The following is a 55,250-nucleotide window of genomic DNA, read 5'->3' as shown; positions in this document are numbered from 1 at the left end:
ATCCGCCTGCGCGCCTCACGGCCCGAACGGACCTCCACCGAACGGGGACCACGTGCTGACGCCCCGGCTCAACCCCACGAGGGCGACCACCATCCCACCGGCCGAGAGCACGAGGCCCACGACCTGGTTGGGAGGTCCGGCAGGCACGAGTCGGCGCACGATCGAGCGCGTCCCCCGCCGCAGCGAGGTCCGCCCGGGCCCCCACCACAGCATGACGAGGCCCAGCGCCCCCCCAGCGAGCAGGGTTGCGGATGTGCCCGGGTCGAGCTCGCTCCCGACGGTCCCACTGAGGAAGAGCGCCGCGGAGAAGACCCCGGCGACGGCCACCGCGACCGGCAGCAGCAGCGCGACCGCAGTCGCGACGGCGCCGACGACGAGGTGCCACGGGCTCGTGACGACGGCCCACGGCACGTCGCTCGGACGCCGCCCGTGGTCGAAGCGCCGCAGCACGAGCCCGGTCATCGAGCGATCCACGGCTCGGGCGACGACGGACCAGCCGACGAGCGCGACGACGGCGAACCCGGGCCAGAGGGCGAGAGCGCCGAGCCAGGCCAGCGCAGCCGCCGCCAGCGTGCCGGTCCGCCTGGGCAGTCCGATCCGCGGATCTCCCTCTCGGGCGGGGGGGTAGGCGCCGTCGTCGTAGTCGTGGTAGTCGTCCTCCCACTCGTCGTCGTCCTCGAGCCGGCCGTATGCCGCTGGGCTCGCTTCCGCACGAGGCGCGGGCCAGGCGCGTGGTGGGGTGGGCAGCACCGGGTGGACTGCCGTGCTCCGCGGCTGGAAGACCTCGGTCGCGCCCGGAGTCGGGACCTCGACCGCGGTGGTCTCCCCGATGGCGTTGTCCCAGGTGCCCCCGTGGGGGGTCGGCACGGTGGCGGCCCGCCCCGCGGCGAACCGGGCCAGGGCGTCGATGACGTCGTCGGCGTGAGGCCGGCCGCCAGGGTTGGGCGACAGGGATGCTCGCAGGAGCGGCACCAGCCTCGGGTCGACGCCGTCGAGGTCGACCTCGCCCGCACGGACCTTGGCCAGCACCACGTCCATCCGGCCGCGACCGAACGGCGGCCTGCCGGAGGCCGCGAACGTGATCGTGGCCGCCCAGCCCCACCAGTCGGTCGCGTCGGTGATCGCGGCCCCCTCGACGAGCTCCGGCGAGAGGTAGCCGGGAGTGCCCATCACGAGGCCACCCATGGTGTGACGAACGTCATCCTGGATGTGGGCGATGCCGAAGTCGATGAGGACCGGCTCACCGTCCTCGAGAAGGACGTTGCCGGGTTTGATGTCGCGGTGAACGACGCCGCTGGCGTGGATGGCCCGGATCGCCTCAGCAGTCCCACAGGCGAGCTGGAGCAACGCGTCCGGGTCCAGGGGGCCGTGCTCCTCCACCCAGTCGTCCAGGGCCGGACCCGGGACGTAGCGCGTGACGATGTAGGGCCGCGGAGCCATCACGTCGGCGTCGATGACGGTGGCGACCCGGTGGTCGCGGATGCGCGAGAGCGTGTCGACCTCGCGTTGCAGCCTCAGTCGCGCCTCGTCGTCGGTGGCGACGTGGGGTCGCAGCACCTTGATCGCGACCGCGCGGCCGCGAGGGTCGAGGGCCAGGTGGACGACCCCCATCCCGCCCTCGCCGATCTCCTCGACGAGACGGTAGCTGCCGATCCGCTCGTGGCGGGGCCGACCTCCGCCGGCCGCTCCGTCCGGACCGGTGCGCCGCGCACCCACCGGGGGTGCGGGCACCCAGCGGGTCCGGTCGTGCGCAGGCATGCCCCTACGGTAATTGACCGAGGGCCTCGTCGAGCCCGCCTGGGGCCGCGCCGGGCGGCGCGCCGTCAGTGCGCCTTCAGTGCGTGATGTAGTCGCGGAGCTGGTCGCGCTCCGACTGCAGCTCCGAGAGCCGGTGCTTGACGATGTCACCGATGCTGACGATCGCCGAGAGCCTGCCGTCGGGGTCCAGGATCGGCACGTGCCGGACGCGCAGCTCGGTCATCGTGCCGGCCATGTCGGCGACGTCGTCGTGCGCCGTGCCCGTCGTCACGTCGCTCGTCATGATCGTCGCGACACTTCCCTCGAGGATCGCCGGGCCCGCCGAGTGGAGGTGGCGGACGACGTCACGCTCGCTCACGATCCCATCGACATGGGTGCCGTCGGCACTGACGACGCAGGCGCCGATCCGGTGCTCCGCCAGCTTGGCCAGCAGGGTGGAGACGGTGTCGTCGGGCTTGACGGTGACGACCTCGCCACCCTTGTGGCGCAAAACGTCAGAAATCTTCACGCTAGCCCTCCTCGACGAACGGGTATGTCCGAGATGTGCGGGCAACCCAGACTGCGGCCTGCCCTTGGGACGACCCTAGAACGGGACCACTCCAGGCGCCAGAGCTGCGGTCGTTAGAGTGAGACACGTCGCCCCCACGCCCGTCCGGGGTCATCCTGATCGGGCCAGACATCTGAAAGATCACCGCCAGGAGTTGATTCGGTGACGTCCCCCAGGAAGAGATTCGACCTCGTCGTCGCCGCGAACCGCCTCCCCGTCGACAAGCAGGTCGACGAGCAGGGCAACGTCGGATGGCGCCGCAGCCCGGGCGGCCTCGTGACCGCCATGGAGTCGGTGATGCGGTCGAACCCCGGCGCGTGGGTGGGCTGGTCCGGCGATGCCGGTGAGGCGCCTGAGCCCTTCGACGAGGACGGCATGCACCTGCGGCCGGTCGGTCTCAGCGCCGAGGAGGTCCGCGACTTCTACGAGGGGTTCAGCAACGACACCCTGTGGCCGATCTACCACGACGTCATCGTCCCGGCCTCGTTCCACCGCGAATGGTGGGCCGCCTACGTGCGCGTCAACCGGCGGTTCGCCGAAGCGGTGGCCGAGGAGGCCGCGCCGGGCGCCCGCGTCTGGATCCAGGACTACCAGCTCCAGCTGGCCCCGGCCTTCGTTCGCGAGCTGCGCCCGGACGTGCGGATCGGCTGGTTCAACCACATCCCGTTCCCGCCCGTCGAGCTCTTCGCCCAGCTGCCGTGGCGCGCCCGCCTCCTCGAGGGCCTGCTCGGGGCCGACTTCCTGGGCTTCCAGCGCCAGGCCGACGCGCGCAACTTCGTGCGCGCGTGCCGCCAGCTCCTCGGCCTGCGCACCAAGGGTGAGCGCGTCGCCCTCGACGACGGGTCCCACCGCCGAGTCCGAGCGACGGCCATCCCCATCTCCATCGACTACCAAGGACTCGAGGCACTCGCCAAGCGCCCCGAGGTCAAGGCGCGAGCCGACGAGATCCGCGAGAGCCTCGGAAACCCGAAGGTCCTCATGCTCGGCGTGGACCGGTTGGACTACACCAAGGGCATCCGGCACCGGCTCAAGGCCTATGAGGAGCTCCTCCTCGAGCGCCACATCGGACCACCGGACGTCACCCTCGTGCAGGTCGCCACACCGAGCCGGGAACGCGTGGAGGCCTACCGCTCGCTGCGCGAGGAGATCGAGCAGACCGTGGGGCGGATCAACGGAGAGCTCGGCAAGATCGGCGCGCCCGCCGTCCACTACCTGCACCACTCCTACCCGCGCGAGGAGATGGCTGCCCTCTTCCAGGCCGCCGACGTCATGCTCGTCACGCCGCTGCGCGACGGCATGAACCTCGTCGCCAAGGAGTACGTCACCTGCCGCCACGACCTGGGCGGCGCGTTGGTCCTCAGCGAGTTCACCGGCGCCTGGCACGAGCTGCACCAGGCCTTCACCTGCAACCCGCACGACATCGAGGGCCTCAAGCAGGCCATGCTCCGCGCGATCAACACGCCGAAGCGCGACAGGGAGCGGATCATGCGCGCCCTGCGCCGTCGCGTCGCGGACCACGACGTCCAGCGCTGGGCCAGGCGCTACCTGGCCGCCCTCGACGCGGCGCCCGACGTGCCGGCGCCCGACCCGCGAGGCGGAGCGACCTCCGCTCCGGTGGCACCCCACGAGTCGGCTCCCACGGCGACCGTCAGTGAAGGCCCCCTCACGGAGACCGACGGGGTGCCGGTCCGGGCCATGAGCGGGAGAACCGCCACGTGAACCGCACCGCGACACTCCACGACGCCCTGGACGTGGCCGCCTCGGCCCCGGGACTGCTCGTCGCCACCGACTTCGACGGCGTGCTCGCCCCGTTCGACGTCGACCCCATGGCGGTGCGGGCCACGCCGGGCGGCCTGGAGGCGTTGCGAGCGTTGGCCGCCCTGCCGGCAACGACGGTGGCACTCGTGTCCGGTCGCGACCTCGACACCCTGCGCGCCCTGACGGGAGTCGCCGAGGCAGAGCCGATCGTCCTCATCGGCAGCCACGGGGCCGAGTCGTCGAACGACGACGTCCGGGAGGCGATGGAGGCTGCAGCGGTCACCCAGGAGGACAAGGAGGTGCTCGACTCGCTCACCACCGACATCACGCGCCTCATCTCCGAGCGCCACCCACGGGCATCCTTGGAGCACAAGGCCGCTGCCATCGTCGTCCACACCCGCGGGCTCGACGACGACATCGCCGACGCGGCGGTCACCGAGGCCCGGGAGCTGGCCCTGGGCCGTCCCGGGGTCAAGGTCCTCAAGGGCAAGTCGGTGCTCGAGCTGTCCGTGTCGCACGCCGACAAGGGCTCCGCGGTCACCGCGCTGGGCCGTGCCCGGGGCGTGACGTCGCGCGTCTACTTCGGCGACGACGTGACCGACGAGGACGTCTTCACCCGGATGACCCGTCCTGAGGACGTCACGGTCAAGGTCGGGCCGGGATCGACCGCCGCTCGCTACCGCGTCGACGACGAGGCCGCGGTCGTCGCAGCCCTCGAGCGGCTCGCGTCGGCTCGCTGACCCTGCCGTCCCCGGTGGCCCCGGGAGCGCACCCAGGACTCCACCGGGCAGCCGAGGTCACGTCGGAGCGGGAGCGGGCCCAGCGGCATACGGCCGACGCGCGTCAGCGCCGAAGGGCACCCGTGGACCCGCGCACGACGAGCTCGGGGCGGAAGACGTACTCCGCGCGGGGCGAGGGCTGCCCGGCGATCTCGTCGAGCAGGGCGCGCACCGTCGCCGCGCTCATCGACGGCACGCTCTGACGAACGGTCGTGAGCGGCGGGTCGGTGAACGCGATGAGCGGCGAGTCGTCGTAGCCGACGACCGAGAAGTCGCGGGGCACGTTGAGCCCACGCTTGCGGGCCTCACGGATGACGCCCAGGGCCATCATGTCCGAGCCGCACACGACGGCCGTGCAGCCCTTGTCGATGAGCCGTCCGGCCGCGGTGGCCCCACCTTCGACCGAGAAGAGCGAGCGCTCGATGAGGTCATCCACGTCCGAGCGGCCGAGCAGCTCCTGCATGGAGTTGCGGAAGCCGGCGATCTTGCGGATGACCGGGACGAACCGCTCCGGACCGACGGCCAGCCCGATCTCCCGATGGCCGAGACTGACGAGGTGCTCGAGGGCGAGGCCCATCGAAGCGACCTCGTCGTTGGAGATGAAGGGCGCGTCGACGCCCTCGATGTAGCCGTTGACGAGAACGAGCGGCAGCCCGCGCTCACGCAGCGCGATGTAGCGGTCGGGGTCGGTGTTCGTGTCGGCGTGCAGGCCGGAGATGAAGATGATGCCGGCGACGCCGCGGTCGAGCAGCATCTGGACGTAGTCGTCCTCGTGGACTCCCCCGGCGGTCTGGGTGCAGAGCACCGGCGTGTAGCCGTTCTGCGCCAGCGAGGTCTCGATCTCCTGCGCGAAGGCCGGGAAGATCGGGTTGGTCAGCTCGGGCACGATCAGGCCGACGAGCCCGGCGCTCTTGCGACGCAGTCTGCTCGGGCGGTCGTAGCCGAGGACGTCGAGTGCCGTCAGGACGGACTGGCGGGTCGAGTCGGCCACGCCCGGCTTGCCGTTGAGCACCCTGGAGACGGTCGCCTCGGACACTCCCGCCTGCACCGCGATGTCGCGCAGTCGCGCCTTCATGACTCCCTCTTTCGGCGCGGCTCCGCGCCCCCGTCCGTCGGCTTCCACACCCAGACCCGGGCCCCCGGCTCCGTGGCGGTCAGTGTGACAGCCACCGTGGTCATGTCGAGCGGCGTCCCGTAGGCCGCACGCCCCGTCTGCACGCCCTCGAGCAGGTGGAGCGGCACCTCGACCGGCCCGTGGGCTGCCCGCGCCACGTGGACGAGAGCCGACTCACCGACTGTCTCGCGCAGGAAGACGATCGCGTCGCCGTCCGCATGGACCCACCGTAGTCCACCGCGCCGTAGGGCGTCCGAGCCGCGACGCGCTGCGATGAGCCGCCGGAAGACCTCCAGGAGTCTCAGGTCCCACTCCGACTCGGCCCACGGCATGGGGCGCCGTCCGTCCTCGCCGAACTCCCCCTCCATCCCGATCTCGTCGCCATAGGTCAGCATCGGCATCGACGGCATGGTGAACAGCAGTGCGGCGGCCACGTCGACGAGTCGGCTGTCCCCTCCGACCAGGGTGCGGATGCGGGTCACGTCGTGCGAGCCGACGAGGTTGAACGAGTGGACCAGGGTCTGCCACGGGATGCGCGAGGTGAAGTCGCGCATCGTCTCGACGACCCCTGCCGCGTCGAGCACGGGAAGCGGCGCGGGAGCGCCCATCGTCATGGGGTCGGGACCCTCCTCACGCAACCAGTTCCACACCGGCTTGCAGAACCCGGCGTAGTTCATCACCCCGTGCCAGCCGTCGCCCGGGAGGTCGACGGTGTAGTCGTGGAAGTGCTCGCCGACGACGAGTGCCTCGGGCGCATGCCGGACCATGGCCTGCCGCATCTGGCGCGCGACGTCGTGGTTGACGTCCGTGGCCCGCCACCGTCCCGTCATGTTGGCCACGTCGACTCGCCACCCGTCGAGGCCGCCGACGGGGCCGAGCCACTTGCGCACCACGCCCGTCGGGCTCTCGAAGAGACGGTGCCGCAGCTCCGGGTTGAGGTGGTTGAGCTTGGGCAGGGACCTGACACCGAGCCAGGCGACGTAGTCGCCGTCCTCCCAGATGTAGTAGTCCCGCTCCGGCCGGTCCTTCCCGTCGGGACCGCTGGCCGCGATGAACCACTCGTGGGCTGCGCCCGTGTGGTTCGTGGTGACGTCACCCATCACCTTCATCCCCCGGGCGTGGGCCGCCTCGGTCAGCCGACGCAACGCCGCGTCGCCGCCGAGCAGCGGGTCGACCTCCTCGAAGGACGAGGCGTCGTAACGGTGGTTCGACCGCGCCGGGAAGAACGGCGTCAGGTAGATGACGTCGACGCCGAGCGACACGAGGTGGTCGAGGTGCTCGACGATGCCGTCGAGGTCACCGCCGTAGAGCTGGCGCGCGACCGCTGGGTGGTTCGTCTGGACCGGCTCGTCCCACCGCGCCGGGATCGCCCAGTCCGGCAGGGCCCGGTGGTCGGCGGCGCTCGAGCGGCCGAACCGGTCCGGGAAGATCTGGTAGACGACGGCGCCCTCGGCCCACTCCGGCGCCGGGCTCTCGTGGGCCACCAGCCGGAAGTCGCTCGCGTCGGGAACGTCCCGATGGTGGACGCCGCTCCCGTTGAGCCACGCATACTTCGTCGGGCCGCCGACGAGGAGGAACCGGTAGTTCGTCACCGGGTTGTGGCACGGCACGGGGGCCGCCCACCAGGCATCGGTCGCCGTCTCCCGCAGCAGCACCGCGGGCACGAACTCCTGCTCGCCATCGGGCGTCACCCGCACGTGCACGCCGGTGACCTGCGCCCCCAGGGGCACCCGCACCAGCACCTCGACGACCTCGCCGAGCCGCGGCGTGGGGTTGGCGACGTACCGCGTGGACCCGTCGTGGTGCGGCAGAGCCAGCCACGACGGGGCCAGCGCGGGTGCGTCGGTCACTTGACGGAGCCCTGGGTGAGTCCGCCGACCAGCTGCCTCTGGAACGCCAGGTACAGCGCGACGACCGGGATCGAGGCGAGCAGGGCCCCGGCCGCGAACTGGCCGAAGAACTGGTTCGCGTCGTTGCCGAGCGTCATGCCGTAGAGACCCACGCCGAGCGTCTGGTTCTCGACGTCGGTGAGGAAGATGCTGGCGAGCATGAACTCGCCGTAGAGCCCGACGAAGACGAGCATGAAGACCGTCACGAGGATGGGCATGACCAGACGCAAGGTGATCGTGAAGAAGATCCGGGCGTGGCTGGCCCCGTCGACCGTCGCCGCCTCGTCGAGCTCCTTCGGCACCGTGTCGAAGTAGCCCTTGAGCAGCCAGACGTTGGACCCCATCGCGCCACCGAGATAGGCCAGGATGAGGCCGATCGACGTGTTGAGGCCGAACGCCGGCAGGACGTCACCGATCTTCGCGAAGGTGATGTAGAGCGCCACCAGCGCGAGCATCGCGGGGAACATCTGCAGGAGCAGGAGCGCGAGCATCCCGGGACGGCGCCCGGTGAACCGCAGGCGGGAGAACGCGAAGGCCGCGCAGGCCCCGATGAACACCGCCGCCAGCGCCCCGAAGCCGGAGATGATCATCGAGTTCTTGTACCAGCTCCAGTAGGGGCGGGCCGGGTCCGAGAACAGCTTGTCGAAGTTGCTCAGCGAGAACCCCGACGGCAGGAGGCTGGCCGTGTTGAGCGTGCCGCTCGGGTTGGTGGCCGCCGAGTAGATGAAGACGATCGGGAAGAGCGCCCAGACGAGGGCCAGGATGCCGAGCAGGTGCCGCCACCAGACCCGCCCGCCCAGGCCGCCGCGGTCCGGCGTCTCGCTGTGGCGCCCCACCGCGGCCTCGACTCTGGTCTCCAAGCGGGGGTCGGTGGGCACGGGGGCGTTCACGGTGGACATCAGTTGACCTCCTCGAGGGCCTTGGTCTGGCGGAACGCCGGGATCGTCATGAGCGCGACGATGATGAAGATGACGACCGACACCGCAGCCGCGAAGCCGTAGTTCGGCGCGCTGCCGGAGAAGGCGAGCCGGTAGGCGTACGTGATGAGCAGGTCGCTCGAGCCGATGCTCGTGTCGTTGCCGTCGAACGGGCCACCCTTGGTGAGCAGGTAGATGAGCCCGAAGTTGTTGAAGTTGAAGGCGAACGACGCGATGAGCAGCGGGCCCACCGCCACGAGCAGCAGCGGCATGATGATCGAGCGCAGGGTGCGGAAGGCGTTGGCGCCGTCGATGATCGCCGCTTCCCGCACATCCTTCGGGATCGACTGGAGCGCGCCGGTGCAGACGATGAACATGTAGGGGAAGCCGAGCCACAGGTTGGTGATCAGGATGGCGGCCTTGGCCCCCCAGGGTGAGCCGAGCCAGTCGACGTTGAGGCCGAGGGTGCCGTTGATGAGGCCGTAGTCCTGGTTGAACATGCCCCGCCACACGAGCGCCGTGATGAACCCCGGCAGCGCGTACGGGAGGATCAGCAGCGAGCGGTAGATCGCCTTGCCCTTGAGCCGCGGGTCGTTGAAGAGCAGGGCGATGAGCATGCCGAGCAGGAAGGTCGACAGCACGGAGACCACGGCGAAGACGACGTTCCAGACGAAGATCTTGACGAAGCCGGCCCGGAGCGTCTCGTCCGTGAAGATGCGCGAGAAGTTGGAGAACCCGACGTTCTCCTGCCAGCCCTGCGGGAAGGCCACGGACGGGTCGGCCGTGCTGACCCACCGGGCGTTCTTCGGCTCGTAGACCGTCGGCGGCGTCGTGCTCGAGTCGGTCAGCCGGTCGGCGTTCGCGTCGTAGGTGACGGATGGCTTGCCCTCGAAGGCTTCAGAGAGGCCGACGGGCTTGATCCCGCCGCCGTCGCCGGTCGGGACGGCGAGCGCCGAGAGGTCCTTGCTTCGGGCGTTGACCTCGCGCGCGGTGAGGATCGTGTAGCCGGGCGCCTTGGTGATCTTGCCCGCCGTCGTCTTCTCGACGCCCTCGGCGGGGAGCGGTTGGAGGCCGGTCGTGTCGCCGACGAGCGTCGTGCCGTCGGGCTTGGTCAGCAGCAGGACCAGATCGCCGGTCGTCGCCGACGCCCCTTCCTTGGTCGCGACGGACATCCGGTAGCGGGGGCTGTCCGGCACCTCACGCACAGACTGGGCGATGATGTCGGTGACCGTCTCCTCCTTGGAGAAGAGGTGTCCGTCACCGTAGTTCGTGAGCGAGAGGCTGGCCGTGAAGATGATCGGCCACAGCTGGAACGCGATGAGGAGCAGCATCCCCGGGAGCAGGTACTTCAGCGGCACGTTCCGGCGTGTTCCGTAGACGGCGAGGATGCCGATGCCGACCATGCCGGCCACGACGACGGCCATGGTGTTCCCGGCGATCGCGAGCTGCGTCGCGACCCACAGGACACCGGCCAGGGCCAGCGCGATGAGCACCCACTTGATGACGAGTGCGGTGAGCTTGGTCATGAGCCACTTCCCTTTGCGCCGGCCCGGCGCCATTGCCGTAGATGCAGGAAGGGGGAGCCAGCGACGCTCCCCTGAGCCCCCGTGCGGGGGACGACCTCCGGGACCCGCAGCTGCGGCGGGTCCCGGAAGCCGTTTCAGATCAAGGGAGCTCAGCCCTTGGCGATGTTCGCCGCGATCTCCTTGGCGGCCGCGTCAAGACGCGTCTTGGGGTCCGACTTGCCGGAGATGATGTCGGCGGTCGCCTGGCCGAAGGGGCCCCACACCGAGTTCATCGCGGGGATGTTCGGCATCGGGAGACCATCGGCACCGGCCTCGTACCAGGCCTTGACGTCGGGGTCGCTCGCGGCGACCTCGTCGTAGGCCTCCTTGAGGGCCGGCGGGCGCTTGCCGACCTCGAAGAGGGCCAGCTGGACCTCCTTGCGCGGGATGTAGTTCGTGACGAACTCCTGCGCGAGCGTCGCGTTCTTCGCCTTGCTGGAGACGTAGAACATCTGCACACCGAGGAACGGCTTCATCGCGCCACCGCCGGCGAGGCTGGGCAGCGGGGCGATGCCGTAGTTGACACCTGCCTCCTTGGCCTTGGCGACGCTCCACGGGCCGCTGATCATGAACGGGGCGGCCTTCGTGTCGAAGAGCGCGTCCTGGTTCGTGTCGTCGACGTTGGTCGAGAGGATCTTCTTCTTGCCGAGAGCGGCGAGGACCTCACCGCCCTTGATCGAGCCGGGGCTGTTCACGAGCAGCTTGTTGGGGTCGTAGTCGCCGTTGTCCTTCACGGCGAAGATGCCGCCGTCGGGGAAGGCCGACAGGTACGGGTAGGCGAAGTAGGCGTTGCCCGTCTTGGAGACGAACTGCGACAGGACCTGCTTGGCCTTGCCCTCCTTGACGAGCTTCTCACCGGTGGCGACGAGCTCGTCCATGGTCTGGGGCGGGTTCGGCACCAGGTCCTTGTTGTACATCAGGCCGATGTTCTCGACGGCGTAGGGGACGCCGTAGGACTGGCCGTTGAACTTCGTGGCGGCAATGGCGTTCGGCAGGAACTTCGAGGCGACGTCGGCCGAGAGGTTGATCGGGGCGACGGTGGAGTTCTGGACCAGCTCGCCGAGCCAGTCGTGGGCACCGACGATGACGTCGGGACCCTTGCCGACCTTGGTGGCGTCCTTGAACTGGGCGCGGGTGTCCGTCGAGATCTGGACCTTGACGGTCACACCGTTCTCCGCGGCGAACTCGTCGGCGTACTTCTGGACCGCCTTGGAGCGGTCGGCGTCGGTCCAGATGACGAGATCGACATTGGCGTCACGGACGGGCGCGGCGGTTCCGGTGGGGGTCTCGGGGACCCCGGTCGTCGTCGCTTTCGCCGAGCTCTGGGCGGGTTGGGTGCTGGGCGCGGTGGGGGTCGACCCGCCGCAGGCGCTGAGGGCCAGGGCGGCGACGCCCATGACGGCGACGCCACCAAACGCACGCTTGTGCATGGATTCTCCTTCGAAGCCGGTGGCACACGCCGCCACCTGTGGTCCGCCGACCGTAGCAAGAATTTGCAGCAGCGCGTAAGACTCTTGCTGAAAATTCTTGCAGACGTCTGCGTGGGATGGGCCACTCCGCGACCGGCACCGCCAGAGGACCCGACCACACCCGCCCTTTGCAACGCCGACCCGGTGGGACATGATGGGCATGCCCGGCCTCCTGTGGTTGGGCACCGTCCCTTTACAACGGATCGTCCGGCACGTTCCTGCCGGTGAAGGAAAGGCAACGAAGCCCATGGCAACAGTGACGTTCGACAACGCGACACGGCAGTACCCCGGCAACCCGAGGCCGTCCGTCGACAAGCTCAACATCGAGATCGCGGACGGTGAGTTCCTCGTCCTCGTCGGCCCCTCCGGATGTGGCAAGTCCACCTCCCTGCGCATGCTCGCCGGCCTCGAGGAGGTCAACAGCGGCCGGATCCTCATCGGCGACCGCGACGTGACGAACCTGTCCCCCAAGGACCGCGACGTCGCGATGGTCTTCCAGAACTACGCGCTCTACCCGCACATGTCGGTGGCCGACAACATGGGCTTCGCCCTCAAGATCGCCGGCGTCGACAAGTCCGAGATCCGCAAGCGGGTCGAGGAGGCAGCCAAGATCCTCGACCTGACCGAGTACCTCGAGCGCAAGCCGAAGGCACTCTCCGGTGGGCAGCGCCAGCGCGTCGCCATGGGTCGCGCCATCGTCCGCTCCCCCCAGGTGTTCCTCATGGACGAGCCACTGTCGAACCTCGACGCCAAGCTCCGCGTCCAGACGCGCACGCAGATCGCCTCGCTCCAGCGCCGCCTCGGCGTCACCACGGTCTACGTCACCCACGACCAGATCGAGGCCATGACCATGGGTGACCGGGTCGCCCTGCTCAAGGACGGCATCCTCCAGCAGTGCGACACGCCGCGCCGGATGTACGACCACCCCGACAACGTCTTCGTCGCCGGCTTCATCGGCTCCCCCGCCATGAACCTCGTCGAGACCCCGGTCCACGAGGGCGGCGCCAAGTTCGGCAACGCCATCGTGCCGATCAGCCGCGAGGCGCTCGGCGCCGCGGGCAGGTCGATCATCGTCGGCGTCCGCCCCGAGGACGTCGAGCTGACCACCGAGGGGGACGGCCTGCCGATCACCGTGGACGTCGTCGAGGAGCTCGGCGCCGACGCCTACATCTACGGCACGCCGAAGGTCGAGGCACACCAGATCGACGCCGACGGCGACGAGGTGTCCGACCGACCGTTCATCGCGCGGGTCGACGGGCGCCGTCCCCCGCAGAAGGGCGAGACGGTCTACATCAAGCCGCAGGAGGGCCACCTGCACGTCTTCAACACCGAGACCGGCGTGCGCATCGAGGCCTGAGCGCACCAGCAGGATCCGGAGGGCCGGCACATCGTGCCGGCCCTCCTTCCATGTCGAGAGAGCCCTTCCCTCCCGATCGAAAGAGCAGTTCGCGACACCGCCATCCCGTATGCCGCTGGGCGCGCTCCCGATCGAGAGAGCAGTTCGCGACACCGCCATCCCGTATGCCGCTCGGCCCGCTCCCGATCGAAAGAGCAGTTCGCGACGCAACTGGTGACGGACGCCCCGCGACGCGGTTGTCCACAGGCCGCGGCGTCCCGGCAGCGAGGGGACTGCCAGATGCCGCACCATCGACCGGGTGAACGTCGATGACCTTCCCGAGCCCTTGACCCGTCGGCCCTTCTCCGTGGCGATGGCCACGGTGTGGGGTCTCACCTACCGCCAGGTCCAACGACTGAGCCTGGAGGCTCCGGCCCGGGGCGTCCGGACCTCCCACACCCTGGCGACCGTCCAAGAGCGCTGCGCCGCGGTCGCGCTCATTCTGGAGTGCTTTGCCTTCTCACACCTGACCGCTGCCCTTCTGCACGGACTTCCGCTGCCCCGTGCCCTGGTCGACGACGCCGGGATGCACGTCATGCGGGATGCCCGCGACGGCGCCGTCCGACGAGCTGGGGTGGTTGGGCATCGCGGCCTCCACCAGCGCGAGGTGACCACCGTCTGCGGGCTGCCGACGATTGGGATGGCCGACACCTGGGTCGACCTGGGCGAGCTGATCCACGTCGGTAGCCCGCTCGGGCTCGACGACCTGATCGTGATCGGCGACGCGGTGGCGACTCGTCTCGGTTCCGTTGAGCCCCTCCGACTCGCGCTTGAGAGACGTGAGCGCCCGCGCGGCAAGCTCACGTTGGTCGAGGCCCTTGAGGAGATCCGGGTCGGCTCGGAGTCACCCGGAGAGACACGCAGCCGACTCATCCTCGTCCGTGCCGGGCTTCCGGAACCAGAGCTCAACCAGCCGTTGTTCAGCCTCGACGGGGTCTGGTTGGGCCGGCCGGACATGATGTGGCGGTCGGCGCGAGTGTTGTTGGAGTACCAAGGTCGAGAGTTCCATGACTCTGACCACCAACGCCGGCAGGACGCCGTGCGGTTTGCCGGCTTCGAAGCCGACGGCTGGAAGGTCATCCCGGTCTGGAACGACGACGTCAACACCGACGAGGCACGCGTCGCCCTGGTCCGAAGCGCGGCGGACCTCCTCGGCCACGCCCCCGACCTGCTCAGGCTGGACGAGTGCCATCCTCGGTTCTTCAGCAAGCGAATGCTCGAGCTCGCCGAAAAGCGCGCTCGGCGACTGCGGGCTCAAGCCTGCTGAGTGGGCCGTCAGGCCATCTTGCGTCGCGAACTGCTCTCTCGATCCCACACTGAGGCCGTCGCGAAGTGCTCTTTCGATCGACGCCCAGCCCAGCGGCATACGGGCTGCTTGGCTGGCGCGACGTGCTCTCTCGATGGGTGACGAGGTCCGGGGCGCATGCCACGATGGGGCCGTGAGCCTCGCGATCACCACAGCCCGGCCGGAGTCGGCACTGCTCGACCTGCCCTGGTCCGTCCCCCTGGAAGACTGGCCGGAGTCCGTGCTGGCGGCGCTGCCCCGCGGGATCTCACGGCACGTCGTGCGTTTCGTGCGGCTCGGGAGCCGAGTCCTTGCCGTCAAGGAGATCAAGTCCGAGCTGGCCGACCGCGAGTACGTCATGCTGCGCAACCTGCGCCGCCTCGACGTGCCGTGCGTCGAGCCGTTCGGCGTCGTCCATGGGCGCCTGGACGACGCGGGCAAGCCCCTCGACTCCTGTCTGGTCACCCGACACCTGCAGTACTCCCTGCCCTACCGGGCGCTCTACAGCCAGTCCCTGCGCCCCGACACCGCGGTGCGGCTCATGGACGCCCTGGCGCTGCTCCTCGTGCGGCTCCATCTCGAGGGCTTCTGGTGGGGCGACGTGTCCCTGTCCAACACGCTCTTCCGCAGGGATGCCGGCGCCTTCGCCGCCTACCTCGTCGACGCCGAGACCGGCGAGCTGCACCAGCACCTCAGCGACGGGCAGCGGCAGCACGACCTGGACATCGCCCAGGTCAACATCGCCGGTGAGCTGATGGACCTCGAGGCCGGCGGCTTCCTCGAGGAGCAGGCCGACCCGTTCGAGGTCGCGAGCTCGATCATCGAGCGCTACCACTCGCTGTGGGAGACCCTCACCGGGACCGAGCGGTTCGAGGCCGGTGACCGGTGGCGCGTCGACGAGCGCATCCGGCGGCTCAACGATCTCGGCTTCGACGTGGACGAGCTGTCGATCACCACCGACATCGGCGGCACCCAGATCCAGATCACTCCCAAGGTCGTCGACGCAGGGCACCACTCGCGTCGCCTCCTGCGCCTGACCGGCCTCGACGTCGGCGAGAACCAGGCCCGCAGACTGCTCAACGACCTGGACGCCTACGCCGCCGCCACGGACCGGCAGGGCGACGAGGAGGAGATCGTGGCGCATGAGTGGCTGTCCAAGATCTACGAGCCGATCACCAGGGCGGTTCCGCGCGAGCTCACCGGGCGGCTCGAGCCGGCCGAGATCTTCCACGAGGTCCTCGAGCACCGGTGGTACATGAGCGAGCGTGCCGGGCACGACATCCCCATCGAGGCCGCCCTGGCGGACTACGTCGCCACGGTGCTCCCGGGCAAGCCGATCGAAAAGTCGGTCGTCGGCGTGGACACCGTCGAGATGCCCGTCATCGCCTGGGACGACTGACCCGCTCCTCCCCCTCGGCCGAGCCCGAAGGACCCTCCGGCTCGTCCCCGTGGGCTGGCTGCCGCGCGCCCTCGTCGGCCGGCACCGACAGGATCTGGCCGAAGAGGACGATGATCCACAGGGCGAACGTCGCCACGTGGACGACCGTGCACCAGAGGCAGATCGCGTAGATCCGGAAGAGCTCGGCCCACACGAGGTAGAGCGCCATGGCGAGGCCGACCGTGAGCAACCCGAGCCTGACCCGGTCGAGCCACGGCTCCGGTCGACGCCACACCGACGGCAGCACGAGCGCGGTCACGGCGACGAAGAAGAGCAGGCCCAGCAGGGCCACCGGGAGACCGAGGAACGTCGACCACGCGCTCTCGGTGACCTTGGCGCAGTCGACGACGTCAGTGACGGTGCAGGCGAGAGTCTCGTTGCCGGTGTAGTGCTCGAAGGTCAGGTAGGCCGAGACGAGCAGCCCCACCACCGAGAGGGCGAGCGAGGTGGGGACGAGCCACCGCGGTCGGAGGATCACTTCTGGACCAGGGCCGCCGCTGCCGTGACGCCGGTGCTGGTGCAGACGTTGGCCGGCTGGCCGCCGGTCATCTGGCACAGCTGCGCGGCGATCATGTTGGCGCTCGCATCGACGGACTTGCCGACGTCCCCGGTGCCGGTCTCCATCTGGGCGACGATCTCGTCCCACCCGTTGTCACCCGTGTGCTCGAGGAACGGCTGGAGCGGGATCCCGGAGCCGGGCAGCTCGTGCGTGCCGTAGAACGTCCACGGGATGCCACCCTCGGGGTTGTACCGCTTGAACAGCGCGTCGACGTCAGCCGGCAGGGTCTGGAGCGGCTTGAACTCCCGGTCCTTGGTCTCCCAGGCGTTGAAGGTCAGGTAGTCGCTCGTGTAGGTCGACTCGGTGAACGTGACGGTGGGGATGTTGCCGTCGTTCGTCGCGGAGCGGGTCGGCGCGAGCCCCTCGAAGGAGCCGAAGCGGGACAGCGCGGCGACGATCGCCCACCGCTCGGAGGCGCAGTAGGGGCAGAACTCGGCGCCCACGTAGATCATCCGGGGCTTGCCGTCCGCGGTGAGGACCTCGCCGCCCTCGACCTTCTGCGGTATGGCGTTGGGGTCAGAGGGCGCACCGGCCGCGTCGAAGGTCGCGGCGGGGATCGCGGCGAGCTTGGGGATGAACGCGGCGGCCGAGCCGGTCGTGGTGGTGGCCGGGTCGCCCGTGCTCTTGTTGTTTGCGATGACGACTCCGACCGCCACGGCGATGATGACGACGACCACGGCGACAGCGGCAGCGATCATCTGCTTCTGCTGGCGCTCCTTGCGCACCTGTGCAGCGCGCATCTCGGCGGCGCGCGCCGCAACCTCGGCGCGATTGCTCTTCCCCACGAGGTACCCCATCCAGTCAGTTACTACGCGTCGTAGGAGACCCTAACACCCCTCCCGAGCCGCTGCTCGCCGATCACGGGGTGCCTCGCGACACAGCGTATGCCGCTGAGCTCGCTCCCCGGAGCCGGCCCCCTCAGGCGCCTCCCGCCCTCCCCCGCAACACACCCGCTCACCGCGAGGAGGTGCCGGCTGTGGGCGGCATACCCGCGCGGTAAGCGGGTGTGCTGCGCGGGTCAGCGCCGGCCTTGCGGGGGTCAGCGGCGGCGTTGCCGCGCGATCTCGTAGAGCGCGACGCCCGTCGCCAGCCCGGCGTTGAGCGACTCGACGGCGGAGCTCATCGGGATGGACACGATCTGGTCGCAGGTCTCACGGACGAGGCGGGACAGGCCCTTGCCCTCGGAGCCGGTGACGACGACGAGCGGCTCGGCGGCGAGCGCCAGGTCCGGCAGCTCGACGTCTCCGTCCATGTCGAGGCCGAGAATGAAGAAGCCCGCCGTCTTGAAGTCCTCGAGCGCCCGGGTGAGGTTGCCCGCCTTGGCGACCGGGATGCGGGCGGCGGCACCGGCGGAGGTCTTCCACGCGGACGCCGTCATCCCGACGGAGCGCCGCTCCGGCACGACCACACCGTGACCGCCGAAGGCCGCGACGGACCGGACGATGGCCCCGAGGTTGCGCGGGTCGGTGATGCCGTCGAGCGCGACGACGAGCGGGATGCCCGGCTGCTCGGGGTCGATGAGGTCCCGGGGGTCGGCGTAGTCGTACGGTGGCACCTGGAGCGCGAGGCCTTGGTGGACGGCGCCGTCGGTCAGCCGGTCGAGCTCACCGCGGGCCGTCTCGAGGATGGGAAGGCCGCGCTCGGTGGCGAGCTTGAGCGCCTCCCTGACCCGGTCGTCGGAGTCGATGCGCGTGGCGACGTACATCGTCGAGACGGGGATGTGGGCGCGCAGGGCCTCGACGACGGAGTTGCGCCCGGCGACCATCTCGCTCGAGCCCTTGGCGCGTCGCGGTCCACGCGGGCTCGCACTGGAGCCGCGGCTCGTGCTGCTGCCCCGCTTCGTCGTGGCGGACGCCCGCTTGTGGGCCGGGTGGTACTCGCGGTCGACGGCCTTGGGCGTCGGACCCTTGCCCTCGAGCCCACGGCGACGCTGACCGCCGGAGCCGGCCGCAGGCTTCTTGCCGCCCTTGCGCACGGCGCCGCGGCGTTGGGAGTTGCCTGGCATGTCAGCCTTCCTCGTCGGCGCCGCTCGGCGGCCCGGTCCCGTTGGTGCGAATGAGCGCCCACTGGGCGCCGGATGGGGTGTCGGTGATGGCGATCCCGACCGCAGCGAGCTCGTCGCGGATCGCGTCGGCTCGTGCGAAGTCGCGCTCCTGCCGAGCCGACTGCCGCTCGTCGAGCCGCGCCCGGACGAGGGCGTCGAGCGCCAGCTCGGCTGCGGAGGTCGTCGAGTCCTGGGCTGCGGCCCAGCCCGGCGCGAGCGGGTTGATGCCGAGGACCTCAGTCATCGCGACGACTCGTGCAGCCGCGGCGAGCGCGGCCTCGTCGTCGCCCTCGTCGAGCGCGACGTTGCCGGCCCGGACCGTGTCGTGGATGGCGGCGAGGGCGCCGGAGACACCGAGGTCGTCGTCCATCGCCGCCACGAACTCAGCGGGCATGAGGGCTCGCGCTGCCGCGGCGTCCGCCGGCTGCGCGATCTCCCCGCGACGAGCAGCGCGCTCGAGGAAGCCCTCGAAGCGCTCGACCGCGGCGGCCGCCTCCTCGAGGGAGCCGGAGTGGTACTCGATGGTGGACCGGTAGTGCGCCGCGGTGAGGTAGTAGCGCAGGACGATCGGTCGGGTGTGCTCGAGCAGGTGGCGCACCTCGAGGGCGTTGCCGAGGGACTTGCCCATCTTCTCGCCCTTGACCGTGACCCAGGCGTTGTGCAGCCAGTACCGCGCGAAGCCGAGGCCGGCCGCTCGCGACTGGGCCTGCTCGTTCTCGTGGTGGGGGAAGCGCAGGTCGATGCCGCCGCCGTGGATGTCGAACTCGTCGCCGAGCCAGCGCCGGGCCATCGCCGAGCACTCGAGGTGCCAGCCCGGGCGGCCGGATCCGAAGGGCGTCGGCCAGGAGGCGCTGAGCGGCTCGTCGGCCTTGCGCCCCTTCCACAGGGCGAAGTCGCGGGGGTCGCGCTTGCCGCGGGGGTCGGCGTCCTCGGCCGCGACCATGTCGTCGAGCGACTGGTTGGACAACGAGCCGTAGTCGGGCCAGGACCGCACGTCGAAGTAGACGTCGCCGGAGCCGTCCGGCGCGGCGTAGGCGTGCCCCTTCTCGATGAGGGTCTCCATCAGCGTGACCATGTCGGGCACGTGCCCGGTCGCCCGCGGCTCGTACGTCGCGGGCTTGACGCCCAGGGCGTCGAGGGCGTCGGTCGTCAGGCGTTCGTTGCGGTAGGTGAGCGCGAACCAGTCCTCGCCTGCGTCGGCGGCCTTGCGCAGCACCTTGTCGTCGATGTCGGTGACGTTGCGGATCAGGGTCACCTGGTAGTCGTGGCCGGTCTCGAGCCAGCGGCGCAGGACGTCGAAAGCGACGGCGAAACGGATGTGCCCGATGTGGGGGGCGCCCTGGGTCGTGAGCCCGCAGATGTACATGCCGACCTTGCCGGGCTCGCGCGGCACGAACTGGCGCAGCTCACGGGTGGCGGTGTCGAACAGTTGGAGACTCACCCGCGTGAGTCTATCGGCGCGCGCCCGGTCCTCCGTCCCGCTCGCGCCACGACGAAACCCCATGCCGTATGCCGCTGGGTTCGTCACGCTGCCAGGCTCCCTCCCAGCCCTCCCGACCGCTCTCCCCCACCCCAATCGAAAGAGCAGTTCGCGACACCCCACCCCAATCGAAAGAGCAGTTCGCGACACCCCACCCCGATCGAAAGAGCAGTTCGCGACACACCACGCGTCGCGAACTGCTCTTTCGATCGGTCAGGGTCGGTAGATCACGAGCGCCGTGGCGATCGCCGCGATGCCCTCGCCGCGACCGGTCAGGCCGAGCCCGTCGGTCGTCGTGCCACTGACGGAGACCGGCGCGCCGACGGCCTTGGTGAGCAGCTGCTGGGCCTCGTCGCGCCGGGTCCCGATCTTGGGCCGGTTGCCGATGACCTGGACGGCGATGTTGCCGATCGTGAAGCCGGCGAGCCGGACCAGTCGGACGGCCTCGGCGACCAGCGTCACGCCGGGCGCACCGGCCAGCTCCGGGCGGTCCGTCCCGAAGTGCGCGCCCAGATCACCGATCCCGGCGGCGGAGAAGAGCGCGTCGCACGCCGCGTGTGCGGCCACATCGGCATCCGAATGACCTTCGAGGCCGCGCTCCCCGGGCCAGAGCAGCCCGGCGATCCACAGCTCACGGTCGGACCCCTCGCGTGCGAAGGCGTGGACGTCGACGCCGATGCCCACTCTGGGCAGGCCACTCATCAGTCGCCGGCCTTCCAGTCGATGGGCGCTCGATGGATCTTGTGCGGCGCTGCCTGGGCGACCGGCTTGACCACGAGGGTGTCGATGTTGACGTGCTGCGGCAGCCCGACCACGAAGGCGACGCAGTCGGCGACGTCCTCGGCGACGAGGGGACGGTCGACACCCTCGTAGACCTTGTCGGCGGCGGCCTGGTCGCCGTGGAGACGCGTCAGGGAGAACCCCTCGGTGTGCACCATCCCGGGCCGGAGATCGGTGACCCGGATGTGCTCGCCGTTGAGCTCGAGCCGCAGCGTGGCCGAGATGACCGACGTGCCGTGCTTGGCCGACGTGTACCCACCGCCGCCCTCGTAGACGAGCTCGCCGGCGATCGAGCTGATGTTGACGATCGTGGCCCGCGGGGAGCGGCGAAGCAGCGGCAGCACGGCCTGGATGACACGAACCGTCCCGAGGACGTTGGTGTCATACATCTGCTGCCATTCGCCGAGGTCGCCGTCCTCGACGCTGCTGACCCCCAGCGCCCCTCCTGCGTTGTTGACCAGGACGTCACACCGGGCGAGAGTCGCGACCGCGTCCCGGACCGAGGCGTCCGACGTCACGTCCATCACGACGGTCGAGGCGGACGCGGGATGGTCGACGTTGATCGCGGTGGCCGTCTCTTCAAGGCGATCGCGCCGGCGACCGGCGACCACCACGTGGAAGCCGTCGGCCGCGAGTCGACGGGCGATCGCCGCACCGATGCCGGTCCCGCCTCCCGTGATGAGTGCGGTCGGCCGTGGTCTCTCGTCAGCGCTCACCCTGCGAGGATACGGGCCGCCGCATCGAGGTCGGCGGGGGTCGTCACCTTGAGGGCGAGGGGGTCCCCGTCGACGACGAGCACCGTCTCGCCGAGACGCTCGACGAGCGCGGCGTCGTCGGTGGCGGCGCTGGAGACGGCGTGGGCCCGCTCGAGCACGTCGCGACGAAAGCCCTGCGGTGTCTGCACCGCGCGCAGCCGTGACCGATCGGGCGTCCCCACGACGCGACCCGACTCGTCCACCTCCTTGACGGTGTCGACGACAGGCACACCGGGGACGGCGGCCGCCGCTCCGGCCCGCACCGCAGTGACGACACGCTCGAAGACAGCGGTCGGGGCCAGGCATCGGGCGGCGTCGTGGACGAGGACGATCCCGACCTCGGCGGACAGCGCCGCGAGGCCGGCCGCGACGGAGTCACCCCGCTCCGCGCCACCGGCGACCACCTCGATCCCCACTCGAGTGGCCCCGTCGTCCACACCCTGCAGGGCCTCGCCGCTGTGGACACCCGGGCCACTCGACGAAGGGGCGGGGGGCTGGGACCGAGCCCAGCGGCATACGGCACGGGCAGCGTCGACCCACCCGCCGGGCGCGACCACGACGACCTCGGCGACCCCCGGACACGACAACGCCCCCCGCAGGGCGTGCCCCAGCAGGGGCACCCCGGCGAGGGGCACGAAGGCCTTGGGCACGTCAGCGCCCAGACGACTGCCAGAACCGGCGGCGACGACGATGACGCCGACCGCCGCCGACCCGGGATGCATCAGGAAGCGAGGACCTCGTCGAGGATCGACTCGGCCTTGTCCTCGTCCGTCTTCTCGGCGAGCGCGAGCTCCGAGACGAGGATCTGACGGGCCTTGGCGAGCATCCGCTTCTCACCGGCGGACAGACCGCGGTCCTGGTCGCGGCGCCACAGGTCACGGACGACCTCGGCGACCTTGATGACGTCGCCGGAGGCGAGCTTCTCGAGGTTGGCCTTGTAGCGGCGGGACCAGTTGGTCGGCTCCTCGGTGTGCGGGGCCCGCAAGACCTCGAAGACCCGGTCGAGGCCCTCCTGACCGACGACGTCGCGGACGCCGACGAGGTCGCAGTTCTCCGCGGGGACCTCAATCGTCAGATCACCCTGAGCGACTTTGAGCTTGAGGTAGAGCTTGTCCTCTCCCTTGATCGTGCGTGTGTTGATCTCTTCGATCAGTGCCGCCCCATGGTGGGGGTACACGACCGTCTCGCCGACCTTGAAAACCATGTGCTGTTTTCCCCTTTCGCGACCTACAGATTATCACGAAAGAGCGTCTTCGGCGATCCAGCGCTGCGACATCTGCGCAGGTCAGGGGCATGGTCGTGGCTTCTTCGCCACATGTTCACATCTTGACAACCGCGTCGTCCCCGTGCTCTGCCACCCGACGGCCGGCGCGTGGAACCCACCCTGTGGGCCTGGACGGCAGGGTCTCCCCACGCGCTCGCGCGGGCCGCCGGTAGGCTGTGGCCCGTGATGCGCCGAATCCTCGCCAACAGCCCCGCGCCCGCCTCGCGGTCCCGCCGCGCCGCGGCCGCCCTCGGTGGTCTCGCCGTCGCCACCCTGGCCAGCGGCTGCATGGTGTTCAACCCGGTCCAGACCGACGTCGCGTACGAACCGGCCGACGGTGTGTCGGCGGACGTCGGCGACCTCGCCATCCGCGACCTGCTCCTCGTCGGAAGCGCCGAGGGCACGGCTGTCGTCTCCGGGGCCGCCTTCAACGGGGGGACCGAGCCCGTGACGTTGCAGGTCACGCCGCAGGGCGAGGGTGCGGGCACCGGATCCGAGATCAAGCTCCGCGCCCGCGAGCAGGTCGACCTGTCCACGAAGGGACTGCACTTCGACGGGATCGACGCCAAACCAGGGAGCATCGTCCCGCTCGCGGTCACCACCCAGCCGGGCGGAACGACGATCGTCAACGTGCCGGTCGTGCTGGCCACTGGTCCCTACGCGAGCCTGACGGCGCCGCCGGCACCGACCGCTTCCCCGACGTCGGAGCCGACGGCAACCGCCACGGCGACGGCGACCGACACGCCCACCGCGACGTCCACCGACACCCCCACCGGGACCTCGACCGGGACCTCGACCGAGACGGCCACGCCGACGACGACGGCGACCAGCTGAGCCCACCCGGACGACCACCCAGCGAAGGGACCCCCACCGCGGTGGGGGTCCCTTCTCTTGGAGGCGAGTCGGCCGTATGCCGCTCAGCCGACTCCGCGCGTCCGTCCCTCCGCGCCTCGCCAGTCAGCGGTCAGTTGGCCTCGAACTTGTAGCCGAGCCCGCGCACGGTGACGATGTGCACCGGATTTGCCGGGTCGGGCTCGAGCTTGGCGCGGAGGCGCTTGATGTGCACGTCGAGGGTCTTGGTGTCGCCGACGTAGTCGCTGCCCCACACGCGGTCGATGAGCTGCATCCGGGTCAGCACCCGCCCCGCGTTGCGCAGCAGCATCTCGAGCAGCTCGAACTCCTTGAGCGGCAGCGGGGTGGGCCTGCCGTTCACGGAGACCGTGTGTCGTTCGACGTCCATCCGCACCGGACCCACCTCGATGGTGGGCGGGAGCAGGTCCTCGGGCTCGGCGAGCCGCCGCAGCACCGCCTTGACGCGGGCGAGCAGCTCACGGCTGGAGTAGGGCTTCGTGACGTAGTCGTCGGCGCCGATCTCCAGCCCGACGACCTTGTCGATCTCGCTGTCCTTCGCGGTCAGCATGATGACAGGCACGGATGAGCGCTGCCGGAGGGCCCGGCACACGTCGATGCCCGAGAGGCCCGGCAGCATGAGGTCGAGGAGGACCAGGTCGGCGCCGTTCTTGTCGAACTCCGCGAGCCCGTCCGGACCGGTCTCCGCCACTGCGACGTCGTAGCCTTCCTTGCGGAGCAGGTAGGACAGCGGGTCGGAGAACGACACCTCGTCCTCGACGATCAGGATTCGACTCAAGGCTGACCTCTCGTGGAACTGGCCGGGGCGGCCGGGGCGGCCGGGGGGAGCTCATCTGGAGCGTACTGGTCCGGGGCGTTCGGTCCGGGCGCCTCTGGAGCGGCCTCATCGTCCCCGGCGCCGACCGCGGCCGTCTCGGGAGCTGCAGCGGCGCCGGCCGGCGCGGCCGGCAGGGAGATGGTGAAGGTCGACCCGCGGCCCACCTGCGACCAGACGGTCACCGTGCCACCGTGGTTCTCGACGACGTGCTTGACGATGGCGAGCCCGAGCCCCGTGCCCCCGGTCGCCCGGGACCTGGCCGAGTCGACGCGGTAGAAGCGCTCGAAGATCCGCTGCTGCTCCTCGGGAGCGATGCCCAGGCCCTGGTCGGTCACCGCCACCTCGACGAGGCCACCCGGGCGGCGACGTGCCGACACCCCGACGCGCGTGCCGCCGTCGGAGTAGGCGATCGCATTGCCGATGAGGTTGCCGATGGCGGTGGTGATCAGGTCCGTGTCCCCCCACACCCGGCACTCCCGGTCGGCGTGGACGGCGATGTCGATCCCGTGCTCCTCGGCAAGCAGTCGGTGCCGCTCTCCGGCGTCGTGGGCACAGGCGCCGACGTCGACGAGGGTGGGGTCCTTGATGACGTCGGTGCCCTGAAGCCGGCTCAGCTCGACGATGTCCTTGACCAGGCTGGAGAGGCGACGGGACTCGACCCCGATCCGACTGGCGAAGCGCTGGACCGCCTCAGGGTCGTCGTAGGCGTCGAGCAGGGCCTCCGCGAGCAGGGAGATCCCACCGACCGGAGTCTTCAGCTCGTGGCTGACGTTCGCGAGGAAGTCGCGTCGGATCTCCTCGACCCGGCGCGCCTGCGAGATGTCCTCGACGAGCAGGAGCACGTGGTCGGCGCCCAGGGGGGCCACTCGGGCCGCGACGACGAGCCTGCCCTCACCGATCCCCTTGCGCAGGTCGAGCTCGACCTCGCGGATGTCGCCGTGGCGGCGCACCGCCCGAGCCAGCTGGAGGAGCTCGGGGTGGACGAGCTCCTGGCCGCGGACGAGACCATGCGCGACGGCGGCGGGCGAGTTGTTGACGACCCGGTCGGAGCGGTCGACGACGATGCCGCTCGAGCGGAGGACGGAGAGCACCTCGCCGACGCCGGGCGGCAGGTCAGGGGATGGTGCGATGATGACCTCGTTGCGCCTGGACCGGTCGGAGGCTCGGACGGCGAGCACGGCCACGCCTCCGATCCCGAGGCCGACGAAGCCGCCCAGAATTGCCGCAGTCGTCGGATCCACGTCTCTCAGGTTACGCAGTCTTGTGGCAGGCTCAGACCACACGAGTGTGCGGCGAACGGGGGCGCTACCGAGTGTTCACCCCGCCGCCGTCCTGCATTCACGCACTGCTGGGACAGTCACCCGAGACGCACCGGCCCGCACGAGACGAGGAAGACCATTGCGCGACCAGTTCCATGAGGACCTCGACACGATCACCGATCAGCTCGTCGAGCTGACGCGGCTGGCGGGGTCCGCGATCTCACGCGCCACGACGGCTCTGCTCGACGCGGACGTCCAGCTCGCCGAGTCGGTCATCGAGGCGGACAAGCAGCTCGACGAGATCCGCATCAACCTCGACAACCTCTCCATCAACCTGCTGGCCCGCCAGCAGCCGGTGGCGACCGACCTGCGCATCGTCGTGACGGCGATGCACATGAGCTCTGACCTCGAGCGGATGGGGGACCTCGCCCGGCACGTCGCCAAGGTCGCCCGGCTGCGCACGCCCGAGTCCGCGGTGCCCCCGCAGCTGCGCTCTCACATCCTCCAGATGGGCCAGGTCGCCGAGGCCATCGTGGCCAAGTGCGGTTCGATCATCGCCAGCAAGGATGTCGAGGCGGCGGCGGCTCTCGACAAGGACGACGACCAGATGGACGAGCTGCACCGCGAGCTCTTCGCCGTCCTGCTCGACGAGGAGCGTGACCTGCACCGGTCGACGGTGCTCGACCTGGCGCTGATCGGCCGCTACTACGAGCGGTTCGCCGACCACGCCGTGTCCGTGGCACGGCGAGTCATCTACCTCGTGACCGGGGAGTACGACTCGGAGGTCAGCTATGACCACGAGGAGGCAGAGGACGCCGACGTCATCGCGGAGATCGAGCGCACCAGCTGACGCCATCGAAAGAGCAGTTCGCGACACACCCGCCCACATCGAAAGAGCAGTTCGCGACACCGTACGTGTCGCGAACTGCTCTTTCGATGTGGGCGGGAGGGGGCGCCGTCAGCGGCCCTGCTTGGCCACGGCCTCTGCCGCGGCCTCGGCTGCCTCGGGGTCGAGGTAGCGGCCACCTCGGGTGACCGGGGCAAACGACTCGTCGAGCTCGTAGACCAGCGGCATGCCGGTCGGGATGTTGAGCCCCGCGATGTCCTCGTCACTGATGCCGTCGAGGGTCTTGACCAAGGCGCGCAGCGAGTTGCCGTGCGCCGCGATCATGACGGTGAGACCGTCCGCGAGGTCCTGCTTGATCTCGGTGTCCCAGTAGGGGAGCATCCGCGTGACGACATCCTTGAGGCACTCCGTCTCCGGCATCGCCTGGCCGAGGCCGGCGTAGCGGGGGTCGCCCGTCTGGGCGAACTCGTCCTGCGGGTCGATCGGGGGCGGCGGGACGTCGTAGGAGCGCCGCCACTGCATGAACTGCTCCTCGCCGAACTGCTCGAGGATCTCCTTCTTGTTCTTGCCCTGCAGCGCTCCGTAGTGGCGCTCGTTGAGGCGCCAGCTGCGCTTGACCGGGATCCAGTGACGGTCGGCCACGTCGAGGGAGAGGTTGGCCGTCGTGATGGCCCGGCGCTGCACGGACGTGTGGACGATGTCCGGCAGGATCCCCGCGTCCTTGAGCTGCTGGCCGCAGCGGACGGCCTCCGCCCGGCCCTTCTCCGTCAGGTCGACGTCGACCCAGCCCGTGAAGAGGTTCTTGGCGTTCCAGTCGCTCTCGCCGTGTCGGACGAGGACAAGGGTGTAGGTCATGGCCGCCAGCCTAGCGACGGTGGCCAGAGCGTCAGGAGTGCTGTCCAGTGTCGTCGTCGAGCAGGTGCCGGAACGGCTCGAGGTTGCGGGTGGACTCACCCCGCGAGACCCGCCAGGCCCACTCCTTCTTCATCGAGCCGAGGAAGCCGAGCGCGAGCAGCTCGTTGAAGGCCTCGTCGCTCGCGGCGAGGATCACGCCGAAGAGCTGGTCGAGGTGGTCTGCGTCGAGCGCCTCCGTCGGCACCTCCCCACGCACGTAGACGTCGCCGTCGGAGTCGATCGCGTAGGCGATGCCCGTCAGCCGGAGGTTCCTGCGCAGCAGCGTCCGGTAGAACTCCTCGTGGTTCTCGTCCGGGTTGCGGATGACGAAGGCCGAGACGCTCGTCGTGCGCGGCCGGACGAGGAGCGAGACCACGGTCCGCAGCTTCTTCTCGCCGGGCAGCGTGACGACGTACTCGCCCTCCCGCCCCCCCAGCTCCCACTCGAGGTCGACCGACCGGAGGTACTCGGTCAGACGGCTCTCTGCTGCAGCCGGGTCGTCATGCGCTCGCTCGCTCACTCACCCAGCATGTCAGGCGACGAGCCCCGGGACGCTCAGGGGATGACGGCGCGCGGCACGCCGACGAGCCCTTCGCCATCGGCGATCGGCGAGTGGGTGCGGTCATGGATCGCCTGGCGGTAGACGGCGAGCAGCCGGTCGGTCGTCGCCTCCCAGCCGAAGGCTCCGGCGTGGTCGATGGCCCGGCGACCGAGCTCGTGGCGCACGTCGTCGTCGTCGAGCAGCCGCTGGACCGCGTCGGTCCAGGCCGCGGGATCGTGACCGTCGACGAGCACCCCCGCGTCGCCGACAGCCGTGGGCAGGCCACCGACGTCGGCTGCGACCACCGGGGTGCCGCACGCCTGGGCCTCGATGGCGACGAGGCCGAACGACTCGCTGTAGCTCGGGACGAGGACGAGGTCGGCGGCGCGGTACCACTGCGCCAGGACCGGTCGCTCCACGGGCTTGACGAACCGCACCACGTCCGTGATCCCGAGCTGCTCGGCGAGGTCCTCGAGGTCGTGCGGCCGGGCCAGCCCCGTTCCGCTCGGCCCGCCGAGCACCGCGACGGTGAGCCGTCGTCGCCGCTCCGGGTCCCGCCGCAGTAGCTCGGCAGCGACGCGCAGCAGCAGGTCGGGCGCCTTGAGCGGTTGGATCCGCCCGACGAAGAGAAGCAGGTCGCCGTCGACGGGCAGACCCAGCTCGGACCGGGCCGAGGCTCGGTCACCGGGAGTGAACGTCGTCAGGTCCACGCCGGGCGGCACGACGGAGACCTTGCGGGGCGGTGCGTCGTAGAGCTCGATGAGCTCGCGGGCCTCCCCCTCGGTGTTGGCGATGAGCCGGTCGCCGGCCTCGACGACCTGGGCCTCGCCGATCTCGCGCCCGCGCGGCTCAGCTCGGTCGCCGTCCGCGAGGTGGAGGTTCTTGACCCGCGCCATGGTGTGCATGGTGTGGACCAGGGCCACTCCCCAGCGGTCGGCGGCGAGCCAGCCGACCTGCCCGGAGAGCCAGTAGTGGGAGTGGACGAGGTCGTAGTGGTCCTCGGGCACCGACAGGCCGGCCTGCATGATCCCGGCGGAGAAGGCGCAGAGCTGACCCGGGAGCTCCTCCTTGGGCAGCCCTTCGTACGGCCCGGCAGTGACGTGGAGGACGCGCACACCTGGTGCGAGCTCGCCCAGCATCGGCGTCTCGCCCGTCGTGCGCCGCGTGAAGATGTCCACCTCGATACCGCGCCGGGCAAGCTCCTTGGCCGTCTCCGCGACATAGACGTTCAGCCCGCCGGCATCACCGGTGCCCGGCTGCTCCAAGGGGGACGTGTGGACGCTGATCATCGCCACACGCCTGGGGTCGTCCGACATCTGCGCCCTTCTGCTCGACCCTGTCTTCACCCTGTACCCCGACTCAACCACATCGCTGAGCCGCGTTATTCCACCCTGTGGTCAGTCGTCGCCCCCGAGTCGGCGCAGCGGGGCACGGGCGGTTAGGCTGCCCGCCGTGTCCGGCCCAGCTCGCCCCGTCGGGACGATCACCCGGGGCACGACGAACCCCAACCGCCTCCGTCGGTGCGACCGGTGGCTGGCCGGTCCGCAGGCCTGGCGTCTTCGCCGGGCGCGGCGCCCCGTCGTCGTCGATCTCGGGTACGGCGCCTCGCCGGTCACGGCGGTGGAGCTGCACCACCGGCTGCGCTCCGTCCGCCCGGACGTCGACGTCGTGGGCATCGAGATCGACCCCGGACGCGTCACTGCTGCCAAACCCCTCGAGCGGCCGGGCCTGGCCTTCCGCCGGGGGGGCTTCGAGCTGCCCCTCGACGACGGGGCCCGACCGACGGTGGTGCGGGCCTTCAACGTCCTCCGGCAGTACGACGAGGCCGACGTGCCGGGGGCCTGGGCGCAGGTGCAGGCCCGGCTGGCTCCCGAGGGCGTGCTCGTCGACGGCACCTGCGACGAGGTCGGTCGCCGGGCGACCTGGGTCGCCGTGGAGCGGAGCGGGCCGGTCTCGCTGACCATCTCGCTGCGGCTCCGAGGGCTCGAGCGTCCGTCGGACGTTGCCGAACGCCTCCCCAAGGCCCTCATCCACCGCAACGTTCCCGGCGAGCGCGTGCACGCCTACCTCGACGACCTCGACGCCGCCTGGGCACGGAGCGCACCGCACGCCGCCTGGGGGGCCAGGCAGCGGTTCCTGGCCACGGCGGCCGAGGTCGCCCAGCGCTGGCCACTCCTCGACGGGCCGTCCCGCTGGCGCCTCGGTGAGATCACCGTCGCGTGGGAGGCGGTCGCGCCCGAGCCTGAGCGGCTCGTCGTGGGAGGTCGGGAGGAGACCAACGCAGCGGTATGCCGCTGAGCCGGCTCAGCGGCATACGGCTCGATGGGTGGGTGGCCGGGCCTACGGCTCGTCGTCACACCGGGCGTAGTCGTCCTGGAGGCGCTCGATGTCCTCCTCGTCGAAGTGGCCGAAGGCCACCTCGAGGAGCCGGCCCGCCCGCGATCCGGAGTTGCCCATCCGGTGGGTGGAACCGCGCGGCACCCAGATCGTCTCGCCCGGCTTGGCCGTCCACGTCCGGTCGTCGACCGTGATGTCGATCGGCACATCGAGCACCTGCCACATCTCCCCGCGCTGGTCGTGGCGCTGGAGCGACAGCCGGTGGCCCGGCTGCACGGTGATGATCTTGACGGTCACCTGCTCGTTGGAGACGAACTGCTGGAACATCCCCCACGGACGCTCGGCGACGAAGATGTCCTCCGTCGGGTTGCGGCGGCCGAGGGCGTAGTCCTCCTGCTCGGGACGCTTCACCGCATCGTCACCTGCCTGCTCCGTCACGGTCGTACCAGCAGCCTGGTGGTTGCTCATGCCCTCCCCTTCGGGTCGTGAGTGCCCAGTGTGCCGCATCCTGCGGGCGGCAGCAGGCCCTTCCGCAGTGCGTCACCAGCGGTTGGAGGAACCGCCGATCCCGCGCACCTGCCGCAGGGCGGGTCGGACGTCGGTCAGGTAGACGGCCGAACCGACGATGGCGAGCAGACCGAAGAGGTTCAGCGGGTTGAACATGGTCACGAAGCCGACCGCCACCGCAACACCGAGCAGGACCAGCCAGAAGGTGCGCGTCCGCTTGCCCGCCGCGAGGTAGGCCCGCTCGGGGTGGCGCAGGGCATCCACGAACGCGAAGATCTCCGCCGCGAAGGCGACGACGCCGATGACGAGGAGGACGGCGTTCTGGAAGCCGTAGAACAGCTGCATGCTCGAAGCCTAACCGGCGTGCCGCGGTGCCGAACCACGCAGCGGTCACGATCGGGGGACGTTGGGGGCCCTCCCCGAGTCGGGGCCGATCGCGTCAGGCGTCGACGACGAGCGTCACCGGCCCGTCGTTGGTCAGCGAGACCGCCATCATCGCCCCGAAGCGACCGGTCGAGACCTCGACGCCGCGAGTGCGGAGCGCCTCGACGACCGCCTCGACCAAGGGCTCCGCGACGGGCCCAGGAGCGGCGGCGGACCACGACGGGCGCCGGCCCCTGCGGGTGTCGGCGTAGAGCGTGAACTGGCTGACGACGAGGACCGGAGCGCCGGCCTCGGCGACGCTCTGCTCGTCGCGCAGGATGCGCAGCTCGGCGATCTTGCGGGCCATTCGCTCGACCTGGACCGGGCCGTCGTCGTGGGTGACACCGACGAGGGCGAGCAGGCCGGGGCGGGTGATCTCACCGACGACCTCGCCGTCGACCTCGACCCGGGCCCGGGTCACCCGCTGGAGGACGGCGCGCATCGGCGGGGCTCAGATGTCGACGGCGACGACGGCGCCGACCGGCTGCCCGTGACCGAGGACGGGCTGGTGCTCGAGGGCCGCGAGCGCCACGTCGTCGGTGACCCCGATCCGACGCAGCACTGCGGCGAGGACGACGGACCGGGCCCGCGAGCTGCCGTCGGCGATCTTCACCGCGATCCCTCGGCCGTCCGGGAGGCCGACGGCGTAGACGGCTTCCGCCCCGTCCTTGGCGATGAGGCCCGGCACCTGGCGGATCAACGTCGTCACGTCCCGGCGCGTGCCGCCGAGGTACTCGGGAAAGTCGCGGATCGCCCCCGCCACCCGGGCCTCGGGCCCATCGGTGGCAGCCGCGAGGCGACCGAACGAGCGGGCCAGCCCGGCGAGTGGAATCGCGTGGATCGGGGCCCCACAGCCGTCGACGGCGACGGCCACCGGGTCCGCGCCGGCGAGCTCGCTGACCGTCTCGGCGATGGCCACCTGGAGCGGGTGGCGCGGGTCCCGGTAGGTCCCGATGTCCCAGCCGTTGAGGACGCAGGTGGCGAGCATCGAGGCGTGCTTGCCGGAGCAGTTCTGCACGATCGACTGCTTCGGCCGGCCGGCCGCGATCCAGGCCGTCCGGGCGACCTCGTCGTACGGGTGGTCCGGGGTGTTCTGCAGGTCCGCCTCGGACAGCCCGGCTCGCTCGAGGATCGCCCGGGCCGCCTCGATGTGGAAGTCCTCACCCGAATGGCTCGAGCAGGCGAGGGACAGGAGTGCGCCGGTGGTGTCGAGGCCGTGGCGGACCATCGCGAGCGCCTGGATCGGCTTCGACGACGAGCGGGGGAAGATGGGACCGGACGAGTCCCCGACCTCGAGGTCCACGCTGCCGTCGGGGGCGGTCACGACGGCGAGGCCGTGGTGCACCGACTCGACGAAGCCGCCTCGCACGACGTGGGCGACGACGGGTGAGCTCGTCAGCGCGGCCGAGGCGGGGCTGACCTCGAGGGGGGCCTGGGCGCGGCCCGCGGTTGCCTCGTGGGCGTCGCCGGCGGCGTGGTGGGCGGACTGCGTGGGAGCGTGGTCAGGCACGACCCGAAGTATGCCGTAGCAGCACAGCGGGGCCGCCACCTGTCTGGTGGCGGCCCCGCTGGTCGGGCGTCGTCAGCTGCCGGACTTCTTGGCCGTGGACTTCGTCGCCGCGGCCTTCTTGGCGGTGGACGTGGCGGTCGACTTCGACGCCGAGGCCTTCTTGGCCGTCGTCGTGGCCGTCGTCGTGGCCGCCTTCTTGGCCGCCGTCTTCGCCGTCGAGCCGGCCGTGGTGGGCGTCGACCGCTTGGCGGCAGCGCTGCGGGCGGCCACCTTGCGCGTCGTCGTCTTCTCGACCTGGCCGGCCTTGCGCGTCGCAGCGCCCTGGCGGGCGGCAGCCTTGCGGACGGCCGAGCTGCGAGCAGGCGTCCGCTTGACCTTGACCGGCTCGGCCGCGTGCTCGACGGCCTCGACCGACGAACCGACCTGGGAGACGACCCGCTCCGCGTCGTCGGCGACGGTGTCGACCAGCGTCTTGGCGACCTTCTCGCTCTCGGACCTGGCGGTCCTGGCGACGTTGCGGCCGCGGGACACCAGCGACTCGGACCGCTCGGCCAGGCCGACTGCGGCCTTGGTGCCCTCGGTGCGCATGTCGGCGACAACCTGCTCTCCGCGGGCGGCGGCGGCGTCGTACTGGTCCTTCGCGTTGCTGGCGAGGACCAGGCCCTGGTTGAGGACCTGGGCCGGGATCTCCGTGGCCTCCTTGACGAAGCGGTCGGCGAACTGAGTCGCCACCTTCTGGAGCTCGGCCGTGCGGGCCTGGAGGTCGGTGAGGCGCTTGCGGAGGTCCTTCTGCATCTGCTGCGCCTCCTTCCGGGCACCCTTGCGCAGGTCGACGGTGCGAGCCTGCTTGGCGGCGGCCTCGAGCTGGTCTCCGGCGTGGCGGACGGTGTCAACGGCGATGTTCGCCGCACCGACGACGGCATAGAACGGTGTCGGGTCGACCGTCACCTCGGGGAGCCGGTTGTCGAGCTGGCCGCGAACGTCGGCAATGGCTGCCTCGGCCTGCTTCTGGGCATCCTTGACGGCCTTGCTGATCTTCTTCTGGTTGAGAGCCATCTCAGTTCTCCTTCTGGGTTGCCTTGCGCTTCCCACTGGACTTGGGAGCCGTCCTGTCCCGGCGCTCCTTCGGGCCGACGAACGACTGGTAGATCTCGACGAGCACCGCTCGCTGCCGGTCCGTGAGGTCCGGGTCGGCGGCGATGGCGGAGAGGACGTCGTGCGCGGAGGCCGGGTCACCATGGGAGAGGACCCGCTCGTCGAGGATTCCGGCGCGGACGTAGAGCGACTCGGCCGACACCTGCAGACCCTTGGCGATCTGCTGCAGGATCTCCGCACTGGGCTTCTTCAGCCCGCGCTCGATCTGCGACAGATAGGGGTTCGAGATGCCGGCGATCTCGGCGAGCTGTCGCAGGGACAGCTGGGCGTTCTCACGCTGCTCGCGCAAGTACGCACCGAGGTCGGGAAGCTTGCTCACACCCCCATTGTGCTAACTAGAGCAAGCAAAATGCAAACTCTGGACAGCGTGAGGGTGGACACAACCTCCTCCGCACCTGCGAGCGCGCTCACATCCGGGGTCTGCTCCATCCCACGGACAGCCATGAGCCGGATCTCTGGAGGACGGCTCTGTCCGCCTGCTTGCGCAGGTCGAGCACCCGTCCGAGGCGGAGGCTGTAGAGAGCGTAGGCGCTGGTCGACGAGCCACCGGAGAGGCCGGCCCGGACGCCGTAGTCGGTGACGGTGCGGCTCGAGACCGTCGTCGTCGAGATCACTGGCGCGGACGCCTCCGCCGACGTGGCGACCGCGATGGCTCCTGTCGAGGTCACCCACACGGATTCGACCCCGGTGCACCGGACCGCGCTGGTATCACTCAGGTAGGGCTGCCCGTCCACCTGGGCGAAGCGAATGGTGCATCCGGTCTGGATCACGCTTCCCGGCTCGCTGGAGGCGTTCATGTACGGTCCGTACGTGTCCGGCCCGGGGTCCTGGCTCGCGTTGATGGCACCCGGACGCCCTGCCGTCTTGGTCCACGTGAGCCACACGTTGGACGTGGGCCCCGCGAGGCGCGCGCGGTCCGTGGCCGAGTTGAGGTTGAGCGGGCGGTTCAGCCTGCTGTCGTAGAACTGGTAGTGGAAGGCTGCGAGCCCTCCGGCCGTGCCCATGATGATGCCTCGGGAGGTCAGGGTGTCGTCGGGATCTGCCTGCGCATTGACGACGCTCCCGCGCTGCTCGGGCGTGAGGTTCACCGCCAGCTTCCCCATGGAGGTGATCTCGACCGAACGAACCCCGACGCAGATGTGTGCTGCGTTGGCGTGGATGCGCGGCATGCCCGTCTCGAACCGCACCACACACCCCCCTTGGACCGTCTCCGCGTCGGTCGTGGCCAGGTCGTGGTAGGCACCGAGGGCGTTGATGCCCGGGTCGGCCGCCACGACCTGGCCGTCACTTCCGACGGGTGCCGCCTTGGTCCAGCCGACAGTGATCTGGCCACCTGCGGAGGCGAGTCTGCGGCGGTCGTCGGACCGCCGAAGGTCGAGGCGTCTGCCCAGCAGGTCGTCGTAGAGGCGGACCGCGACGGTGTCGTTGCCGTTCGAGGCGCCGGCCGCGATCCCTCGCCAGGCCAGCGGCGTGCTGACGCTGACGAAGAGCCGGATGACTGGCAGCCGCGAGGTGTCCGTGAGCAGCACATTGACGTCGCCCATGGGCGTGACAGTGACCGACCTGGCACCGATGCACGGCTGGGACAGGCTCGGCTTCAGCCGCGGGGAACCGTACGCGTCGAACGCCACGGCACAGCCGCCGACGACGTAGCGCTCGGGATCGATGGGATGCGGGGAGACTGCCGCCGGAACGCTCGCCGACGCCGAGGGCGACACCCCGACCAGGAGCAGGAGAACCAGGACGACCACCGCACGGAGCGAGACACGCCAGCCCCCAACGTCAGCGAGGCCACCTGTCTTGCGGGCCGGGTGACGTGGCATGGCTCCCCCTCTGTCCAGTGCCCCGTGGCTCGTGCTCCTCCACACGGTAGGTCGGTTTCACAATGGATACGCCCGGTTCGCCCTTTTCCGTGGGGCGGGTCACTGCCGCTGACTGCGCGCGGTCAGCGGGTGCGGCGGTCCTTGATGGCGAGCAGCTCGCGCGCTTCGCTCGTCGACATCGGGGGACGCTGCATCAGCGTGGCGAGCTCGGCAGCACGGGCGACGAGCTCGCGGTTGTGGGTGACCGGCTGGCCCTTGGCGAAGATGAGGTTGTCCTCCATGCCGACCCTCAGGTGCCCGCCGGCGGAGAGGGCCGCGGCGGCGATCGGCAGGTGCGCGCGGCCGATCCCCGTCGCCGACCACGACGTCACCTCGGCGGGCAGCAAGGCGAGCGCCGCGCTCAGGGTCTGCGGTGTGCCCGGCATCGAGCCGGGGACGCCCATGACGAAGTCGACGTGGACCCTGCCGCCATAGGGCAGTCCGCACTGATCGATGAGCCGCCGCAGGGCGTGGACGTGACCCAGCTCGAAGAGCTCGAACTCCGGCACGACCTGCCGCTCCTGCGCCAGCCGGTAGAGGTCGACCATGAAGCCCCAGGGGTTGAGGAAGACGCCGTCGCCGAAGTTCGTCGTGCCGCAGGTCAGCGAGCACGAGTCAGGGTCCGCGTCGAGGACGGTGAGACGCCGGTCCAACGGGTCGGTGACGGCGCCGCCGGTCGAGAGCTGGACGACGAGGTCGGTGGCCTCGCGGACGGCGACGACCGCCTCCCGGAGGAGACCGGGGTCCAGGGTCGGCTGGTGGTCGGCGTCACGGACGTGGATGTGGATCAACGCGGCGCCTGCTGCCTCGCACGAGACCGCGGTCTCGACGAGCTCCTCGGGGGTGGTGGGGAGTGCGGGGACGTCGGCCTTGGCGGTCTCGGCCCCGGTGGGAGCCACGGTGATCAGGGTGCGCGCGGCGCTGCGCGTGGGGACGGTCGTCATGGCGCCATCCTGCCAGCGGCCCGGCCGACCCGATCCGGGGGTGCTGACGCTCCCTGCCCCGGTTTGAGCTCAGGTCATCGACCCCAGGGGGGCCCACCAGCCGGTGGGCTCACGCAGCACTCAGGGCGCGACGATGACGGTCTGGGCCGCGCTGAGCCCGTCGACGAGCAGGACCGTCTCCGGGTCGGTGCTCCGCTTGATGAGCGCCAGCGCGATCGGGCCGTCCGTGTGGTGCCGGCCGATGGACGTCACGTGGCCGACGACGCGCTCGCCCGACCTGACCTCGGTGCCCGGCGGGGGCAGGACGTGCCCGGAGCCGTCGACGTGGAGGAAGACGAGTCGCCGCGGGGGCCGGCCCAGGTTGTGCACCCGAGCGACGGTCTCCTGGCCGCGGTAGCAGCCCTTGTGCAGGTGAACGGCCGTCCGCAGCCAGTCCACCTCGTGCACGATGGTGCGATGGTCGGTCTCGGCGCCGAGCCCAGGACGCCAGGCCGCGATCCGGAGGGCCTCGGCGGCCCACAGCCCGGCGGGGGGCCGGTCGCCGACGGCTTCCTCGAGTCCCGGGCGCGGGACGATGACCTCGCGCCAGGACCAGCTGCTCCCCGGGTGGTCGTCGACCGGACCGTAGGCCGTGGTGTCCCCCACGAGGTCCGGCCAGGGGTCGCGCCAGGCGAGCGGCTCGCCCTCGGCGGACTCGGCGCTGTGCGGCTCGCCGAGCACTGCCCAGTCCGACGTCACGTCGGCGACCTCGACGCGCAGCATGAAGCGCATCCGGTCCAGCCAGGTGCGCAGGGCCTCCCCGGCGCCCGGCTCGGTGGTGACCCACGTGGTCTCGCCGTCGTCGACGAGGTGGAGGGAGTGCTCGACGTGCCCCTTGGGGCTGAGGATGAGCGCCTCACGGGACTGCCGCGGCCCCAGGTCGAGCAGGTGCTGGGTCGTCAGGGAGTGCAGCCACGAGAGCCGGTCGGGCCCGCTCACCGTGAGCACCGAGCGGTGCGAGAGGTCGACGACGGCGAGGCCCTCCTCGAGGACCCGCTGCTCACGCATCGGGTCGCCGTAGTGGATCGCGACGCCGGCCGCCACGCCCTCTCCGGCGACGGCACCGCGCCGGCCGAGGAGGGGGCTGCGGAAGACGGCTGGGGCCTCAGTCATGTCGGTCACCTCGGTGCAACACCCGTCGCGTCCGTGGTCATCCCGTCAGCCGACCCGGGTCAGCGTGGCGGAGAGGTGGCTCTGGAGCTTCTGTCCCACTGCCGCCATGTCCATCGCCCACATCAGCTTGGACTCGACGAGCCCGTACATCCGCGTCGCGGCGTTGTACTCCTTCGCCCCCGGGGACCGGAGCACGCCGTCGGTCTTGAGCTGGATGCGGGCCGGCTCCATGGTGCCGTAGTAGAGCTCGAGGATGCCGGTCGGGTGGGCGAGGAGCAGCTCGACCTCGCCGTCGGGCTGCGGCCGCCAGAAACCCGACTCGACGGCGGCCGGCCGCACCCTCTCCCCGGTCGCGGAGTCGAGGATCCAGGCCCGGCTGTCCCACTTGAGGAAGCCCCGCCCGTCGTGCGTCACCTCGATCTCCTGCCCGAAGTGGGCCGACTCGATCGTCGGGTAGCCGAGCACGCCCGCTCCCTCCCACCGGCCGATGAGCCAGGCGAGCGGTCGCAGCGGCTCCGGGATGTCCTGGTCGAGGTGGAACATGCTCGTGATCGTATCTTGAGCGCATGAACCCTCCCGACCGATCGCTCGTCGTCAAGCTGACCTCAGGAGTCGAGGCGCCCGAGCGGCTCTCGCAAGCCTTCACCGTGGCGGCGACCGCAGTCGCCAGCGGCGTGGCCGTCAGTCTGTGGCTGACGGGTGAGGCGTCCTGGCTGGCCGTTCCCGGACGGGCCGAGGAGTTCGAGCTGCCGTATGCCGCTCCGCTCGCTTCCCTGCGCGACGCCGTGATCGCGGGTGGCCGGCTCACCGTCTGCACCCAGTGCGCGGCTCGACGAGACCTTGAGGAGGACGACCTGGTGCCGGGGGTGACGATCCGTGGCGCCGCGGCGTTCGTGGAGGAGACCCTCGCTCCGGGCGCGCAGGCCCTCGTCTACTGACCGCGCCCCATCGAGAAAGAGCACCTCGCACTGATCGAAAGAGCACTTCGCGACACGGTCGCCGCGGGGTCCCCCCGCGGCACGTGTCGCGAAGTGCTCTTTCGATCGCGTGTCGCGAAGTGCTCTTTCGATCGGTGGGGTGGTCTTGCGACGGGTCAGGAGACGAGGAGGAAGAGGCGGACGACGACCCCGAGGATCAGCACGGACCCGACGCCGGCAGCAACCTGGCCCCGGAGTCCGAGCATCGCGGGCTGCAGGGCCAGCACCCGACGGAAGCTCCACGACAGCGACCCCGCGGCCGCTGCCACCCCCACCGCCGCCCAGGCGCCGAACTCGTCGAGCACCAGGGCTGCGACCACTCCCCCGACGATCGCCGCGGCCAGCGCGACGAGGCCGAGGAGGGGCCCGAAGCGCCGGGATCCGACGAGGAGGTCAGCCACCACCGCGGCGGCTGCGGCCGCCATGGTGACGACGAGGTAGGCCCGGCCGCGCGACTCGTCGCCGGCCGTCACCGCGAGCGTGGCCGAGGCCATCGGCAGCAGGCCCCCGAAGGACGCGAGCAGGGTGAGGACCAGACCCTCGCGTCCCGTCCGGCGCGCGAGCTGTGCCATGAAGGCCAGCACGATGCCGAACGCGACGGCGGCGGCGGTCCACCGGAGGTCGTCGTGGAAGGCCGTCAGCACGATGCCGGGGGCGGCCGCGAGGAGCACGAGCGTCGTGGTCACCGGGGTGAACGAGCCACCGAGGACCGGCCAGGACCAGGCGAACAGGAGAGCGAGCACGAGCGTGACCGTGAGCAGGGGCCCGAAGCCCGCGGTCGAGGAGAGGCCCAGGAGGAGGGCCGCGACGACCACGGTGCCGATCGTGACCGGACGGACCCGGTCGGCACCGAATGGAGTGAGCGGGAGGCGGAGCGGCCGGGGCGTGGGGTCCTCGCTCGAGTCAGCGGTCCCCGAGGTCTCTGAGGTCCCCGAGGTCTCCGAGGGCTCTGAGGCCCCGGATGCCTCGGATGCCTCGGATGCCCCGGATGCCCCGGATGCCTCGGATGCCTTGGAGGCGTCGGCAGCGTCGGGCACGGTCGTCATTCTGCCTCACCCACCGGCGAAGGGTGGGAGCACCTCGACGGTGGCCCCCTCGGCGACCGCCGTGTCGCGCCGAGCGGCGCGACCGTCGACGAGGAAGGTCGCCACGTCGGCGACCCGTGCCAGCGCGGGGTGTGCCGCGACGGCTGCGACGACGACGTCCGAGACCGTGGCGCCCCGCTCGAGCGGGAGCTGCTCGCTGTCGACCCCGGCCCCCTCGCGTGCCGCCGCCCAGTAGCGCACCGTCACGGTCCGCTCCACGTGCGGCTCCACGTGCGGCTCCACCGTCTGATCCACTGTGTGCTCAGCCGAGCCCACCTCGCCCATGACACTCCCGTCTCACCGTGCATCCAGCACCTCTGGCGCAGGTCCAGTGTCGCCTATCCTGCAGGGGATGGCCCGACTGCTGCTCCTCACGAACGCGCTCGCCCCGAGCGCAGAGGTGCTGCCCGCCCTGGGGCTGCTCGTCCACTCGGTCCGGGTCCTGCCCGCCGAGGCCACGGCGCTGGTGGACGCGCCCGACTGCGACGTCGTCATCGTCGATGCCCGTCGAGAGCTCGCGAACGCCCGCTCCCTGTGCCGGGTGCTGCGCACGACAGGAATCACGACTCCGCTGCTGGCCGTCCTCACCGAGGGCGGCCTTGCTGGTCTCACGGCCGAGTGGGGGCTCGACGACGTCCTCCTCGACACGGCGGGGCCGGCTGAGGTCGACGCCCGGCTGCGGCTCGCGATGACGCGGGGGCAGTCCGAGGAGGGCGAGCTCGACATGCCGATCACGTCGGGGGACCTCGTCATCGACGAGGCGAGCTACTCCGCCCGGTTCCGGGGTCAGCCGCTCGACCTGACCTACAAGGAGTTCGAGCTGCTCAAGTACCTCGCGCAGCACCCCGGTCGGGTCTTCACCCGCGCCCAGCTCCTCCAGGAGGTGTGGGGCTACGACTACTACGGGGGCACCAGGACGGTCGACGTGCACGTCCGACGGCTCCGCGCCAAGCTCGGGCCCGACCACGAGACCCTCATCGGCACCGTGCGCAACGTCGGCTACCGCCTCGTGCCCGACAAGGCCACGAGCGCGTGAGGCTCGAGATCCGGGACCACGGGCAGCCGTTGACCCCGGCCGAGTCGCGGGCGGTGCTCGAGCTCGCCGCCCGCGCGGAGACCGAGGACGGGTCGGCCCCGTTGTCGGAGCAGTTCCGGCTGTCCGTCGAGTCGCGCGACACCGACGTCACCCACCTGTTGTCGTATGCCGCTGGGTCGGCTCTCGTGGGCTACGCCCAGGCCCGCTCCGCCTCGGGCGACGAGCCCGCGTCCGCCGAGCTCGTCGTGTCACCGGAGGCGCGGCACCAGGGGGTGGGGACGGCGCTGCTGACCGGGCTCCCGGGCGCCGCTCGGGTGTGGAGCCACGCCACCGGCCGGGCGGCTGCCGCGGCCGCTGCGTTCGCCCGGGCCCGGCGGCTGCACCCGGTCCGGGCGCTCCACGTCATGGGTCGCTCCCTCGTCGACGGCCCGCCCTGGCCGCCGGCCACCGTGCCGGACCGCTACGCCGTGCGGCACTTCGAGACCGGTCGTGACGAGGACGCCTGGGTCGAGGTCAACGCGGCCGCGTTCGCCGCCCACCCGGAGCAGGGTTCGCTCACGCGGCGGGACCTCGAGCAGCGGATGGCCCAGCCCTGGTGGAATCCCGAGGGCCTCATCCTCATCGTCGAGGCGGACGACCCCGACACCATCGCCGCCTTCCACTGGACCAAGGTCGACCCGCCGGACGGACCCACGGGCGAGGTCTACGTCGTCGGGGTCAGCCCCGGCCGGCAGGGCGAGGGCCTCGGCAGGGCCGTCACCATCCTCGGCCTCGACCACCTCAGGGCCCGAGGGCTTCGCGACGTCGTCCTCTACGTCGACGAGGACAACGCCGCCGCCGTCCACACCTATGCCGCCCTCGGCTTCACGGACCGAGAGGTCCACCGGCAGTACTCCCGGGCCTCCACCTGACCGGAAGGCACCGCGCCGGGACGGCACGGCGTCGCGGGAGCGAGCCCAGCGGCATACGGCTCAGTGATCCTGTTCACCCCCGCGTCGCCAAACGATGCCACGATGGGGGACATGAGCACCGGCAGTCTCGAACGAACCGACCTGGACGGTCAGGACCAGCCCCGCGACGCCGAGGCCACGACGCCCGAGGTCAGCTCGTTCACGAGCACCGTGCCGAGCCCGCGGCTGCCGACGCGAGCCCCCAACGGCCGGTTCGTGGGGAGCGGCCCGGGGACTCGCCCCCAGCGGCACGCCGAGGACCTGCCCACCGACCGCTACCTCGAGCGTGAGCTGTCCTGGCTGCAGTTCAACGAGCGCGTCCTCCAGCTCGCCGCCGACGCCGGCGTGCCGCTCCTCGAGCGGGCTCGCTTCCTCGCCATCTTCTCCAGCAACCTCGACGAGTACTTCATGGTGCGCGTGGCCGGTCTCAAGCGGCGCATCGCCACCGGCCTCGCCGTCCGCACCGCCGCCGGGCTCGAGCCCCGGGACCTCATCGACCGGATCGCCCGGCTCGCGCACGAGCTGATGGGCCAGCACGCGGCGCTCTTCCAGCACGAGGTCCGACCGGCGCTCGCGGCCGAGGGCATCACCATCGTGCGCTGGGACGACATCGACGAGGCCGAGCGGGAGCCCCTGCACCACTTCTTCGCCGACCGCGTCTTCCCCGTGCTCACTCCCCTGGCGGTCGACCCCGCCCACCCCTTCCCCTACATCTCGGGGCTGTCGCTCAACCTCGCCGTCCTGCTCCAGAACCCGAAGACGGGCAACGAGCACTTCGCGCGCCTCAAGGTCCCACCGAACCTGCCCCGGTTCATCCGGATCGAGGACCGCACCGAGCACGACGGCGCGCCGGTCAAGCGTTTCGTGCCGCTCGAGGAGGTCATCTCCTCACACCTCGACCAGCTCTTCCCCGGGATGGACGTCCAGGAGCACTTCTCGTTCCGCGTCACGCGCAACGAGGACCTCGAGGTCGAGGAGGATGACGCGGAGAACCTCCTCACCGCCCTCGAGAAGGAGCTCACCCGACGGCGCTTCGGACCCCCGATCCGGCTCGAGGTCGAGGACGACATGGATCCCAAGCTGCTCGACATGCTGAGCCGAGAGCTGCAGATCAGTGAGCGTGAGATCTACCGGCTGCCCACGCCCCTCGACCTCACTGGTCTCTGGACGGTGACGGACGTCGACCGCTCGGACCTCGAGTACCCCAAGTTCTTCCCGCGGACGCACCCCGACTTCGCACCCACCGAGAGCGCCAAGCCGACGGACCTCCTCGCGGCCGTCCGGACCAAGGACGTCCTCGTCCAGCACCCCTACAACTCCTTCTCGACCTCGGTCCAGGCCTTCATCGAGCAGGCCGCCGTCGACCCGAACGTCCTCGCGATCAAGCAGACGCTCTACCGCACCTCTGGTGACTCGCCGATCGTCGATGCCCTCATCGACGCCGCGGAGGCCGGCAAGCAGGTGCTCGCCGTCGTCGAGATCAAGGCCCGGTTCGACGAGGTCAACAACATCTCGTGGGCCCGCAAGCTGGAGGAGGCCGGCGTCCACGTCGTCTACGGCGTCGTGGGCCTCAAGACCCACGCCAAGCTGTGCCTCGTCGTCCGCCAGGAGGCGGAAGGCCTGGTCCGCTACTGCCACATCGGGACCGGCAACTACAACCCGAAGACCGCCCGCACGTACGAGGACTACGGCCTCTTCACCTGTGACCCGCAGGTCGGCGACGACCTCTCCCGGCTGTTCAACCAACTCTCCGGCTTCGCGCCGCGCAGCCGGTTCAAGCGACTGCTCGTCGCCCCCCGGTCGGTGCGGACCGGCCTCATCGAGCACATCGAGCAGGAGATCGAGCTGCAGCAGCAGCGCAGCGACGAAGACCCGCCCGGACGCATCGCGATCAAGACCAACTCCATCGTCGACGAGGCCATCATCGACGCGCTCTACCGCGCCAGCATGGCCGGCGTGAACGTCGACATCTGGGTGCGCGGCATCTGCGCCATCCGGCCGGGCGTCGAGGGACTCTCCGACCCCATCCGCGTGCGGTCGGTGCTCGGCCGCTTCCTCGAGCACTCGAGGGTGTTCTGGTTCGACCACGGAGGGGACCCACAGGTCTACATCGGCAGCGCCGACCTCATGCACCGCAACCTCGACCGACGCGTGGAGGCCCTCGTGCGGATCACGGACCCGGGCCACCTGGCCGAGCTCGGCGCCCTCTTCGACCTCGCCTTCGACGAGAAGACCTCCCGGTGGGACCTCGGCGCCGACGGCCGGTGGGTGCGCCACCACGTCGATGACGCCGGCGAGCCGCTGACCGAGGTGCACGCGGCCCTCATCGAACGCCATGACAAGCGTCGGAGGAAGGCGCGACGCCGATGAGCGGGCTGCTCCGTCGGGACCTCGTCGACGGCCTCGCCCGGCCCGGGACGCGCCGCGCCACCGCCCAGGTCGGCCAGCTGACCCCGCCGACCTGACGTGCCTTCCCTCATCCCGGCCGCCGGAACCCTCCCGTGGCGTCGTCGCCATGGGTCGCTCGAGGTCGCCCTCGTCCACCGACCCAAGTACGACGACTGGTCCTGGCCGAAGGGCAAGCTCGACCCCGGCGAGCAGGCCTGTGTCGCCGCCGCCCGCGAGACCGAGGAGGAGACCGGCCTGCACGTTCGCCTCGGCCTCCCGCTGCCCACCGCCGTCTACACGGTGCTCGACCCGACCGGCGCGCCGGCGACGAAGGAGGTCCACTACTGGGCCGCCAAGGTCACCGGCGGCTCAGGGGCCCTCGAGCACGAGATCGACGAGGTCCGCTGGGTCGACGTCCGCACCGCCCACGAGCTGCTCGACTACGGCCGTGACCGCGAGCAGCTCCTCGCCGTGGTCCGCGCCGACCGCGAGGGCCGACTAAGGACGTGGCCGCTCGTGCTCGTGCGGCACGCGAAGTCGCGCCCCCGGAGCACGTGGCGCGGCGACGACAGGGATCGCCCCCTCGACGCCGTCGGGCGGGAACAGTCGGAGGACGTGGCCCGCGTCCTCGCCGCCTACGGCGTCTCGCGCGTCGTGTCATCGTCGTCCGCCAGGTGCGTGCAGACCGTCGAGCCGTATGCCGTTCGGCTCGGTGTCCCGGTCAAGGTCAGGGACGCGCTGTCCGAGGAGGGCTTCGCCGAAGCCCCGCAGCGGGCGCTGAAGCAGCTCGACACGGTGCTCGAGCGCGCCCGGCCGGTCGTCGTCTGCAGTCACGGGCCCGTCCTGCCGAGCCTGCTGGACGTGCTGATGAGGCGGGCCGACTCAGGCCCCTGTGAGGCGAGCGGCACGGAGCTCCTGGCCGCGGCCAAGAAGTCGTCGATGCGCAAGGGAGAGGTCCTCGTCGCCCACCTGACCGGCGCGGGGCCGGACGCCCGGGTCATCGCCGTCGAACGCATCGACACCTGACCTCAATCTCCCATCGTGTCCCCGGCAGCCGGCACCCGCATGGCGTCATCGGCGTCCGCACCAGATCGTCGACGGCAGTTCACCTGCGGTTCACCGGAAGGGGGGAGTCTGTCATCCGACGCTCCTAGGTTCACATCGGATGACAGGTCAGCAGTGCTGGGCCAGTCACCCGAACACTGAAGAGTCACCCATCGAGAGGGATCATCCCGTGTCTGTTTCGCGTGTCAGCGCCATCGGCGCCATCGCCCTCACCGGCGTTCTTGCGCTCTCGGCCTGTGCGTCCGAGAACCCGGCCCCGGCCGCAAACACCGCCGGTGGCGGCACCGCCGCCGGCAACGCCAACGCCGACTGCTTCGAGGGCGACCTCAAGGCCGAGGGCTCCTCGGCCCAGAAGAACGCCATCGACGAGGCCATCTCGGCCTACCAGACCGCCTGCGCCGACGCCACGATCGACTACCAGCCGTCCGGCTCGGGCGCTGGCATCAAGCAGTTCATCGCCAAGCAGGTCGACTTCGCCGGTTCCGACTCGGCGCTCAAGACCGAGGAGAAGGACGGCATCATCGAGACCGAGGAGGCGAAGAACGCCTGCGGCTCGGACGCCTGGAACCTCCCGATGGTCACCGGCCCCGTGGCGATCGCCTACAACGTCGAGGGCGTCGACAAGCTCGTCCTCAACGCCGACGTCGCCGCCAAGATCTTCGACGGCAAGATCACGTCGTGGGACGACCCGGCCATCGCCGAGCTCAACAAGGACGCCAAGCTCCCGGCGACCCCCATCAAGGTCTACTTCCGCTCCGACGAGTCGGGCACGACCGAGAACTTCACCAAGTACCTCAAGGCTGCCGCTCCGGAGGCCTGGCCGCACGAGACCGGCAAGAGCTGGACCGGCAAGGGCGAGGGCAAGGAGAAGTCCGCCGGTGTCGCGACGGCCACGCAGGGCCAGGACGGCGCCATCACCTACGTCGAGTGGAGCTACGCGCAGCAGAACCAGCTCGCGATGGCCGCCATCGACAGCGGCGCCGGGCCGGTCGAGCTGACCGCCGAGTCGGCGGGCAAGACCGTCGCCACGGCCGCGCAGGCCGGCACGGGCAACGACCTGGCGCTCAAGATCGACTACGCCACCAAGGAGGAGGGGGCCTACCCCATCGTCCTCGTGACCTACGAGATCGTCTGCTCCAAGTACGCCGACGCCGAGACGGGCAAGAAGGTCAAGTCCTTCCTCAAGACCTTCGCCTCCGAGGAGGTCCAGAGCGGCCTGACGTCGCAGGGCTACGCGCCGCTGCCGACCGAGGTTGCTTCCAAGGTCGAAGCAGCGATTGACGCAATCTCCTGATCGTGACGCAATGGGGCGGGTGCCGAGTCAGCTCGGCCCCGCCCCATCCGCCATGTCCGCCCCCAAACGAAGAGGTCTGACGTGCCCACAGTGACCGGCGTCTCCGCGGTCGACGAGCTCCCCGGGCCCGATGGGCGCAAGCCGCTCACCGGCGACCGTGCGTCGACCGGCCGCATCGGCGATCGCCTGTTCGGAGGCGCCGCGACCGTCTCCGGCGTCATCGTCATCGCGATGGTCTCGCTGATCGGGATCTTCCTCATCGCCCAGGCCATCCCCGCCCTCAGCAACAACTCAGAGAACTTCTTCACGAGTCGCGTGTGGGCTCCCGGGGGCAAGCAGCCCGCCTTCGGCATCGTCGAGTTCCTCTGGACCACCGTGGTGGCGTCGACGATCGCCATGGCGCTCGCCGTGCCTGTGGGCGTGGCGGTCGCGCTCTTCCTCACGCAGTACGCGCCCCCGTGGATGCGCAAGCCGGCGGCCTCGCTCGTCGACCTCCTCGCCGCAGTCCCCTCCATCGTCTACGGGCTCTGGGGGCTGATCACCTTCCGGGCCTTCGTCCGGCCCCTGGAACAGTTCCTCCAGGACCGCCTCGGCTGGTTCCCCCTGTTCGCCCCGACCGGCATCTCCGGTGGCACCATCTTCTTCATCGGCGTCGTGCTGGCCATCATGATCCTGCCGATCGTCACCGCTCTCTCCCGCGAGGTCTTCGACCAGACGCCGATCGCACACAAGGAGGGCGCCCTCGCCCTCGGCGCGACCCAGTGGGAGATGATCCGCACCGCCGTCCTGCCCTTCGGCAAGCCGGGGGTCATCTCCGCTGCGATGCTGGCGCTCGGACGTGCGCTCGGCGAGACGATCGCCGTCACGTTCCTCGTGTCCGCGCTCGCGCCCGGGGTGGACTGGACCTGGTCGCTCTTCAACGGCGGTGAGACCTTCGCCTCCAAGATCGCGAACAACGCCGCAGAGTTCAGCAACCCGAGCAAGACCGGCGCCTACATCGCCGCGGGCCTCGTCCTCTTCGTCCTCACGTTCATCGTCAACAGCATCGCCCGAATCGTCATCGAGCGCAGGAAGGCGTTCACCGAATGAGCCTCACGACGGCCAAGGACCGCGTGCCCGAGGACGGGGTGCCCGAGGACGGGGTTTCCGGCGGTCTCGCGACCCCACCGAGCGGCCCCCCCGTTGAGGACGCCGTCCACGAGATGGACAACCCCCACCGGGCGCGCACCGTCAAGGACCTCCTCGCCCGCATCATCATGTGGACCGCCTTCGGCGTCGCCGTGATCCCGCTGGTCTGGATCCTCTGGACCGTGGTCTCCCGGGGCGCCCACATGCTCACGACGAGCGTCTGGTGGACCGGCAACCAGCGCAACATCAACTCCGACGACTTCGGAGGCGGCGCGCGTCACGCGATCGAGGGCACCCTGCTCCAGGCCGGCATGACCGCCGCGATCTCGATCCCCATCGGCATCCTCACTGCCGTCTACCTCGTCGAGTACGGCCGGGGGCGGTTGGCCAAGGCGATCAGCTTCATGGTCGACATCCTCTCGGGCGTCCCGTCGATCGTTGCGGCCCTGTTCATCTACGCCGTGTGGGTCACCACCTTCGGCCTCGACCGGAACGGCTTCGCGGTCTCGCTCGCCCTCGTCCTGCTCATGATCCCGACGATCGTCAGGTCGACGGAGGAGATGCTCAAGCTCGTCCCCAACGAGCTGCGCGAGGCCTCCTACGCGCTCGGCGTCCCGAAGTGGGTCACCGTCGTCCGGATCGTGCTGCGGACGGCGTTCTCGGGCATCGTCACCGGAATCCTGCTCGGCCTCGCCCGAGTCATGGGTGAGACCGCCCCGCTGCTGATCCTCGGGCCCTACACCAAGAACTTCCAGCGCGACCTGTTCAGCGGCAACATGGCGACGCTGCCGACCATGATCAACCAGGACCGAGGTGACTTCGCGCTCGCCACTGCCGCAGAGCGCATGTGGGGCGCCGCGCTGACGCTCATCATCCTCGTCCTCCTGCTCAACGTCCTCGGCCGAGTCGTCGCCCACTTCGGCTCCGTCAAGAAGTAAGAAAGCGAAGCACTGCGATGGCAAAGCGAATCGACATCACCGACCTCGACGCCTACTACGGGGACTTCAAGGCCGTGGAGGGCGTGACGATGACGGTCGAGCCGCGGTCGGTCACGGCCTTCATCGGCCCGTCCGGCTGCGGGAAGTCGACCTTCCTGCGCACCCTCAACCGGATGCACGAGGTCATCCCCGGCGCCCGGGTGGAGGGCAAGGTCATGCTCGACGACCAGGACCTCTACGCCCCGTCCATGGACCCCGTCAGGGTGCGCCGGACGGTCGGCATGGTCTTCCAGCGGCCCAACCCGTTCCCCACCATGTCGGTCTACGACAACGTCGCCGCGGGACTGCGCCTCAACGGCGTGCGGAGCAAGTCCACCCTCGACGGCATCGTCGAGGAGTCCCTCAAGGGCGCCAACCTCTGGAACGAGGTCAAGGACCGCCTCGCCAAGCCCGGTGCCGGCCTCTCAGGCGGACAGCAGCAGCGCCTCTGCATCGCTCGCGCCATCGCCGTCCAGCCCCAGGTGCTCCTCATGGATGAGCCGTGCTCGGCGCTCGACCCGATCTCGACGCTGGCGATCGAGGATCTGATCAACGAGCTCAAGACGGAGTACACGATCGTCATCGTCACCCACAACATGCAGCAGGCTGCTCGGGTCTCCGACCGGACCGCGTTCTTCAACCTGCGCGCGACGGGCGAGCCGGGCCGGCTCGTCGAGATCGGCGACACGACCAAGATGTTCAACAACCCGACGCAGAAGCAGACCGAGGACTACATCTCCGGGCGCTTCGGCTGACCGAGCCCGGCACCTCCGCGGCGTGTCGCGCGGGCGTCGGCCCGCCCGGCACGGCTCAGTGGAAGACCGTGCTGATGCCGTACATGATCACGGCGACGAGCCCGGCGCCCGGGAAGGTGAGAACCCAGGCGCCAACGATGTTGCCGGCCACGCCCCACCGCACGGCGGTGAAGCGCTTGGTCGACCCGACGCCCATGATCGCGGAGGTGATCGTGTGCGTCGTCGAGATCGGCGCACCGAAGCCCAGGCCGGCGACGTAGAGAATCGATGCCGCCGTCGTCTCCGCCGCAAAGCCCTGAGGGGGCGTCATGTGAATGATGCGCCGCCCCAGGGTGCGCATGATGCGCCACCCTCCGGAGTAGGTGCCGAGGGCGATGAATGTCGCGGAGAGGAGCAGGACCCACCAAGGAATGCCGTCTCCGGTGTGGTACTGCGTGATGTTGAGCGTGAGCACGATGACACCTGCGGTCTTGGCTGCGTCCTGAAGCCCATGGCCGAACGCCATCGCTGCTGCGGACGCGGTCTGGGCCCACCGGAAACCACGGGAGACCCGGGAGGGGTTCGCGCCCCGGAAGGCCCACAGGATCGCCGTCATGACGAGGTAGCCGACGACGATGCCGGCCAACGGCGAGAGGACCATCGGGATGACCACCTTGGTCAGCACGCTGTGCCACTGAACCGCCACGCCAGCCGCGATCGCGGCGCCGCCGAGGCCGCCGATGAGCGCGTGCGATGACGACGAGGGCAACCCGAACCACCAGGTGATGAGGTTCCAGCCGATGGCACCAAGCACGGCTGACCCGATGAGCCAGAGACCGTTGGGCCCCGTTGGGTTCTCGATGATCCCCGAGCCGATCGTCTTGGCCACCTTGGTGCCGAAGAAGGCTCCGAGCAGGTTCATCACCGCTGCCATGACGAGCGCGACCCGCGGTGTGAGCGCTCGCGTGGACACCGAGGTCGCAATGGCGTTGGCGGCGTCGTGGAAGCCATTGGTGTAGTCGAACGCCAGCGCGATGGCGATGACGGCGATGACCGCAAGGAGCTCCGGCTGCATCAGGACTCCTTGACCGCGATCCCCTCGATGGTGTGGGCGACCTTCTCGAAGGAGTCAGCGGCCTCCTCGAACCCGTCGATGATGCCCTTCATCTTGATGATGTGAACGGCATCAGGATTCGAGTGGTTGAACAGCTCCGCGAGCATCTTGCGGTAGAGCTTGTCCGCTTGGTTCTCGAGACGGTTGATCTCGATCCAGTAGCTCGGCAGGTCCTTGAGTCCGCGCAGCCGTGGCATGACCTCCGCGGTCAGCTCCGCCATGCGCGACAGGATCTGGAACTGTTCCGCAATCGCGAAGGGCAGCTCGTCGATGCCGTAGAGCACGATGAGGTCGGCCGTCTCCTCGATGTGGTCCATGCAGTCATCGAGGTTGGCGGCGAGAGCGTGGATGTCCTCGCGGTCGAACGGCGTGATGAAGGAGCTGTTGACCTTCTTGATCACCGCGTGCGTTGCCTCGTCAGCCTCGTGCTCGAGTGCCCGCATGCGCTCGGCGACCTGCCCCCACTGGGAGGAGTCCACCTCGAGGAACCTGGTCAGCTCACGGGTGGCTTCGACGAGCAATCCGGCGGAGGTGGCGAAGAGGGAAAAGAAACTCGTGTCCTGGGGCGTGAGGCGAAAACCCACGGAGTGCTCCGGTCGGTCGACGGCTGTTCCGGGACGATGCTACGGCCAACTGGTCACCCTCGCGCAAACTGGCGTTGTCCGATGGGTCACCTGCCGTCCATGTGCCCGTCCGCGACCCATCCGCGATCGGCGCCCGGGTCCATGGGTGTCGACCGGGTCAGCCGGTGGCGTCGGCCCCCGTGATGGGGTCGGGCTGCTCCGTCCGGATCCCGAGCAGGGCGTCGACCTCCTCGGGTGTGAAGTGCCGAGGGCTGGTGGACGCCGCGACGACGAGATCGCTCACGAGCTCGATCTCGTCGGCGAGGGCGCCGTCGACCAGATCGTTGGTTGCGTCGTCGCTCATGGGGAAAGGGTAGATCCCCACAACCGCTGGTGGGGACGAAGGCGCCAAAGGTTCGGCGGTTGCCCAACGGCCGGTCCGGGCGGGCATCATGGAGCCATGGCCGCTGACGCGACGCGCGAGCCGGAGCCCGTCAGAGGCACCACCTGGACCACCCTCGAACGGGGCGCGTTCATGTTCGGGCGTTGTGACGCCTGCGGCTTCGAGACGCCCGCGCGACGCGCCAGCTACTCCCTGGAGATGGACCGTGATGCCCACACGGTGCTCTGCCACGCCCAGCCGGTCGCCCCGGACGGGGTGGCCCGAGCGTCACAGGCCGACGTTGCCGAGCCGGAGCCAGCCGCGCTCGACGGATGAGCCGCGGACCGCCCCTCGCGAGTGAGGTTGCGTCGGGCCGGGAGCGCCTCTCGGCACAGGGCCGCTCGTAGCGGCTGAATTTGGGACCCGGGGCTACCGCGACCCGACGCCCGTCAAGGATAGGTGGAGCGGCAGAGATCACCAAGAACGCTGTCCACAGGAGGCACGTCAGCGGCTCCCCCAGCCCACCCCACAGCGCTCGTATGCCGCTGAGCCCGCCCAGCGGGATACGACCCTCCGGTGGGTGGCTCAGTCCAAGGCACCCGTCCGCCACAGGCGCGCGGAGGCCGTGAGGTCCTCCGCCATCCCGAGCAGATTGGCGGCATGCTCAGCGGAGGAGCGCCCCGCCGAGATGTCCGCACGCCCGGCGGAGACCACCCGGCAGAAGGCCGCGGCCCGCTCGAGGGCCACCGCCAGGTCACCGCTGAAGACACCCCGGAGGATCTCGTCGATGAGCCGACTCATCCCTTCCGGCTCGGGGGGCTCCGAGGCGCCGGCGACGGCGTGGTTGGGACCGGTGAAACGGATACCGGCGGCGTACTCGCGGCTCGCGTCACCCGGAGCGCGCCGCACCCACTCGCGGAGCACGTAGAGGCGCCAGAGGGTCCCCGGAAGGCTACGAGCGGGACGCTGCGACCACAGCTCGGCGAGGGTGGACAGACCGATGTCGTCGACGATGGCGACGAGCCGCTCCGTGACCGCCGGATCAGAGGCCGCCCGGCCGGCATGCACCAGCGCCATTGCCGTCTCGTGGGCGACGTGGATCTGCTCCGTCGGGTCATAGGCACCGCCGTGCGCCTCGAGCGCCGAGGGGCTGAAGAAGGCCGGCCGCCTCGGACCGCTGCGATGCTCGCTCTCGCTCATCTCGGCAGGCTAACCCCGGGGGGCGACGACGGCGCAGTTCTGGCCCGGGGGTGGGACCCCTTAGACTCCCCAACGTGCTCTGGTCGGGTGACCGGCCGGGCGCGGGCCTCTAGCTCAGTGGGTAGAGCATCGGACTTTTAATCCGCCGGTCGTCGGTTCGAGCCCGACGGGGCCCACCACGCGTTTGCGCAGGTCAAGCAGGGTCGGTGGGATCGGCTTGCCCCTCCCCTCCATCGCTCCGAGCCCCGAAGGGGCGCAAAGGGGGCACAAGACCGTCGAGAGCCAGCGCGACGGCGTCCAGGTCGTCGCCGAACAGACCGGCGTACACGTCGAGCGTCATGGCAGCCGACGCATGCCCCAACATCTGCTGCACGGCCTTGACGTTCGCCCCCGAGGCGATCGCCAACGAGGCCGCGGTGTGGCGCAGGTCGTGCGGCGTGACGTCGACGAGGCCGGCGGCTTGGCAGGCCGGGTCGAAGGCGCGACGCCGCCAGTTGCCCAGTCGCAACGTTCCGCCTTCAGGTGCAGTGAAGAGCAGGTCATCCGGACCCTTGCCTTGGCACAAAGCCTCGATCTGCGGAGTCAGCGACGGTGGGAACGGAACCGTGCGGGTGCGGTTCGTCTTCGGCAACGACCAGACCAGGCGACCGCCCACCTCGGTCACGCTCTCGGCCACGACGAGGCGACGTCGAAGCACGTTGACTCGGCGGACGCGCAGGGCAGCGAGCTCGCCGAAGCGAAGGCCGCAGAAGGCGAGCACCGCGATGCTTAGCCCGTTGGTGCCGGCTCCCGCGATGAGGCGAGTCACCTCGTCGGCATTGAGGAAGCGCGGATCCGCCCGGACCGCACGTGGAAGCTGCACGCCGGCCGCGACGTTGCGTGCGAGCCGCCCATCCTTGACCGCCTCGGACAGGATGAGCGAGAGCACGCGGTGCGCTTGGCGGACCGTACCCGCTGACAGTCCGCTGGCCGACAGATCGTTGACCCAATCCCGGACGTCGCTGTGTCGCAGGTCCGCGATCGCCCATGCACCGAACCGGGGTAGGATGTGCCCGCGCATGAGGCCTCGGTAGCGCGTCGCGGTCGACACCTTGAGGTGGGTGAGGCCGCGTGCCCAGCCTTCAGCGACCTCACCGACCCGCACCTTGCCGGCTCTGGGGTCGACGTACTGGCCTCGATGGCGCTCGGCCTGCATCTGGTCGAGCCAGCGCTGTGCTTCGACCTTCCGGGCGAAGTTCTTCTTGCGCTGCCGCCCTCCCGGGTCGCGCCAGCGGGCCTGCCAGCCCGGGTCCTTCGGGTTTCTGCTGACGCTGGCCATCAGCTGGCCTCCCGCTGATCCCGCGTCCATTCGCGGACCGTCTCGGGGGCGAAACGCAGGTGACGCCCGATGCGCATCGCCGGAGGGCCCTCGCTTCTCACCCGCCACTGGTAGATCGTGGCCACCGGCACGCGCAGGAACGCGCTCACGTCCTGCACCGTCCACAACACTTCCGCCTCGCTCATCCGTCCAATCTCCTTGCCCCTCAGTCCGATTCATGTCGTCGCGCAGCACGCTCCTGGGCGTATTCGCGGGCGCGTGCAGCGGCGGCCTTGGCGAGCTCCGCGTCGCCCTCGGTCTCCCAGCCGGACCCTGCGTAGGTCCACTGCCCGATCACGAGGGTGGTCTCCTCCTCGTCGTCAGCGAGGAGGTCGTCGAGGTCACGGACGTCGAGGGTCTTGCCCTGGCGGTTGGCCTCGGTGAGACGGCGCTGGAACCTCGCCCGAGCGCGCCGTAGCCGCCCGAGGGTCACGCTGTAGCGGCGGGACTTGGACGAGAAGTGACCGCGGAAGCCGAGCATGTGCCGCCACTTCCCCAGCAGTGCGTAGGGGTGCTCTCTCAGCGGGGTCCCCTCGGCGCGCGCGTCGGCCGCGATGTGGTTAGTGACTTCGGCGATGGTCGCGCGCATCCGGCGGAGGTGAGGGTTGTCGCCGTTGACCAGGTCGCCGGCGGACTTGGTCGCGTACTTGGCCAGGTGGCCGGCGACCTGCCCCGAGGTGAGTTCACGGTCCGGATCGTCGGTGCGTCGGGAGGTCTTGATCGGACGCACGTCGACCTGGGCACCGAACCGGTTTGTTGCAGACGCCATGTACGGTTCCAGCTCCTTGCCGAGCCCGCGGTCGCGTGTCGTGCCGGCTCCCACAGAGGACCACTGCCCACGTCGAGACGGTGGCTTGGTCGACGACCCGCTGCATCGGCTTCCGAAAGCGCCTTCTGCGCGGCACCTTCCAGCCCAACCTGTCCGCGTCACTGCGCAGACCCGCGTGGCGCGTTCGTCGCGCGCGGCGTGTGAGTCCCGTGGGGTGGTGGGGTTTGGGCTCCGGCATGTCGCTGTGACGTGAGGGGGCCATCGGCGGGATCTTCGGTGTGAATCGCCCCGGGTTTGTCAGACGGTCAGTTCTGCC

57 protein-coding genes and 1 tRNA gene are annotated in these 55,250 nt (G+C 70.3%); 19 read left to right on the top strand and 39 right to left on the bottom strand.

The window, feature by feature from the left end:
* Positions 1-15 precede the first annotated feature (15 nt).
* Positions 16-1,758, bottom strand: a complete 1,743-nt coding sequence (locus ABWV20_RS16065; RefSeq protein WP_353356874.1) for a protein kinase domain-containing protein — start codon at positions 1,756-1,758, stop codon at positions 16-18.
* Positions 1,759-1,834: 76 nt separating this feature from the next.
* Entirely contained in the window at positions 1,835-2,266 is a 432-nt protein-coding gene (locus ABWV20_RS16060) for a CBS domain-containing protein (protein ID WP_353356872.1), read from the bottom strand.
* Between the two features lie 201 nt (positions 2,267-2,467).
* On the opposite strand from ABWV20_RS16060, the gene ABWV20_RS16055 reads away from it, so the two are divergent.
* A complete protein-coding gene (locus ABWV20_RS16055; RefSeq protein ID WP_353356870.1) occupies positions 2,468-4,024 on the top strand; it encodes an alpha,alpha-trehalose-phosphate synthase (UDP-forming) in 1,557 nt (518 codons plus the stop codon).
* Positions 4,021-4,803, top strand: a complete 783-nt coding sequence (gene otsB, locus ABWV20_RS16050) for a trehalose-phosphatase (protein WP_353356868.1) — start codon at positions 4,021-4,023, stop codon at positions 4,801-4,803. Before ABWV20_RS16055 ends, otsB begins: the two co-directional genes overlap by 4 nt.
* Positions 4,804-4,906: 103 nt before the next feature.
* Here the strand turns inward: otsB and ABWV20_RS16045 are convergent, their stop codons facing one another.
* From ABWV20_RS16045 to ABWV20_RS16025, 5 genes are all read right to left on the bottom strand, one after another.
* Positions 4,907-5,917 (bottom strand): LacI family DNA-binding transcriptional regulator, encoded by a 1,011-nt coding sequence (locus ABWV20_RS16045; protein ID WP_353356866.1) that lies wholly within the window; start codon positions 5,915-5,917, stop codon positions 4,907-4,909.
* Positions 5,914-7,806, bottom strand: coding sequence for a glycoside hydrolase family 13 protein (locus ABWV20_RS16040; protein ID WP_353356864.1), 1,893 nt, complete (start codon positions 7,804-7,806; stop codon positions 5,914-5,916). Before ABWV20_RS16040 ends, ABWV20_RS16045 begins: the two co-directional genes overlap by 4 nt.
* Positions 7,803-8,744 (bottom strand): sugar ABC transporter permease, encoded by a 942-nt coding sequence (locus ABWV20_RS16035; RefSeq protein WP_353356862.1) that lies wholly within the window; start codon positions 8,742-8,744, stop codon positions 7,803-7,805. Before ABWV20_RS16035 ends, ABWV20_RS16040 begins: the two co-directional genes overlap by 4 nt.
* The gene (locus tag ABWV20_RS16030) at positions 8,744-10,288 is read right to left on the bottom strand and encodes an ABC transporter permease subunit (protein ID WP_353356860.1); all 1,545 of its coding nucleotides are present in this window, start codon (positions 10,286-10,288) and stop codon (positions 8,744-8,746) included. The genes ABWV20_RS16035 and ABWV20_RS16030 overlap by 1 nt, the downstream gene beginning before the upstream one ends.
* A gap of 149 nt (positions 10,289-10,437) precedes the next feature.
* The gene (locus ABWV20_RS16025; RefSeq protein ID WP_353356858.1) at positions 10,438-11,757 is read right to left on the bottom strand and encodes a sugar ABC transporter substrate-binding protein; all 1,320 of its coding nucleotides are present in this window, start codon (positions 11,755-11,757) and stop codon (positions 10,438-10,440) included.
* A 286-nt stretch (positions 11,758-12,043) separates the two neighbouring features.
* On the opposite strand from ABWV20_RS16025, the gene ABWV20_RS16020 reads away from it, so the two are divergent.
* The 3 genes from ABWV20_RS16020 (at position 12,044) to ABWV20_RS16010 (ending at position 15,876) form a co-directional block, all read left to right on the top strand.
* Complete coding sequence (locus ABWV20_RS16020; protein WP_353356856.1) at positions 12,044-13,153, top strand: ABC transporter ATP-binding protein; 1,110 nt, start codon at positions 12,044-12,046, stop codon at positions 13,151-13,153.
* A 298-nt stretch (positions 13,154-13,451) separates the two neighbouring features.
* On the top strand, positions 13,452-14,459 hold the full coding sequence (locus ABWV20_RS16015) for a DUF559 domain-containing protein (protein WP_353356854.1): 1,008 nt from the start codon (positions 13,452-13,454) through the stop codon (positions 14,457-14,459).
* Between the two features lie 172 nt (positions 14,460-14,631).
* The gene (locus tag ABWV20_RS16010; protein ID WP_353356852.1) at positions 14,632-15,876 is read left to right on the top strand and encodes a DUF4032 domain-containing protein; all 1,245 of its coding nucleotides are present in this window, start codon (positions 14,632-14,634) and stop codon (positions 15,874-15,876) included.
* Here ABWV20_RS16010 and ABWV20_RS16005 read toward each other — a convergent pair.
* The 8 genes from ABWV20_RS16005 to ABWV20_RS15970 form a co-directional block, all read right to left on the bottom strand.
* A complete protein-coding gene (locus ABWV20_RS16005; RefSeq protein WP_353356850.1) occupies positions 15,857-16,393 on the bottom strand; it encodes a vitamin K epoxide reductase family protein in 537 nt (178 codons plus the stop codon). The genes ABWV20_RS16010 and ABWV20_RS16005 overlap by 20 nt on opposite strands.
* Positions 16,390-17,259: a DUF929 family protein gene (locus ABWV20_RS16000; protein WP_353356848.1), complete on the bottom strand. Its 870-nt coding sequence runs from the start codon at positions 17,257-17,259 to the stop codon at positions 16,390-16,392. The genes ABWV20_RS16005 and ABWV20_RS16000 overlap by 4 nt, the downstream gene beginning before the upstream one ends.
* A 254-nt stretch (positions 17,260-17,513) precedes the next feature.
* The gene (rlmB, locus tag ABWV20_RS15995) at positions 17,514-18,479 is read right to left on the bottom strand and encodes a 23S rRNA (guanosine(2251)-2'-O)-methyltransferase RlmB (RefSeq protein ID WP_353356846.1); all 966 of its coding nucleotides are present in this window, start codon (positions 18,477-18,479) and stop codon (positions 17,514-17,516) included.
* A gap of 1 nt (position 18,480) precedes the next feature.
* Complete coding sequence (gene cysS / locus ABWV20_RS15990) at positions 18,481-19,959, bottom strand: cysteine--tRNA ligase (RefSeq protein WP_353356844.1); 1,479 nt, start codon at positions 19,957-19,959, stop codon at positions 18,481-18,483.
* Between the two features lie 252 nt (positions 19,960-20,211).
* Positions 20,212-20,700, bottom strand: coding sequence for a 2-C-methyl-D-erythritol 2,4-cyclodiphosphate synthase (ispF, locus tag ABWV20_RS15985; protein WP_353356842.1), 489 nt, complete (start codon positions 20,698-20,700; stop codon positions 20,212-20,214).
* Complete coding sequence (locus tag ABWV20_RS15980) at positions 20,700-21,494, bottom strand: SDR family NAD(P)-dependent oxidoreductase (protein ID WP_353356840.1); 795 nt, start codon at positions 21,492-21,494, stop codon at positions 20,700-20,702. Before ABWV20_RS15980 ends, ispF begins: the two co-directional genes overlap by 1 nt.
* Positions 21,491-22,255 carry a 2-C-methyl-D-erythritol 4-phosphate cytidylyltransferase gene (gene ispD, locus ABWV20_RS15975; RefSeq protein ID WP_353356838.1) on the bottom strand — a complete coding sequence of 255 codons (765 nt, stop codon included), beginning with the start codon at positions 22,253-22,255 and terminating at the stop codon, positions 21,491-21,493. Before ispD ends, ABWV20_RS15980 begins: the two co-directional genes overlap by 4 nt.
* Positions 22,255-22,737 carry a CarD family transcriptional regulator gene (locus ABWV20_RS15970; protein ID WP_013493734.1) on the bottom strand — a complete coding sequence of 161 codons (483 nt, stop codon included), beginning with the start codon at positions 22,735-22,737 and terminating at the stop codon, positions 22,255-22,257. Before ABWV20_RS15970 ends, ispD begins: the two co-directional genes overlap by 1 nt.
* Positions 22,738-22,983: 246 nt before the next feature.
* Between ABWV20_RS15970 and ABWV20_RS15965 the strand changes: the two genes are divergently transcribed.
* A complete protein-coding gene (locus ABWV20_RS15965) occupies positions 22,984-23,631 on the top strand; it encodes a hypothetical protein (protein ID WP_353356904.1) in 648 nt (215 codons plus the stop codon).
* Positions 23,632-23,761: 130 nt separating this feature from the next.
* On the opposite strand, the gene ABWV20_RS15960 is transcribed toward ABWV20_RS15965, so the two are convergent.
* Together ABWV20_RS15960 and ABWV20_RS15955 are read right to left on the bottom strand one after the other, a co-directional pair.
* Complete coding sequence (locus ABWV20_RS15960) at positions 23,762-24,445, bottom strand: response regulator transcription factor (RefSeq protein WP_353356835.1); 684 nt, start codon at positions 24,443-24,445, stop codon at positions 23,762-23,764.
* A complete protein-coding gene (locus ABWV20_RS15955) occupies positions 24,442-25,725 on the bottom strand; it encodes a sensor histidine kinase (protein WP_353356833.1) in 1,284 nt (427 codons plus the stop codon). The genes ABWV20_RS15960 and ABWV20_RS15955 overlap by 4 nt, the downstream gene beginning before the upstream one ends.
* 157 nt (positions 25,726-25,882) lie before the next feature.
* Between ABWV20_RS15955 and phoU the strand changes: the two genes are divergently transcribed.
* Positions 25,883-26,593, top strand: coding sequence for a phosphate signaling complex protein PhoU (phoU, locus tag ABWV20_RS15950; RefSeq protein WP_353356831.1), 711 nt, complete (start codon positions 25,883-25,885; stop codon positions 26,591-26,593).
* 108 nt (positions 26,594-26,701) lie between these two features.
* Here phoU and ABWV20_RS15945 read toward each other — a convergent pair whose 3' ends face one another.
* From ABWV20_RS15945 to mshA, 3 genes are read right to left on the bottom strand one after another with little or no spacing between them, the layout of a single operon-like run.
* The gene (locus ABWV20_RS15945; protein WP_353356829.1) at positions 26,702-27,445 is read right to left on the bottom strand and encodes a phosphoglyceromutase; all 744 of its coding nucleotides are present in this window, start codon (positions 27,443-27,445) and stop codon (positions 26,702-26,704) included.
* A 31-nt stretch (positions 27,446-27,476) separates the two neighbouring features.
* Positions 27,477-28,004, bottom strand: a complete 528-nt coding sequence (locus tag ABWV20_RS15940; RefSeq protein ID WP_353356827.1) for a YbjN domain-containing protein — start codon at positions 28,002-28,004, stop codon at positions 27,477-27,479.
* Positions 28,005-28,039: 35 nt separating this feature from the next.
* A complete protein-coding gene (gene mshA / locus ABWV20_RS15935; protein WP_353356825.1) occupies positions 28,040-29,341 on the bottom strand; it encodes a D-inositol-3-phosphate glycosyltransferase in 1,302 nt (433 codons plus the stop codon).
* Between the two features lie 136 nt (positions 29,342-29,477).
* Here mshA and ABWV20_RS15930 point away from each other — a divergent pair, with 136 nt between their 5' ends.
* Entirely contained in the window at positions 29,478-30,323 is an 846-nt protein-coding gene (locus tag ABWV20_RS15930) for a class I SAM-dependent methyltransferase (RefSeq protein WP_353356823.1), read from the top strand.
* A gap of 42 nt (positions 30,324-30,365) precedes the next feature.
* On the opposite strand, the gene ABWV20_RS15925 is transcribed toward ABWV20_RS15930, so the two are convergent.
* From ABWV20_RS15925 to ABWV20_RS15880, 10 genes are all read right to left on the bottom strand, one after another.
* Positions 30,366-30,830 (bottom strand): phosphomannose isomerase type II C-terminal cupin domain, encoded by a 465-nt coding sequence (locus ABWV20_RS15925; protein ID WP_353356821.1) that lies wholly within the window; start codon positions 30,828-30,830, stop codon positions 30,366-30,368.
* Positions 30,831-30,902: 72 nt separating this feature from the next.
* Entirely contained in the window at positions 30,903-31,214 is a 312-nt protein-coding gene (locus ABWV20_RS15920; protein ID WP_353356819.1) for a DUF2516 family protein, read from the bottom strand.
* A 94-nt stretch (positions 31,215-31,308) separates the two neighbouring features.
* Positions 31,309-31,734, bottom strand: coding sequence for a D-aminoacyl-tRNA deacylase (gene dtd, locus ABWV20_RS15915; protein WP_353356817.1), 426 nt, complete (start codon positions 31,732-31,734; stop codon positions 31,309-31,311).
* Positions 31,735-31,743: 9 nt separating this feature from the next.
* Positions 31,744-32,802, bottom strand: coding sequence for an asparaginase (locus tag ABWV20_RS15910; RefSeq protein WP_502901801.1), 1,059 nt, complete (start codon positions 32,800-32,802; stop codon positions 31,744-31,746).
* 72 nt (positions 32,803-32,874) lie between these two features.
* Positions 32,875-33,858, bottom strand: a complete 984-nt coding sequence (locus ABWV20_RS15905) for a hypothetical protein (RefSeq protein WP_353356815.1) — start codon at positions 33,856-33,858, stop codon at positions 32,875-32,877.
* A gap of 1 nt (position 33,859) precedes the next feature.
* Entirely contained in the window at positions 33,860-34,276 is a 417-nt protein-coding gene (locus ABWV20_RS15900; protein WP_353356813.1) for a helix-turn-helix domain-containing protein, read from the bottom strand.
* 88 nt (positions 34,277-34,364) lie between these two features.
* A complete protein-coding gene (locus ABWV20_RS15895) occupies positions 34,365-35,780 on the bottom strand; it encodes a hypothetical protein (RefSeq protein WP_353356811.1) in 1,416 nt (471 codons plus the stop codon).
* A gap of 122 nt (positions 35,781-35,902) precedes the next feature.
* Positions 35,903-36,763 carry a beta-keto acid cleavage family enzyme gene (locus ABWV20_RS15890; protein WP_353356809.1) on the bottom strand — a complete coding sequence of 287 codons (861 nt, stop codon included), beginning with the start codon at positions 36,761-36,763 and terminating at the stop codon, positions 35,903-35,905.
* 120 nt (positions 36,764-36,883) lie between these two features.
* Complete coding sequence (gene ygfZ / locus ABWV20_RS15885; protein ID WP_353356807.1) at positions 36,884-37,915, bottom strand: CAF17-like 4Fe-4S cluster assembly/insertion protein YgfZ; 1,032 nt, start codon at positions 37,913-37,915, stop codon at positions 36,884-36,886.
* Between the two features lie 45 nt (positions 37,916-37,960).
* Entirely contained in the window at positions 37,961-38,458 is a 498-nt protein-coding gene (locus ABWV20_RS15880; RefSeq protein WP_353356805.1) for a heme-binding beta-barrel domain-containing protein, read from the bottom strand.
* A 23-nt stretch (positions 38,459-38,481) separates the two neighbouring features.
* Here ABWV20_RS15880 and ABWV20_RS15875 point away from each other — a divergent pair, with 23 nt between their 5' ends.
* On the top strand, positions 38,482-38,853 hold the full coding sequence (locus ABWV20_RS15875) for a DsrE family protein (RefSeq protein WP_353356803.1): 372 nt from the start codon (positions 38,482-38,484) through the stop codon (positions 38,851-38,853).
* Between the two features lie 155 nt (positions 38,854-39,008).
* Here ABWV20_RS15875 and ABWV20_RS15870 read toward each other — a convergent pair whose 3' ends face one another.
* Both ABWV20_RS15870 and ABWV20_RS15865 read right to left on the bottom strand, forming a co-directional pair.
* Entirely contained in the window at positions 39,009-39,707 is a 699-nt protein-coding gene (locus tag ABWV20_RS15870; RefSeq protein WP_353356801.1) for a hypothetical protein, read from the bottom strand.
* A 237-nt stretch (positions 39,708-39,944) separates the two neighbouring features.
* Positions 39,945-40,208 (bottom strand): MoaD/ThiS family protein, encoded by a 264-nt coding sequence (locus tag ABWV20_RS15865; protein WP_353356799.1) that lies wholly within the window; start codon positions 40,206-40,208, stop codon positions 39,945-39,947.
* 121 nt (positions 40,209-40,329) lie between these two features.
* Here ABWV20_RS15865 and ABWV20_RS15860 point away from each other — a divergent pair, with 121 nt between their 5' ends.
* The 8 genes from ABWV20_RS15860 to pstB all read left to right on the top strand — a co-directional run bounded on the left by ABWV20_RS15860 (position 40,330) and on the right by pstB (position 49,570).
* On the top strand, positions 40,330-41,013 hold the full coding sequence (locus ABWV20_RS15860) for a response regulator transcription factor (protein WP_353356797.1): 684 nt from the start codon (positions 40,330-40,332) through the stop codon (positions 41,011-41,013).
* Positions 41,010-41,924, top strand: coding sequence for a mycothiol synthase (mshD, locus tag ABWV20_RS15855; protein WP_353356795.1), 915 nt, complete (start codon positions 41,010-41,012; stop codon positions 41,922-41,924). Before ABWV20_RS15860 ends, mshD begins: the two co-directional genes overlap by 4 nt.
* Before the next feature lie 111 nt (positions 41,925-42,035).
* Positions 42,036-44,333 carry an RNA degradosome polyphosphate kinase gene (locus ABWV20_RS15850; protein ID WP_353356793.1) on the top strand — a complete coding sequence of 766 codons (2,298 nt, stop codon included), beginning with the start codon at positions 42,036-42,038 and terminating at the stop codon, positions 44,331-44,333.
* Positions 44,334-44,429: 96 nt separating this feature from the next.
* On the top strand, positions 44,430-45,377 hold the full coding sequence (locus ABWV20_RS15845; protein WP_353356791.1) for an NUDIX hydrolase: 948 nt from the start codon (positions 44,430-44,432) through the stop codon (positions 45,375-45,377).
* Positions 45,378-45,585: 208 nt separating this feature from the next.
* On the top strand, positions 45,586-46,710 hold the full coding sequence (gene pstS / locus ABWV20_RS15840; RefSeq protein ID WP_353356789.1) for a phosphate ABC transporter substrate-binding protein PstS: 1,125 nt from the start codon (positions 45,586-45,588) through the stop codon (positions 46,708-46,710).
* 81 nt (positions 46,711-46,791) lie between these two features.
* Positions 46,792-47,799, top strand: coding sequence for a phosphate ABC transporter permease subunit PstC (gene pstC / locus ABWV20_RS15835; RefSeq protein ID WP_353356787.1), 1,008 nt, complete (start codon positions 46,792-46,794; stop codon positions 47,797-47,799).
* On the top strand, positions 47,796-48,776 hold the full coding sequence (gene pstA / locus ABWV20_RS15830; protein ID WP_353356785.1) for a phosphate ABC transporter permease PstA: 981 nt from the start codon (positions 47,796-47,798) through the stop codon (positions 48,774-48,776). The genes pstC and pstA overlap by 4 nt, the downstream gene beginning before the upstream one ends.
* A gap of 17 nt (positions 48,777-48,793) precedes the next feature.
* The gene (gene pstB, locus ABWV20_RS15825) at positions 48,794-49,570 is read left to right on the top strand and encodes a phosphate ABC transporter ATP-binding protein PstB (RefSeq protein WP_353356783.1); all 777 of its coding nucleotides are present in this window, start codon (positions 48,794-48,796) and stop codon (positions 49,568-49,570) included.
* A 55-nt stretch (positions 49,571-49,625) separates the two neighbouring features.
* Here pstB and ABWV20_RS15820 read toward each other — a convergent pair whose 3' ends face one another.
* From ABWV20_RS15820 to ABWV20_RS15810, 3 genes are all read right to left on the bottom strand, one after another.
* Positions 49,626-50,624 (bottom strand): inorganic phosphate transporter, encoded by a 999-nt coding sequence (locus tag ABWV20_RS15820; RefSeq protein WP_353356781.1) that lies wholly within the window; start codon positions 50,622-50,624, stop codon positions 49,626-49,628.
* Positions 50,624-51,247: a DUF47 domain-containing protein gene (locus ABWV20_RS15815; RefSeq protein ID WP_353356779.1), complete on the bottom strand. Its 624-nt coding sequence runs from the start codon at positions 51,245-51,247 to the stop codon at positions 50,624-50,626. Before ABWV20_RS15815 ends, ABWV20_RS15820 begins: the two co-directional genes overlap by 1 nt.
* Before the next feature lie 157 nt (positions 51,248-51,404).
* The gene (locus tag ABWV20_RS15810) at positions 51,405-51,590 is read right to left on the bottom strand and encodes a hypothetical protein (protein WP_353356777.1); all 186 of its coding nucleotides are present in this window, start codon (positions 51,588-51,590) and stop codon (positions 51,405-51,407) included.
* A gap of 96 nt (positions 51,591-51,686) precedes the next feature.
* Between ABWV20_RS15810 and ABWV20_RS15805 the strand changes: the two genes are divergently transcribed.
* Positions 51,687-51,944, top strand: a complete 258-nt coding sequence (locus ABWV20_RS15805) for a hypothetical protein (RefSeq protein WP_353356775.1) — start codon at positions 51,687-51,689, stop codon at positions 51,942-51,944.
* 249 nt (positions 51,945-52,193) lie between these two features.
* On the opposite strand, the gene ABWV20_RS15800 is transcribed toward ABWV20_RS15805, so the two are convergent.
* On the bottom strand, positions 52,194-52,808 hold the full coding sequence (locus ABWV20_RS15800) for a hypothetical protein (RefSeq protein WP_353356773.1): 615 nt from the start codon (positions 52,806-52,808) through the stop codon (positions 52,194-52,196).
* Positions 52,809-52,911: 103 nt separating this feature from the next.
* On the opposite strand from ABWV20_RS15800, the gene ABWV20_RS15795 reads away from it, so the two are divergent.
* Positions 52,912-52,987, top strand: a tRNA-Lys gene (locus ABWV20_RS15795).
* A gap of 14 nt (positions 52,988-53,001) precedes the next feature.
* Here ABWV20_RS15795 and ABWV20_RS15790 read toward each other — a convergent pair.
* From ABWV20_RS15790 to ABWV20_RS15780, 3 genes are read right to left on the bottom strand one after another with little or no spacing between them, the layout of a single operon-like run.
* Entirely contained in the window at positions 53,002-54,156 is a 1,155-nt protein-coding gene (locus tag ABWV20_RS15790) for a tyrosine-type recombinase/integrase (protein ID WP_353356771.1), read from the bottom strand.
* Positions 54,126-54,311: a helix-turn-helix domain-containing protein gene (locus ABWV20_RS15785; RefSeq protein ID WP_353356769.1), complete on the bottom strand. Its 186-nt coding sequence runs from the start codon at positions 54,309-54,311 to the stop codon at positions 54,126-54,128. The genes ABWV20_RS15790 and ABWV20_RS15785 overlap by 31 nt, the downstream gene beginning before the upstream one ends.
* Before the next feature lie 20 nt (positions 54,312-54,331).
* Positions 54,332-54,934 (bottom strand): replication initiator, encoded by a 603-nt coding sequence (locus ABWV20_RS15780; RefSeq protein WP_353356767.1) that lies wholly within the window; start codon positions 54,932-54,934, stop codon positions 54,332-54,334.
* Positions 54,935-55,250 lie beyond the last annotated feature (316 nt).

The sequence above is a fragment of the Intrasporangium sp. DVR genome (genome assembly GCF_040365325.1).
Taxonomy (GTDB): domain Bacteria; phylum Actinomycetota; class Actinomycetes; order Actinomycetales; family Dermatophilaceae; genus Intrasporangium.
The sequence above is the reverse complement of the archived record's forward strand: the minus strand, read 5'-3'. Positions and strand labels throughout refer to the sequence as shown.

Excerpts from the sequence above, each read along its gene's own strand:
- ABWV20_RS16065 (WP_353356874.1), bottom strand. The coding sequence starts at position 1,758 with ATGCCTGCGCACGACCGGACCCGCTGGGTGCCCGCACCCCCGGTGGGT.
- ABWV20_RS16045 (WP_353356866.1), bottom strand. The coding sequence starts at position 5,917 with ATGAAGGCGCGACTGCGCGACATCGCGGTGCAGGCGGGAGTGTCCGAG.
- ABWV20_RS16035 (WP_353356862.1), bottom strand. The coding sequence starts at position 8,744 with ATGTCCACCGTGAACGCCCCCGTGCCCACCGACCCCCGCTTGGAGACC.
- ABWV20_RS16030 (WP_353356860.1), bottom strand. The coding sequence starts at position 10,288 with ATGACCAAGCTCACCGCACTCGTCATCAAGTGGGTGCTCATCGCGCTG.
- ABWV20_RS16025 (WP_353356858.1), bottom strand. The coding sequence starts at position 11,757 with ATGCACAAGCGTGCGTTTGGTGGCGTCGCCGTCATGGGCGTCGCCGCC.
- ABWV20_RS16020 (WP_353356856.1), top strand. The coding sequence starts at position 12,044 with ATGGCAACAGTGACGTTCGACAACGCGACACGGCAGTACCCCGGCAAC.
- rlmB (WP_353356846.1), bottom strand. The coding sequence starts at position 18,479 with ATGCCAGGCAACTCCCAACGCCGCGGCGCCGTGCGCAAGGGCGGCAAG.
- ispF (WP_353356842.1), bottom strand. The coding sequence starts at position 20,700 with ATGAGTGGCCTGCCCAGAGTGGGCATCGGCGTCGACGTCCACGCCTTC.
- ispD (WP_353356838.1), bottom strand. The coding sequence starts at position 22,255 with ATGCATCCCGGGTCGGCGGCGGTCGGCGTCATCGTCGTCGCCGCCGGT.
- ABWV20_RS15970 (WP_013493734.1), bottom strand. The coding sequence starts at position 22,737 with ATGGTTTTCAAGGTCGGCGAGACGGTCGTGTACCCCCACCATGGGGCG.
- ABWV20_RS15965 (WP_353356904.1), top strand. The coding sequence starts at position 22,984 with ATGCGCCGAATCCTCGCCAACAGCCCCGCGCCCGCCTCGCGGTCCCGC.
- ABWV20_RS15945 (WP_353356829.1), bottom strand. The coding sequence starts at position 27,445 with ATGACCTACACCCTTGTCCTCGTCCGACACGGCGAGAGCGACTGGAAC.
- mshA (WP_353356825.1), bottom strand. The coding sequence starts at position 29,341 with ATGTCGGACGACCCCAGGCGTGTGGCGATGATCAGCGTCCACACGTCC.
- ABWV20_RS15925 (WP_353356821.1), bottom strand. The coding sequence starts at position 30,830 with ATGAGCAACCACCAGGCTGCTGGTACGACCGTGACGGAGCAGGCAGGT.
- ABWV20_RS15920 (WP_353356819.1), bottom strand. The coding sequence starts at position 31,214 with ATGCAGCTGTTCTACGGCTTCCAGAACGCCGTCCTCCTCGTCATCGGC.
- dtd (WP_353356817.1), bottom strand. The coding sequence starts at position 31,734 with ATGCGCGCCGTCCTCCAGCGGGTGACCCGGGCCCGGGTCGAGGTCGAC.
- ABWV20_RS15905 (WP_353356815.1), bottom strand. The coding sequence starts at position 33,858 with ATGGCTCTCAACCAGAAGAAGATCAGCAAGGCCGTCAAGGATGCCCAG.
- ABWV20_RS15895 (WP_353356811.1), bottom strand. The coding sequence starts at position 35,780 with ATGCCACGTCACCCGGCCCGCAAGACAGGTGGCCTCGCTGACGTTGGG.
- ABWV20_RS15890 (WP_353356809.1), bottom strand. The coding sequence starts at position 36,763 with ATGACGACCGTCCCCACGCGCAGCGCCGCGCGCACCCTGATCACCGTG.
- ygfZ (WP_353356807.1), bottom strand. The coding sequence starts at position 37,915 with ATGACTGAGGCCCCAGCCGTCTTCCGCAGCCCCCTCCTCGGCCGGCGC.
- ABWV20_RS15880 (WP_353356805.1), bottom strand. The coding sequence starts at position 38,458 with ATGTTCCACCTCGACCAGGACATCCCGGAGCCGCTGCGACCGCTCGCC.
- ABWV20_RS15875 (WP_353356803.1), top strand. The coding sequence starts at position 38,482 with ATGAACCCTCCCGACCGATCGCTCGTCGTCAAGCTGACCTCAGGAGTC.
- ABWV20_RS15860 (WP_353356797.1), top strand. The coding sequence starts at position 40,330 with ATGGCCCGACTGCTGCTCCTCACGAACGCGCTCGCCCCGAGCGCAGAG.
- ABWV20_RS15850 (WP_353356793.1), top strand. The coding sequence starts at position 42,036 with ATGAGCACCGGCAGTCTCGAACGAACCGACCTGGACGGTCAGGACCAG.
- pstA (WP_353356785.1), top strand. The coding sequence starts at position 47,796 with ATGAGCCTCACGACGGCCAAGGACCGCGTGCCCGAGGACGGGGTGCCC.
- pstB (WP_353356783.1), top strand. The coding sequence starts at position 48,794 with ATGGCAAAGCGAATCGACATCACCGACCTCGACGCCTACTACGGGGAC.
- ABWV20_RS15820 (WP_353356781.1), bottom strand. The coding sequence starts at position 50,624 with ATGCAGCCGGAGCTCCTTGCGGTCATCGCCGTCATCGCCATCGCGCTG.
- ABWV20_RS15810 (WP_353356777.1), bottom strand. The coding sequence starts at position 51,590 with ATGAGCGACGACGCAACCAACGATCTGGTCGACGGCGCCCTCGCCGAC.
- ABWV20_RS15805 (WP_353356775.1), top strand. The coding sequence starts at position 51,687 with ATGGCCGCTGACGCGACGCGCGAGCCGGAGCCCGTCAGAGGCACCACC.
- ABWV20_RS15800 (WP_353356773.1), bottom strand. The coding sequence starts at position 52,808 with ATGAGCGAGAGCGAGCATCGCAGCGGTCCGAGGCGGCCGGCCTTCTTC.
- ABWV20_RS15790 (WP_353356771.1), bottom strand. The coding sequence starts at position 54,156 with ATGGACGCGGGATCAGCGGGAGGCCAGCTGATGGCCAGCGTCAGCAGA.
- ABWV20_RS15785 (WP_353356769.1), bottom strand. The coding sequence starts at position 54,311 with ATGAGCGAGGCGGAAGTGTTGTGGACGGTGCAGGACGTGAGCGCGTTC.
- ABWV20_RS15780 (WP_353356767.1), bottom strand. The coding sequence starts at position 54,934 with ATGGCGTCTGCAACAAACCGGTTCGGTGCCCAGGTCGACGTGCGTCCG.